The 57,561-nt window shown below is 66.7% G+C and carries 51 protein-coding genes, 1 tRNA gene and 1 pseudogene; 28 read left to right on the plus strand and 25 right to left on the minus strand.

The window, feature by feature from the left end; genetic code table 11:
* The coding region (locus IBJ82_RS33965) for a (Fe-S)-binding protein (protein ID WP_194830088.1) at positions 1–1,339 on the minus strand (1,339 nt) is incomplete at its 3' end.
* A gap of 243 nt (positions 1,340–1,582) precedes the next feature.
* On the opposite strand from IBJ82_RS33965, the gene IBJ82_RS33970 reads away from it, so the two are divergent.
* Both IBJ82_RS33970 and IBJ82_RS33975 read left to right on the plus strand, forming a co-directional pair.
* Positions 1,583–2,398, plus strand: a complete 816-nt coding sequence (locus tag IBJ82_RS33970) for an NAD(P)H-binding protein (RefSeq protein WP_194830089.1) — start codon at positions 1,583–1,585, stop codon at positions 2,396–2,398.
* Between the two features lie 301 nt (positions 2,399–2,699).
* Positions 2,700–3,521, plus strand: coding sequence for a DUF4129 domain-containing protein (locus IBJ82_RS33975; RefSeq protein ID WP_370585606.1), 822 nt, complete (start codon positions 2,700–2,702; stop codon positions 3,519–3,521).
* Positions 3,522–3,538: 17 nt separating this feature from the next.
* Here the strand turns inward: IBJ82_RS33975 and IBJ82_RS33980 are convergent, their stop codons facing one another.
* The 4 genes from IBJ82_RS33980 to IBJ82_RS33995 all read right to left on the minus strand — a co-directional run bounded on the left by IBJ82_RS33980 (position 3,539) and on the right by IBJ82_RS33995 (position 9,335).
* Positions 3,539–4,186: a TetR/AcrR family transcriptional regulator gene (locus IBJ82_RS33980; protein WP_194830091.1), complete on the minus strand. Its 648-nt coding sequence runs from the start codon at positions 4,184–4,186 to the stop codon at positions 3,539–3,541.
* A gap of 326 nt (positions 4,187–4,512) precedes the next feature.
* On the minus strand, positions 4,513–5,616 hold the full coding sequence (locus tag IBJ82_RS33985; RefSeq protein ID WP_228538085.1) for an alpha/beta hydrolase family protein: 1,104 nt from the start codon (positions 5,614–5,616) through the stop codon (positions 4,513–4,515).
* Positions 5,606–7,174, minus strand: coding sequence for a glycosyltransferase family 39 protein (locus tag IBJ82_RS33990; protein ID WP_194830092.1), 1,569 nt, complete (start codon positions 7,172–7,174; stop codon positions 5,606–5,608). The genes IBJ82_RS33985 and IBJ82_RS33990 overlap by 11 nt, the downstream gene beginning before the upstream one ends.
* A gap of 16 nt (positions 7,175–7,190) precedes the next feature.
* Positions 7,191–9,335, minus strand: coding sequence for an MMPL family transporter (locus IBJ82_RS33995; RefSeq protein ID WP_228538086.1), 2,145 nt, complete (start codon positions 9,333–9,335; stop codon positions 7,191–7,193).
* A 334-nt stretch (positions 9,336–9,669) separates the two neighbouring features.
* Between IBJ82_RS33995 and IBJ82_RS34000 the strand changes: the two genes are divergently transcribed.
* The 6 genes from IBJ82_RS34000 (at position 9,670) to ligA (ending at position 23,421) form a co-directional block, all read left to right on the plus strand.
* Positions 9,670–16,101, plus strand: a complete 6,432-nt coding sequence (locus IBJ82_RS34000; RefSeq protein WP_194830094.1) for a type I polyketide synthase — start codon at positions 9,670–9,672, stop codon at positions 16,099–16,101.
* The gene (locus tag IBJ82_RS34005) at positions 16,053–17,507 is read left to right on the plus strand and encodes a condensation domain-containing protein (RefSeq protein WP_228538088.1); all 1,455 of its coding nucleotides are present in this window, start codon (positions 16,053–16,055) and stop codon (positions 17,505–17,507) included. Before IBJ82_RS34000 ends, IBJ82_RS34005 begins: the two co-directional genes overlap by 49 nt.
* Positions 17,504–18,220, plus strand: coding sequence for a hypothetical protein (locus IBJ82_RS34010; RefSeq protein WP_194830095.1), 717 nt, complete (start codon positions 17,504–17,506; stop codon positions 18,218–18,220). The genes IBJ82_RS34005 and IBJ82_RS34010 overlap by 4 nt, the downstream gene beginning before the upstream one ends.
* Entirely contained in the window at positions 18,217–19,650 is a 1,434-nt protein-coding gene (locus IBJ82_RS34015) for an MFS transporter (RefSeq protein WP_194830096.1), read from the plus strand. Before IBJ82_RS34010 ends, IBJ82_RS34015 begins: the two co-directional genes overlap by 4 nt.
* 68 nt (positions 19,651–19,718) lie before the next feature.
* On the plus strand, positions 19,719–21,371 hold the full coding sequence (locus tag IBJ82_RS34020; protein WP_194830097.1) for a bifunctional 3'-5' exonuclease/DNA polymerase: 1,653 nt from the start codon (positions 19,719–19,721) through the stop codon (positions 21,369–21,371).
* A 58-nt stretch (positions 21,372–21,429) separates the two neighbouring features.
* Complete coding sequence (gene ligA, locus IBJ82_RS34025; protein WP_194830098.1) at positions 21,430–23,421, plus strand: NAD-dependent DNA ligase LigA; 1,992 nt, start codon at positions 21,430–21,432, stop codon at positions 23,419–23,421.
* A 69-nt stretch (positions 23,422–23,490) separates the two neighbouring features.
* On the opposite strand, the gene IBJ82_RS34030 is transcribed toward ligA, so the two are convergent.
* From IBJ82_RS34030 to IBJ82_RS34055, 6 genes are read right to left on the minus strand one after another with little or no spacing between them, the layout of a single operon-like run.
* Positions 23,491–25,101, minus strand: coding sequence for an acyl-CoA synthetase (locus IBJ82_RS34030; RefSeq protein WP_194830099.1), 1,611 nt, complete (start codon positions 25,099–25,101; stop codon positions 23,491–23,493).
* Between the two features lie 24 nt (positions 25,102–25,125).
* Positions 25,126–26,364: a hypothetical protein gene (locus IBJ82_RS34035; RefSeq protein ID WP_194830100.1), complete on the minus strand. Its 1,239-nt coding sequence runs from the start codon at positions 26,362–26,364 to the stop codon at positions 25,126–25,128.
* A 5-nt stretch (positions 26,365–26,369) separates the two neighbouring features.
* Complete coding sequence (locus tag IBJ82_RS34040) at positions 26,370–26,921, minus strand: hypothetical protein (RefSeq protein ID WP_062988481.1); 552 nt, start codon at positions 26,919–26,921, stop codon at positions 26,370–26,372.
* Complete coding sequence (locus IBJ82_RS34045) at positions 26,921–27,148, minus strand: ferredoxin (RefSeq protein ID WP_194830101.1); 228 nt, start codon at positions 27,146–27,148, stop codon at positions 26,921–26,923. The genes IBJ82_RS34040 and IBJ82_RS34045 overlap by 1 nt, the downstream gene beginning before the upstream one ends.
* Positions 27,145–27,942 carry an SDR family oxidoreductase gene (locus tag IBJ82_RS34050; RefSeq protein WP_194830102.1) on the minus strand — a complete coding sequence of 266 codons (798 nt, stop codon included), beginning with the start codon at positions 27,940–27,942 and terminating at the stop codon, positions 27,145–27,147. Before IBJ82_RS34050 ends, IBJ82_RS34045 begins: the two co-directional genes overlap by 4 nt.
* Complete coding sequence (locus IBJ82_RS34055) at positions 27,942–29,147, minus strand: cytochrome P450 (RefSeq protein WP_194830103.1); 1,206 nt, start codon at positions 29,145–29,147, stop codon at positions 27,942–27,944. Before IBJ82_RS34055 ends, IBJ82_RS34050 begins: the two co-directional genes overlap by 1 nt.
* A 232-nt stretch (positions 29,148–29,379) precedes the next feature.
* On the opposite strand from IBJ82_RS34055, the gene IBJ82_RS34060 reads away from it, so the two are divergent.
* Genes IBJ82_RS34060 through IBJ82_RS34100 form a run of 9 tightly spaced genes read left to right on the plus strand, consistent with a single transcriptional unit; the run spans position 29,380 to position 37,894 of the window.
* Positions 29,380–30,279 (plus strand): ABC transporter permease, encoded by a 900-nt coding sequence (locus IBJ82_RS34060; protein ID WP_194830104.1) that lies wholly within the window; start codon positions 29,380–29,382, stop codon positions 30,277–30,279.
* Positions 30,279–31,142: an ABC transporter permease gene (locus tag IBJ82_RS34065; protein ID WP_194830105.1), complete on the plus strand. Its 864-nt coding sequence runs from the start codon at positions 30,279–30,281 to the stop codon at positions 31,140–31,142. The genes IBJ82_RS34060 and IBJ82_RS34065 overlap by 1 nt, the downstream gene beginning before the upstream one ends.
* A 4-nt stretch (positions 31,143–31,146) precedes the next feature.
* The gene (locus tag IBJ82_RS34070) at positions 31,147–32,190 is read left to right on the plus strand and encodes a hypothetical protein (RefSeq protein WP_194830106.1); all 1,044 of its coding nucleotides are present in this window, start codon (positions 31,147–31,149) and stop codon (positions 32,188–32,190) included.
* Positions 32,190–33,188: an MlaD family protein gene (locus tag IBJ82_RS34075; protein WP_194830107.1), complete on the plus strand. Its 999-nt coding sequence runs from the start codon at positions 32,190–32,192 to the stop codon at positions 33,186–33,188. The genes IBJ82_RS34070 and IBJ82_RS34075 overlap by 1 nt, the downstream gene beginning before the upstream one ends.
* Positions 33,176–34,180: an MlaD family protein gene (locus IBJ82_RS34080; protein ID WP_370585608.1), complete on the plus strand. Its 1,005-nt coding sequence runs from the start codon at positions 33,176–33,178 to the stop codon at positions 34,178–34,180. The genes IBJ82_RS34075 and IBJ82_RS34080 overlap by 13 nt, the downstream gene beginning before the upstream one ends.
* Positions 34,180–35,286: an MlaD family protein gene (locus tag IBJ82_RS34085; RefSeq protein WP_194830108.1), complete on the plus strand. Its 1,107-nt coding sequence runs from the start codon at positions 34,180–34,182 to the stop codon at positions 35,284–35,286. Before IBJ82_RS34080 ends, IBJ82_RS34085 begins: the two co-directional genes overlap by 1 nt.
* On the plus strand, positions 35,283–36,347 hold the full coding sequence (locus IBJ82_RS34090; protein WP_194830109.1) for an MlaD family protein: 1,065 nt from the start codon (positions 35,283–35,285) through the stop codon (positions 36,345–36,347). Before IBJ82_RS34085 ends, IBJ82_RS34090 begins: the two co-directional genes overlap by 4 nt.
* The gene (locus IBJ82_RS34095) at positions 36,344–37,300 is read left to right on the plus strand and encodes an MlaD family protein (protein ID WP_194830110.1); all 957 of its coding nucleotides are present in this window, start codon (positions 36,344–36,346) and stop codon (positions 37,298–37,300) included. The genes IBJ82_RS34090 and IBJ82_RS34095 overlap by 4 nt, the downstream gene beginning before the upstream one ends.
* An 18-nt stretch (positions 37,301–37,318) precedes the next feature.
* Complete coding sequence (locus IBJ82_RS34100) at positions 37,319–37,894, plus strand: hypothetical protein (protein ID WP_228538091.1); 576 nt, start codon at positions 37,319–37,321, stop codon at positions 37,892–37,894.
* A gap of 5 nt (positions 37,895–37,899) precedes the next feature.
* Here the strand turns inward: IBJ82_RS34100 and IBJ82_RS34105 are convergent, their stop codons facing one another.
* The gene (locus tag IBJ82_RS34105; protein ID WP_194830111.1) at positions 37,900–38,046 is read right to left on the minus strand and encodes a DUF1059 domain-containing protein; all 147 of its coding nucleotides are present in this window, start codon (positions 38,044–38,046) and stop codon (positions 37,900–37,902) included.
* An 88-nt stretch (positions 38,047–38,134) separates the two neighbouring features.
* Here IBJ82_RS34105 and IBJ82_RS34110 point away from each other — a divergent pair, with 88 nt between their 5' ends.
* Positions 38,135–38,791: a class I SAM-dependent methyltransferase gene (locus tag IBJ82_RS34110; RefSeq protein WP_194830112.1), complete on the plus strand. Its 657-nt coding sequence runs from the start codon at positions 38,135–38,137 to the stop codon at positions 38,789–38,791.
* Positions 38,792–38,797: 6 nt separating this feature from the next.
* On the opposite strand, the gene IBJ82_RS34115 is transcribed toward IBJ82_RS34110, so the two are convergent.
* From IBJ82_RS34115 to IBJ82_RS34140, 6 genes are all read right to left on the minus strand, one after another.
* The gene (locus tag IBJ82_RS34115) at positions 38,798–39,820 is read right to left on the minus strand and encodes a prenyltransferase (RefSeq protein ID WP_194830113.1); all 1,023 of its coding nucleotides are present in this window, start codon (positions 39,818–39,820) and stop codon (positions 38,798–38,800) included.
* On the minus strand, positions 39,810–40,541 hold the full coding sequence (locus IBJ82_RS34120; protein WP_194830114.1) for a bifunctional 2-polyprenyl-6-hydroxyphenol methylase/3-demethylubiquinol 3-O-methyltransferase UbiG: 732 nt from the start codon (positions 40,539–40,541) through the stop codon (positions 39,810–39,812). Before IBJ82_RS34120 ends, IBJ82_RS34115 begins: the two co-directional genes overlap by 11 nt.
* 37 nt (positions 40,542–40,578) lie before the next feature.
* Positions 40,579–41,823 (minus strand): glycosyltransferase family 4 protein, encoded by a 1,245-nt coding sequence (locus tag IBJ82_RS34125; RefSeq protein ID WP_194830115.1) that lies wholly within the window; start codon positions 41,821–41,823, stop codon positions 40,579–40,581.
* On the minus strand, positions 41,823–43,082 hold the full coding sequence (locus IBJ82_RS34130; protein ID WP_194830116.1) for a cytochrome P450: 1,260 nt from the start codon (positions 43,080–43,082) through the stop codon (positions 41,823–41,825). The genes IBJ82_RS34125 and IBJ82_RS34130 overlap by 1 nt, the downstream gene beginning before the upstream one ends.
* A 19-nt stretch (positions 43,083–43,101) precedes the next feature.
* Complete coding sequence (locus tag IBJ82_RS34135) at positions 43,102–44,454, minus strand: cytochrome P450 (RefSeq protein ID WP_194830117.1); 1,353 nt, start codon at positions 44,452–44,454, stop codon at positions 43,102–43,104.
* Positions 44,455–44,561: 107 nt separating this feature from the next.
* Complete coding sequence (locus IBJ82_RS34140; RefSeq protein ID WP_194830118.1) at positions 44,562–45,155, minus strand: TetR family transcriptional regulator; 594 nt, start codon at positions 45,153–45,155, stop codon at positions 44,562–44,564.
* A gap of 117 nt (positions 45,156–45,272) precedes the next feature.
* Between IBJ82_RS34140 and IBJ82_RS34145 the strand changes: the two genes are divergently transcribed.
* The 5 genes from IBJ82_RS34145 to IBJ82_RS34165 are packed head-to-tail and all read left to right on the plus strand — an operon-like array spanning position 45,273 to position 49,323.
* Positions 45,273–46,742: an aldehyde dehydrogenase gene (locus IBJ82_RS34145; RefSeq protein ID WP_194830119.1), complete on the plus strand. Its 1,470-nt coding sequence runs from the start codon at positions 45,273–45,275 to the stop codon at positions 46,740–46,742.
* Positions 46,743–46,778: 36 nt separating this feature from the next.
* Positions 46,779–47,528, plus strand: a complete 750-nt coding sequence (locus IBJ82_RS34150) for an SDR family oxidoreductase (RefSeq protein ID WP_062988517.1) — start codon at positions 46,779–46,781, stop codon at positions 47,526–47,528.
* The gene (locus IBJ82_RS34155; protein WP_194830120.1) at positions 47,525–48,412 is read left to right on the plus strand and encodes an NAD(P)-dependent oxidoreductase; all 888 of its coding nucleotides are present in this window, start codon (positions 47,525–47,527) and stop codon (positions 48,410–48,412) included. Before IBJ82_RS34150 ends, IBJ82_RS34155 begins: the two co-directional genes overlap by 4 nt.
* Positions 48,409–48,789 (plus strand): carboxymuconolactone decarboxylase family protein, encoded by a 381-nt coding sequence (locus IBJ82_RS34160; protein WP_194830121.1) that lies wholly within the window; start codon positions 48,409–48,411, stop codon positions 48,787–48,789. Before IBJ82_RS34155 ends, IBJ82_RS34160 begins: the two co-directional genes overlap by 4 nt.
* Before the next feature lie 51 nt (positions 48,790–48,840).
* The gene (locus tag IBJ82_RS34165) at positions 48,841–49,323 is read left to right on the plus strand and encodes a nitroreductase family deazaflavin-dependent oxidoreductase (RefSeq protein ID WP_370585612.1); all 483 of its coding nucleotides are present in this window, start codon (positions 48,841–48,843) and stop codon (positions 49,321–49,323) included.
* Positions 49,324–49,327: 4 nt separating this feature from the next.
* Here IBJ82_RS34165 and IBJ82_RS34170 read toward each other — a convergent pair whose 3' ends face one another.
* On the minus strand, positions 49,328–50,164 hold the full coding sequence (locus IBJ82_RS34170) for an SDR family oxidoreductase (protein WP_194830123.1): 837 nt from the start codon (positions 50,162–50,164) through the stop codon (positions 49,328–49,330).
* 105 nt (positions 50,165–50,269) lie between these two features.
* On the opposite strand from IBJ82_RS34170, the gene IBJ82_RS34175 reads away from it, so the two are divergent.
* Entirely contained in the window at positions 50,270–50,854 is a 585-nt protein-coding gene (locus IBJ82_RS34175; RefSeq protein WP_228538092.1) for a TetR/AcrR family transcriptional regulator, read from the plus strand.
* A gap of 3 nt (positions 50,855–50,857) precedes the next feature.
* Here IBJ82_RS34175 and IBJ82_RS34180 read toward each other — a convergent pair whose 3' ends face one another.
* Complete coding sequence (locus IBJ82_RS34180) at positions 50,858–51,655, minus strand: MBL fold metallo-hydrolase (protein WP_194830124.1); 798 nt, start codon at positions 51,653–51,655, stop codon at positions 50,858–50,860.
* A gap of 9 nt (positions 51,656–51,664) precedes the next feature.
* Positions 51,665–52,135, minus strand: coding sequence for a nitroreductase/quinone reductase family protein (locus IBJ82_RS34185; RefSeq protein WP_228538093.1), 471 nt, complete (start codon positions 52,133–52,135; stop codon positions 51,665–51,667).
* An 87-nt stretch (positions 52,136–52,222) separates the two neighbouring features.
* On the opposite strand from IBJ82_RS34185, the gene IBJ82_RS34190 reads away from it, so the two are divergent.
* Positions 52,223–53,356, plus strand: coding sequence for a LuxR C-terminal-related transcriptional regulator (locus IBJ82_RS34190; protein ID WP_370585609.1), 1,134 nt, complete (start codon positions 52,223–52,225; stop codon positions 53,354–53,356).
* 1 nt (position 53,357) lies between these two features.
* On the opposite strand, the gene IBJ82_RS34195 is transcribed toward IBJ82_RS34190, so the two are convergent.
* Entirely contained in the window at positions 53,358–53,933 is a 576-nt protein-coding gene (locus IBJ82_RS34195; RefSeq protein ID WP_370585610.1) for a TetR/AcrR family transcriptional regulator, read from the minus strand.
* A gap of 226 nt (positions 53,934–54,159) precedes the next feature.
* On the opposite strand from IBJ82_RS34195, the gene IBJ82_RS35170 reads away from it, so the two are divergent.
* Complete coding sequence (locus IBJ82_RS35170) at positions 54,160–54,567, plus strand: helix-turn-helix domain-containing protein (protein WP_370585611.1); 408 nt, start codon at positions 54,160–54,162, stop codon at positions 54,565–54,567.
* 44 nt (positions 54,568–54,611) lie between these two features.
* Here the strand turns inward: IBJ82_RS35170 and IBJ82_RS35555 are convergent.
* Positions 54,612–54,704 (minus strand): annotated as a pseudogene (locus IBJ82_RS35555) (3-hydroxyacyl-ACP dehydratase); the annotation flags it as partial.
* A 13-nt stretch (positions 54,705–54,717) separates the two neighbouring features.
* Positions 54,718–55,200, minus strand: coding sequence for a DinB family protein (locus IBJ82_RS34205; protein WP_228538096.1), 483 nt, complete (start codon positions 55,198–55,200; stop codon positions 54,718–54,720).
* A gap of 450 nt (positions 55,201–55,650) precedes the next feature.
* Between IBJ82_RS34205 and IBJ82_RS34210 the strand changes: the two genes are divergently transcribed.
* A tRNA-Pro gene (locus IBJ82_RS34210) sits at positions 55,651–55,724 on the plus strand.
* A 773-nt stretch (positions 55,725–56,497) separates the two neighbouring features.
* On the plus strand, positions 56,498–56,779 hold the full coding sequence (locus tag IBJ82_RS34215) for a hypothetical protein (protein WP_194830125.1): 282 nt from the start codon (positions 56,498–56,500) through the stop codon (positions 56,777–56,779).
* 341 nt (positions 56,780–57,120) lie between these two features.
* On the opposite strand, the gene IBJ82_RS34220 is transcribed toward IBJ82_RS34215, so the two are convergent.
* Complete coding sequence (locus tag IBJ82_RS34220) at positions 57,121–57,366, minus strand: hypothetical protein (protein WP_194830126.1); 246 nt, start codon at positions 57,364–57,366, stop codon at positions 57,121–57,123.
* Positions 57,367–57,561: the final 195 nt, after the last annotated feature.

A 57,561-nucleotide genomic window follows, 5' to 3' on the forward strand; every position in this document is an offset into this window, starting at 1 on the left:
GGATGTCGAAATCGACTTCCTTGATCCAGTTGAGGCGGTCCTTGGAGTTCTGACCCCACGGGTTGCCCTTGTTCTCCAGGTTCTTGAACAGACCAGCGAGCTCGGAGGGGAACTCCGACTCGATCAACACCTGGTAGCGGCGCATATCGATGATGTGATCGACGTGCTCGATATCGACCGGGCACTGCTCGACACACGCACCACAGGTCGTGCACGACCACAACACCTCGGGATCGATGATCCCGTGGACATCCTCGCCACCGACCAACGGACGCTCCGCCTCGGCACGGTCCGATTCGGACAGCTTGTCTCCGTCTCCACCGGCGAGCAGGTAAGGCGCCTTGGCATAGGCGTGATCTCGCAACGACGTGATGAGCAGCTTGGGGGACAGCGGCTTTCCGGTGTTCCAGGCGGGGCACTGCGACTGGCAGCGACCACATTCGGTGCAGGTGGTGAAGTCGAGCAGGCCCTTCCAGGTGAAGTCCTCGATCTTGCCTACGCCGAGCGTGTCGACATCGGGATCGGCGGTGTCCATGTCCAGGACCGTGCCACCGGACATCATGGGCTTGGCCGCTCCGAGGGCGACGCCACCGGAGTCCTCACGCTTGAAGTAGATGTTGAAGAACGCCGAAATGCGGTGCCAGGCCACACCCCAGGTGAGTTTGCGACCGATGAGATAGAGGAACGCCGCGCCGGCCAGCATCTTGACGAACGCGAAGACCGAGATCATCAGAGGACTGGCCGGGAGCAGCCGTGCCACCTGCATCGTGACCAGATCGCTCGACACATGCCCACCGCCGTAAGTAGCGATTTTGCCTGCCTTGAGCAGAACATCACCGAGGCCGTGGATGAGCACGATCGTCTCGATGGCATATGCGGCAACGAGATTCGATCCGCTGAATCGGGACAGGCGCTCGGGTCGGCGTGGATGGTTCAACTGGCGGATGGTTATCAGCACCACGATCCCGACGACCGTGGCGAGACCGAGAATCTCCTCGAGCAGGTGATAGCCGAACGTGTCGCCGATGATCGGCCACCCGAACTCCGGGTCGAAGGTCTGTCCGTAGGACTCGAAGTAGAACACCATGCCGAGCAGGAATCCGACCATCACGAGCCAGTGCGCCCAACCGACGGTCCGGAACTTGTTCATCCGCGTGTGCGCGACGACCTCGACGATGACGGTCTTCATCCGTGGCAGCACGGGGCGTATTCGTGACCAGTCGGGCTGACCGGCGCGGAGAACACGCGCCATCCGGGTCAGGCCGAGAAGCAGTGACCCCCAGCAGATCGCGGTGATGACGGCCCCGATGATCCCGAGTGCGAACGTCGCAGTGCTCACGGTATTGCCCCCCGTTCCGCTGGCCGACAACAGTATGTTACTGGCCAGTAACTTGATCTCCGGTGCCAAATTAGCACTGATTCGACAGGCGCGAAAGCCCCCTGCCGTGGCGGCTGGACTCGTTGTGGCGCCGCGGACTCGCGGGGCCGCGGCGGAGATCACGGCGCAAAATTGCCATGTGCGTCGGTCGGATTTCGTTGGCAGGATCGAAGGGTTCAACGAGCCGCGACGGAGGGAAAACCGATGACAATCCTGGTTACCGGGGCGACGGCCAATATCGGGCGGCTGGTCGTGGACCAGCTGATCGCGCGAGGTGCCACCGACATTCGCGCGCTGACCATCGACCCGGGCAAAGCCGCACTGCCTGCCGGGGTCCAGGTGGCACGCGGGCATCTGGGTCGACCGGGCAGCTTGCCCGCGGCATTCGAGGGCGTCGACCGGATGTATCTGGCACCGTCGCCGGGCACTGTCACCGAGGTGCTCGAGCTGGCGCGGGCCGCCGGTGTGCGACACGTCGTCGATCTGTCCGGTGAGCCCGAAAGCTGGTGGGGCAGTGTGTGCAACGCTGTGGAAGGCAGCGGCTTGGCCTGGACCCATTTGTGGCCCGCCGACTTCATGGAGAACACCCTGACGTGGTCCCAGCAGATCCGCGAAAGCGGTGCGGTCCGGGAACCACACCCGGACACCGCGAGCGCACCCATCGCCATGAACGACATCGCCGCGGTCGCCGCGACCGCGCTACTGACCGATGGTCACATCGGCCGCGCACACGCCCTCGCGGGCCCGGAGATCCTCAGTCGCACCGACCTGCTCGCACATCTCGCCGACGCGCTCGACCGCGAGATCGCCTTCCGCACCTCCACCCGCGAGGAAACCATCACCGCCCTGCGGCCCACGATGGGCGACAACGCCACCTGGTACGTCGACAACGTCCTGATCGACTTCGCTCCGACCCCGGAATCCCTGCCCATCACCAGTGTCGAGGACATCACCGGCAAGCCCGCCACCACCTTCAGTCAGTGGGCACACGCGAACGCCGCCAGTTTTCTTGCCGATTGATATGCCTGGCTGAGAATTTCATTGCCCCGCGGTAGGAAGTGTTGTAAGAAACAAGGAATCGGGGGGTGCGGAGGGATTTCGACCAAACCTTGTGTAGTCGGTTCCTGGTGGGCGGGCGAAATGCCACTATGTGGGCATTTCGGGTGACTTCCAGGGGTTCGGCGGTACAGCAGTGGGAAAGATATTGGCGCCAATAGGTCGTCTGTTCGCGGCGATCATGTTGATTGTCGCAGCGATTATCGCGCTGAACGGGCGTTTACCTGGGACCGCTGTTCCCAGTGAAACCGGCGGTGCTTCGCCGGTGGCCGTCGCATTGATGCCGGTACTGCTGCTGGTATCGGTGGTGATCTTGCTAGCCGGAGTCATTGTCAGTCAGCATCGGTTGCCCTTGGCGATGCCCGCGCTCGAAAGTGATCTCGGGGTTCGCCTGTCGTTCAAGCGGTTCGCGGTGCTGGCTCCCGTCGCGCTCAGCGCTGTCGCGCTGACGTTCGCTGTCGGTATCACCATGCTGTTCGTCTTGCCCGGTGCCAGGCGGCAACCGACTTCACCGGCGACCGTGGCAGAAGGGACGCCGCCGGTGTCGGGTGCCGTCGAGGTGCAGGTGGTCGACTCGGCGGTCGACTCGTCGCGTCTCAGCGGGACGGCGTTGCTGGGGGTGGTGGGGCTGGCGATCGTGTTGATCGGCATCGCGCTGGTCGGTCTCGTCGGCGTCACCGTCTCCGGGCGGCGGACGCCCCTGGTCGAAGGGGTGGAACTGACCGAGGAGCAAGTGGCTAATACGGTCGACTCGCTGACCAGGGCAGCCGAGATGGGCCTGGCCGCGATGAACGCGCCGGGGCAGGATCCGCGCACCGCCGTGATCGCCTGCTACGTGGCGATGGAGGCCGGGCTGGCGGCGGATCGTGCTGCGGCACCGCTGGTTTCGGATACGCCGAGAGAGGTGCTGGAACGGGCTTTCGACAGTGGCGTGCTGCACGACGACGGTGCGCACGAACTGGTCGCGCTGTTCGAGGAGGCCAGGTTCAGTCCGCACGCGATGCTGGGTTGGCAGCGCATCCGTGCCGAACAACTACTGCGCCTGGTACTCGCCGATCTCCAAGCCCGCGACGAGGTGCCGGTGTAACGGACTGCGCGACCGGTCTATTCATGGCGTCGCATCTCGCCGTACAGCCACGTGCCGATCATCCGTGCGGTCATGGCGATGGCGGCGGCGCGGTCGCCATCGGCCACGTCGTCGGCCGAGGCACGCAACACTGCGGCGAAACCGGTGTTGACCAGAACCCACGACATCATGTCGTGGTCATGGTCGTGTCCGGGCCCGACGAACTGGATCACGATGAGCTTGAGCAGCATCCGCAGTCGCGGTTCGAATTCGGGCAACCCACTGCTGTAGAACTGCACGCTGCGCACGAGCGCGCGAACCAGATCCGACTTGGCGGCCAGCGCATCGGCGAAGACGTCGAGAATCTCCGACGCGATCGCGACGTAGTCGTCACTGCTGGTCGGCGAGGTCTCTACGGTCAAGCTGAATACGCGCTGGGTGAAATCCTGCTCGACGTCGGTGATGAGCCGGTCGAGGAGTTCGTCGACGAGGAAGGACCGCTCCGGAAAGTACCGGTACAGCGTTCCGATGCTGATCTGCGCGTGCGCCGCGATGACATTGGTGGAGGTGTTGTCGATTCCTCGCTGGCCGAACAACTCCGCGGCGGTATCGAGAATGTGTTCCCTGGTCGCCTTCGCTCGCTCTTGTTTCGGGCGGATTCGCCGGTCGACGGGTTTCGGTGGCATCGGAGTTCCTTTTCGGCGAAGTCGGTCCCACCGCTGACGTCGGTCGGGCGATCGCGGCGGCGGCATGGTGCAGGGGGAACTGCCGGGCGGGGAACGTCGAGTTGCCATGGGCGAAGGGTAGATTCCGCGAGCCGGTTTTCGGTGCTCGGTGGTCAGGTATTGAGTCGGCTCATCAAGGTTTGTGCTCGGACGTGCGTTTCCCGCACAAAGGCGCCCGGAGTGAGTCGAACCGAAAGCGATTTTCGTGCCGGTTATCCTGGCTTACCTTCGGCGCGGCTCGACAGCCGATTTTTCCTTCGCTCTCGGAAAGGCATATCTTCGTGTGACTACGGGACGACCAGTGCGGCGGCACGTTCCCAGTAGGTGTGCATGTCCTGCTCCCAGTAACCCCAGGAATGGGTGCCCGCCGGGCGGAAGTCGAACGTCGCCGGGATATCGAGTGCGGCCAGTCGGTCGCGCAGCAACGCGGTGCACACCACCGTGATCCCGTCGAGCACACCGCCGATGATCAGTTGGTCGAGCAGCTTCATCGGATTGCTCTTGACGCCGGGGCCGTTGAGGTTGTCCAGCGGGCCGGGCAGGCCGTTGCCGGTACTGACATACACCTGCACCCCGCGCAGCTTCTCGGCATTGAGGGCCGCGTCGTTGGTCGTCCAGGCCGGATCGGTGGGCGGCCCCCACATATTCAGCGGGTTGCCGCGCCGCGCGGTGACAATCGAGGCCACCATCGCCTGTCCAGCCGGGTTGCTGGTCTGGATACAGCCGCTGAAGGAGCCGACCATCCGGAATCGTTGCGGCGCTTCCTGTGCCATCCGGAACACCGCCGCGCTGGCCATCGACAGACCGGCCACCGCATCGCGGCCGGTGCCGTGGAAGGCCGAGTCGATGATCGGGGGCAGTTCGGTGGTGAGGAACGTCAGCCAGCGATTGCGTCCGGTGCCCGGATCGTCGGTCTGCCAGTCGGTGTAGAAGGCGCCCGCGCCGCCGATCGGCATCACCACGTTCGCCTGCGTGGTGCCGAAGAATTCGACGGCATCGGTCTTGGTGAACCAGTTGCTGCCCTCCCGCCAATCGGGGGTGTCGGTGCCCCCGTCTACTCCGTTGATCAGATACAGCGAGCCCGCGGGCGCCGCGGGATCGGCGGCGGGAATGACCGCGACGGTGACCGGGCGGTTCATCGCCGCCGAGTGCACGGTCAGGTCGATCACCTTGCCGGGACCGTTGGCGGCCGCCGAGACGGCGAAGGAGCCGTTCGGCGCCGGTAGTGCCGCCGCCATGGCGTGGGCCGCGACCAGGTCGGGGGCCGCCTGCGCTGTCACGACGACGGGCAGTCCGGTGGCGGCGAGTGCCACCGCGAGTGCCAGCCGCCGCATCATCGAATGCACCACTGTCTTGTCTCCGTTCGCTCCGGTGTCGTCGCTATCGCTCATGGCGGCTCGTCCCGTCGACGAACCGCAGTTGCCTGGCATCGGGCCACAGGACCGACCACGGTTCGCTCGGCCCGTCGCACAGCCACACCGCGACGCCGCGGTTCACGCCGGGAAAGCCGAGCGTTTCGTCGATGTGGGTCAGCAGGGTGGTCCGGTTGAAGCGGGTGCGCAGCACGGTGTCTGGATCGTCGACCCCGACGTAGAGCACGGTGGTGGCGGTGTCGGGTGGTGTGCCGAAGTAGCCGTAGCCGCGGTTCGGGCTGAATACCGCGGGCAGACCGGCGGCGGGCCCGAGGTCGTCGAGTGCGGCTGCCTGCCAATAGTTCTGGGTGACGATCACCAGATCTTCGCGCTGCCGCGGTGGTACCCGGTCGTAGGTCTCGGCCACTGCGGTGACCAGGTCGTCCCAACCGTCCAGCCCGAAAAGCAGACTGCGCGAGTGGATTTGTGAATAGTCGTCGGTGGACTGTCGCAGTGCCGAGTCCGGTAGGGGCAGGACGACGACGAGCGCGACACAGATCGCGGTCGCGAGTGCGCCGATGCCACCGCTGATGATCGCCCCGAGCCGGGAGAAGCCACGGTCTGCCAGATACACCGCGCCCGCCGCGAACAGGCCGGGAAACGCACCGGCGACGAAGTAGGGGCGCAGACCCGCGAGCACCACCGCGCCGAGACCGAGCGCGATCATCGGAATCAGGAAGTAGTACGGCCGGAATCGCTCGGCGCGCAAACCCGCCCACATGCCGGCGATCAACAGCAGCCCGCCCGCTCCGGTGACCTGGATCATCGTCCACGGCACCGCCATCAACCCGGCGGTGGCGAGTTGTTCGTCGCGCACGACCGCGCCCATCGCCAACTGCGGCCAGCCATTGCTGTGCTGCCACCACAGAATCGGGACAGCCGACCCGACGAGCAACCCCGAGCCCAGCCACCACGCGGGCCGACGCAGCATCTCCCTCGGTCCGAATACGGCCACACCGAGGGCGAGCACCGCCCAGATGATCGGAATCAGCCACTTGACCTGAAAGTCGACCGCGGCGACGAACCCCGCTGCGATCAGTAGGTAGTCCTCGCGGGTCCGCACCCAGCGGATCAGCAGCCACGCCAGCATCGCCGTCAAGGTGATGTCGAGGGCGAAGGTGCTCAGCATCGCCGACTGCATCACCGCCATCGGGGTGGTCGCGTAGGCGAGCGCGGCGAGGGTCTGGGGGAGTCGTCCACCGCCGAACTCTCTGGCCATCACCGCGCTGAGCACGATGGCCAGCACCGTGAACAGCAGCGCGGGCAACCGCAGGACGGCAGTGGATCCCGGCGCGAGGAAGTCCGACAGTGCCGCCAGCAGCGGGACCAACGGGCCCTGATCGGCATAGCTCACCGACGGATGTCGCCCGGCCGCGAGGAAATACAGTTCGTCGCCGCCGATGCGGTAGCGGTCGATCCTGGCGAGGAACAGGGTCGCGGCCACGGTCGCGACAATCGACACCTCGCGCCACGCGAAGGCGGGTAGCGCGCGGGTGGGTGCGGCGGGCACGTCGACGGTGCCGCTCCGGACTTTCATGGTGGTACTCCGGGGGTCAGTCCCGGTCGCCGCGGACTGGCGTCGGAGCTGCTCCGGAAGGTGTCGAGTGGGCGAGAGATTCGTGTTCAGCAGTGGGCTGCAGGCGTTTGAGCCACGTCGGCGCCCACCAGCAGGCGTCCCCGAGCAATCGCATGGAGGCGGGCACCAGCAGCATCCGCAGGATGGTGGCGTCGATGAACAGCGCGGTGACCATGCCGAGGGCGATGTACTGCATCATCAGCAGATCCGACAACGCGAACGCGCCGGTGACGACCAGCAGGATCAGCGCGGCCGCGGTGATGATGCGGCCGGTACGGGCGATACCCGCCTGCACCGCTTCGGTCGTGGAGGCGCCCGCTGCCCTGGCTTCGACGATGCGAGACAGCAGGAATACCTCGTAATCGGTCGACAGCCCGTAGACCACCGACACGATGACGACCAGGACCAGCGACATGATGGGTTGCGGGGTGAAGCCGAGCAACCCCGCGCCGTGCCCATCGATGAAGACCCACGTCAGCACGCCGAGGGTGGCGCCGAGCCCGAGCAGGTTCAAGGCGGCCGCTTTGAGCGGCAGGATCAGCGAACCGAATGTCAGCGCCATCAGTAGCGTGCTGGCCAGGAAGACGAACGCGATCATCAGCGGCATCCGCTCGACGAGTGCGTCGATACTGTCCTTTTCCACGGCGGGATTCCCCCCGACCATCAGTGTTGTGCCGGGCGGCAGTGGCATCGAACGCAGATAGTCGACGGTCGCCTCGGCGTCGTCGGAACCGGCGAGCACGGTGTGGGTGGTGAGAACCTGGGGCTGGAACGGCGACTGCATCGGCTCGGCGAACGGTGCGCCGAGGCCGGGGGCGTGGTTGGCGTCGGCGCGGACGGTCTCGGCGGTCTCGGGGTCGAAAGTGACGATGACCAGGTCGATCGGGTCGATCTGGCGCAGCGGGAACAGTTCGTCGAAGTGCTGCTGGGCCAAGCGCGTCGGATGGGTCGGCGGGAGAAAGCGCTCATTGATGGAGCCGAAGGCCAGATTCTGGATCGGAACGATGAGCAGCAGCAGTCCGAGGCAAATCGGAATCGCTACCACCAGTGGACGTTTCATCACGCCTGCGGCGAATCGGCCCCACCTGTTGTCGGGGACGCGGTCGCTCGCGACCGGTTTGCGGAACCAGTCGACGCCGAGCCAGTCGACTCGCCTGCCCAGCACGGCCAGCATCGCGGGCAGCAGGGTGATCGAGGTCAGCGCCGCCAGGGAAATGGTGATGATGGCGCCGTAGGCGAACGATCGCAGGAAGCCCTGCGGGAACACCAGAATGCCCGCGGCCGCGACCACCACGATCAAGGCCGAGAACAACACCGTGCGCCCCGCGGTGGTCACCGAACGCCGTACCGCGTCGTCGACCGTGCGGCCGTCGGCGAGTTCCTCGCGGAAACGACTGAGCACGAACAGCCCGTAGTCGATCGCCAGGCCGAGGCCGATCATCGAGACAACAGGGGAGACAAAGGAGTTCACCTCGGTGACCGCGGTGAGGCAGCGCAGCAGCCCCCACGCGCCGAGCATGGTGAGTCCGCCGATGATCAGCGGCAGCGCCGCGGCGACGACGCCGCCGAACAGGAAGAACAGCAGGATCGCGACCGCGGGGATGGCGAACAACTCCACGCGTCGCTGATCCTGAACCATGGTGTCGTTCAACGCGAGAGCGACCGGTTGCCCGCCGGCGAGTTCGACCTCGACCCCGGGGATCACGAACTCCTCGGCGATCTTGCGGTAGTTGCGGCCCTGTTCGGTGGGATCGAGGCCGCTGACCGCGACGGAGGCGAACGCGTAGTCACGTTCGGGCGAGCCGAAGACGTCGGGAAGCGCCACGCCGGTATCGGTCGGCCAATACGCGCCGTTGATCCGGTCGATCTCGTTCGGGAAACGCTGCGGCAGATTGTTCAGTCCCGCCACGACTGTCTCGGTAAAGGCTGGATCGTCGATTGTGGCGCCTTCGGGCGCCCGAACCAACAAAATCACATCGCTGCTGTGATCACGACCGAATGCGTTGTCGCGCACGTGCGCCGCACGAACCGATTCCGAGGACGGATCGTCGAACCCTTTCGAACTCAGATCCGCGCCGAGCCCGAGCCCGTAAGTTCCCAGTGCCAACAATCCGGTCACCATAATCAAGATCACCAAATATCGCCGCCGCACGACGGTGTCTGCCCATTGTGTCAACTCGGCGAACACATTCGCCTCCCAACTGCTCGCGATGTGTCGAACTTGTCACTGCCGGTGGTCTTTTCGGTCGCTACCGCGCAATGTTGCGGCCGGTCACAATGAATCTCCGAGTCTTGTTGTGAGGCATGACTTCGCTATATGGGCCCGATCACAGAGAGGCTCGCTATTACCCGTCCGAAATTCCAGAGGTCGGTAATCGGACGATCGCCACGGTGGTGGGCTTCTACGTTGACACCAACGGTCATTGCCACAGGCCGGTCGAACCGGAGGAAATTACGTGTCGGATATTGCCATTGTCGGAATCGGATGTCGGTTCGCGGGCGGGATCGACTCCCCGGAATCGTTCTGGGACTTTATCGTCGACAAGCGTGACGGCGTCGTGGAGATGCCCGCCGATCGCTGGGACTGGCGCCGCTACTACGACCCCGAGCCACGGACGCCGGGGCGCAGCTATACCAAGCACGGCGCCTTCATGACCAACGATCCGTGGGAGTTCGATCCCGACTTCTTCGGGATCTCACCGCGCGAGGCCACGGTGCTCGACCCGCAGCAGCGGCTGATGCTCGAGGTGACCTGGGAGGCCCTCGACGACGCCGGGATCGCGGGGCGCTCGGCCGGCGCACAGGTCGGGGTCTATGTGGGCGGCTTCGTCGTCGACCAGTCGGTGATCGGCGTGGTGGGCCCCGCGCTGTTCCACACCGACATGCACACCCCGGCCAGTGCCTCCTACACGATGCTGTCCAATCGGATCGCCTACGCGCTGAACCTGGTCGGTCCGGCGATCACCGTCGACACCGCGTGCTCCTCGTCGCTGGTCGCGCTGCACCTGGCCTGCCAGGCGCTGGAGAACGACGACTGCAAGGTCGCGCTGGCGGGCGGGGTCAATGTGATGCTGCAGCCGGAAACCTTCGTGCTCATGTGCAAAGGCGGTTTCCTGGCCACGGACGGTCGCTGCAAGTCCTTCGACGCCTCCGCCGACGGCTACGGTCGCGGTGAAGGCGCGGGAATGGTGGCGCTGAAGAAGCTCGAAGATGCTGTCCGCGAGGGTGATCGGGTCTATGCCGTGATCAAGGCCACCGGGTCGAATCAGGACGGGCGCACAACCGCGATCACGGTGCCCAACGCCGACTCGCAGGAGTCGCTGGCCCGCACCGTCTGCGAACGTTCGGGCCTGGCACCGGACGAGATCACCTACCTGGAGGCGCACGGCACCGGAACGCTGGTCGGCGATCCGGTCGAATTGCGTGCTCTCGGCAGGGTTTTCGGCGCACCGTCCGGGCGCACCGGCACCATCGGCGTCGGCTCGGTGAAGGCGACGATCGGTCACACCGAGGCCGCCGCCGGCGTCGCCAGCGTTATCAAAGCCGCACTGGCGCTGCAACATCGCACGCTGCCGCCGCAGGGTTGGTTGAACAACCCGAACCCCGACATTCCGTTCGACGAGCTGGGTCTGCACGTGCAGACCGAGGCGCAACCGCTGCCCGAGGACGCCGCGCCGATGGCGGTGGCGGTCAACGGTTTCGGTTACGGCGGCACCAACGCCCACGCGATCCTGCAGGAGTTCCGCGCGCCCGAATCGCCGACCGAACCGGCCCGCCACCTAGGCATCCTGCCCATCTCGGCCCGCAGTACCGGCGCCGCGCGTGCGTTGGCGGGCCGGTTCGCCGACCTGATCACCGCGGGGGCGGACCCGGATCAGCTGGCCGAAGCGGCGTGGACCCGAATGTCGCACCACCCGTTCCGCACCGGCGTACTCCTCGACGGCTCCACCGACGAATTGGTCCATGAACTGCACGAGTACGCGTCGGGTAACGGACGCGACGCCAGCCGCACAGTCTCCTCCAGCGCCGCCGAGCCGGTGTTCGTGTTCTCGGGGATGGGTCCGCAGCACTGGAAGATGGCCCGTGGTCTGCTCGCGGCCGGCGGGGTGTTCGCCGAAACCGCCGAGGAGATCGACGCGGAATTCCGCGCGATCGCGGGCTGGTCGATCATCGAGGAACTGGGCAAGCCGGAGCACGAGTCCCGGGTCACCAGCACCGAGGTCGCCCAGCCGGCGAACTTCCTCGTCCAGGTGGGCCTGGTGCGCGAGCTGGCCGAATACGGCATCGTCCCCGCGGCCATCGTCGGCCACAGTGTGGGTGAGGTGTCGGCGGCGTATGTGAGCGGCATGCTGTCACTGCGCGAGGCGGTGCGCGTGGCCTATCACCGGGCGCGATTGCAGGCCACGACCGCGGGAAGCGGCGGGATGCTCGCCGTCGGCATGACCAAGGATCAGGCCGACGCGCTCATCGCCGGCGATCCGCGCGTCGACATCGCCGCGATCAACAGCCCCACTTCGCTGACCCTGTCCGGCGACGTCGACCGACTCGACGAGATCGCCGAAAAGCTTACGGAGGACGGCATATTCGCACGCCGGCTGCGGGTCGAGGTGCCCTATCACAGCCGACTGATGGATCCGATCCACGACGAACTGCTCACGGCGCTGGCCGATCTGGCGCCGCAGGCGCCGTCGGTGCCGCTGTACTCCTCGGTGACCGGCGAGCTGGTCACCGAAGGTGATTGGAACGGCGAGTACTGGTGGTCGAATGTCCGTCAGCCGGTGCGCTTCTTCGACGCGATCGGGAGCCTGATCGGCGCGGGCAATCGGATCTTCCTCGAGGTCGGTCCGCATCCGGTGCTGTCGGGCAATATCCGCGAAGCTCTGGTCGACGCGGACGTGAACGGCACCACGGTGCCCACTCTCGACCGCGAGCAGTCCGATTCGCACAGCTTCCGGCGCACCCTCATCGGCCTGCATGCCGCCGGTGTGCTCGATCGTGACGTGCTGTTCCCAGCGGAGCGGGGCGTCACCGCGCACGTGCCGCTGCCGCGGTATCCCTGGCAGCGCACCCGTCTGCACTCGTCGCTGCCACTGTTCGAGCAGGCACGCCTCGGTACGCCCGGCGGCCACGCGATGCTCGGCGACCCCGATGTGGAGGGGCGTCCCGAGTGGTTGCTGCAGGTGGGCACCGAACTGTTGCCGTGGCTGGTCGACCATGTCGTCAACGGCGTCAAGATCATGCCGGGTGCGGCGTACCTGGACGCGGCGCTGAGCGCCACCGCTGCCCGGATCGGCAGCAAACAGGTTGCACTGGAGGGGGTTCGGTTCGTCGCTCCGCTGATCATGGGCGCCCCCGATGTTCCGCTGGTCGCGATGAGCGTGGAGGAGGCCAGCGGCCGCTTCATGATCAGATCGCGCAGCGCGACCGGTACGGCGTGGACGGTGCACTCGACGGGGCGTTCGCTGACCGGTAGTCACGAACAGACCGAAGTCGAGCTGCCCACCATCGAGATCGGTGTCGATGTCGACCCGGCGATGTTCTACGCGGGCCTCGCCTCGGCCGGGCTGCAGTACGGTCCCACGTTCCAGCGGGTGACCTCGGTGCGGGTCGGACGCGACGTCGTACTGGCCACCGTCGACGGCAGCATCGCCGAAGGGTCGCGGCATCTGGCGCATCCGGCCGTCGTCGACGCCGCGATGCAGTGCGCGGCCATGCTTTTCACCGACGAGCGGATCAACGAGGGCGTCATGGTGCCCGTGGGAGTGAACGCGGTGCGGCTGCTCGCCGAACTGCCCGCGGAGATCACCGTCGTCGCCCGCCGCGACCCCGCCGCTCGCCTGCGCGCCGATGTCGACCTGCTCGACCGCGACCGAAAGCTGGTCGCGCGGTTGACGGGCCTGCAGATCGGCGCGCTCAAGCCCGGTGACAGCCCACTGCACCGGATGGCCGACTTCTACTACACCGAGGTGCTCGAAGAACGCGACCCGATCGACCCCGCGTCCCTGGTCGAAGCCGGGTCGGTGTCCACCGTGATCGTCGCGCTCGGCGACAGCCCGCGCACCGCTGAACTCGCCGCCGCGATGCCGGGGTCGCGAGTGTTGCTCGTCGACCCGAACAGCGACGAACTGCAGTCCGATCTCGTCACGAATCTGGAGGCGGCGAAAGCCGACGACACGCAGCGCACACACGTCTGTGTCGTGGTCGGTGCGGGTACCGACGACGTCGCCGACCTGTGGACGCTCAAGCGCGTCGCTGTCGCGGTGTCGGAGTACGTCACCCCGACCGTGGAAGGCGCCCCGCCACAGATCAGCTTCGGCGACGGCAACGTCCACGCCACGCTGGTGACCGAATCCGCCTTCATGGCTCCTGGTAGCGGGGTCGAACCGGACCCGCGCCACGCCGCCCTCGCCGGTGGCCGCCGGGTGCTGCTCAATGAACAGACCCCACTGCGCTGGCGGTTGATCGACACCGAGCCCGCCACCACGATCGGCGAACTCGTCACCGAACTCGGTGTGCCCGGTGCCTTCACTCTCGACAACAGCGACGAGGTGCTGCTGCGCGCGGGCAAGCGCCTGGTGCCGATGGTGACCAAGCCGCTGCCCGAGCGCATCGAAGAGCTCGAGACGTCGCATCCGTTGGCCGATCCGGAGGTGAACTTCGAGCTGGATATGCCACGCACGCGTGTGCTCTCGCAGGTGGCGTGGCGTGAGTGCCCGCGTCCGGAACCCGGCACGGGCCAGGTCGAAGTCGCGATGGCGGTGATCGGATTGAACTACAAGGATCCGCTCAAGGTCATCGGACTGCTCGGCGAACGCGAACTCGCGCCGACGTATTTCGGCACCGTGCCCGGCATGGAGGGCATCGGCACCGTGGTGCGGGTCGGCGCCGACGTCACCGATGTCGCGGTCGGCGACAAGGTCGCGGTGGCGTCCAAGGGCATGATGCGCAGATTCGCCGTCGTCGATCGGGCGCTGGCCGTGATCGTGCCCGCCGACACCGATCCCGGCTACTGCACCAGCACCATCGCCTTCGGCACGGCCGAATACGCGCTGCACGACCTGGCCCGCCTCGAAGCGGGCGAGACCGTGCTGATCCACGGCGCGGCAGGCGGTGTCGGTACCGCGGCCATCCAGGTGGCCAAGTCGATCGGCGCCCGCATCATCGGCACGGCGAGCTCACCCGAGCGCCGCGAACACGTCCTGGCCATGGGCGCGGACTTCGCGGTGAACTCGCGTTCGCTCAACTTCGTCGACGACGTCCTCGCGCTGACCGGCGGTGCCGGTGCCGACGTGATCGTCAGCAGCGCGCCCGGTGAGATCCTGCGCCAGAACTTCAATGCCGCAGCCGAATTCGGGCGCATCGTCGAGGTCGGCAAGGCCGATATCTACACCGGCGGGCTGCTGGAACTGGCCAACTTCGACAAGAATCTCGCCTACTACTCGATGGATCTGGACCGCCTGGTCGCGGTGCGCCCGCAACGACTGTCGCGACTGCTGCAGCGGGTGTTCGAGAAGGTCACCGAGGGTGTCTACACCCCGTTGCCGTACCAGATGTTCCAGACGCACGAGGTGAGCCAGGCGTTCGAGGAGACACTGCGGTCCTCGCGCGTGGGCCGGGTCGCGCTGCGGATGGACGACCCGCAACCGCCCGTGCGGCCCTACCTGCCGCCACTCGACATCGACGGCGCCGGAAGTTATCTCATCACCGGCGGGTTCGGCGGGTTCGGCATGGCGATCGGTCGCTGGCTGGCGCTGCGCGGTGCGCGCAGGCTGGTGCTGGTCGGGCGCAGCGGCGCCACCACCGAGACAGCCCGGCGCCAGCTGGAGGCGTGGCGCGCGGTGGGCATCGAGGCGATCGAAGAACATGCCGACGTGACCGATGCCGCCGCGGTCGCCGCGATCGTCGCTCGCGCGCACGGCGAACAACATCGGTTGCGCGGGGTATTCCACGCCGCGGGCGCGGTGGCCGACAACCGACTCGCCAACATGGAGCTCGACGAGCTCGACCGTGTCTATCGCCCCAAAGTTCATGGCGCGCAGGTGATCCACCAGGCAGTAGCCGATGCGGGCATCACCCTGGACATGTTCGTCCTGTGCTCCTCGGGTGGCTCGATGTATGGGATCTACGGTCAGTACAACTACTGCGCCGCCAACGTCGCCGTCGAAACATTGGCACGGCGCTGGGCCGCCGTCGGTGAGCGCGCACTGTGCATCGGCTGGGGCCACCTGTCGGGCGCCTCGGGCGGCATGGCCTCGGACGAAACCGCCGAAAAGTATCTGGACCTGGTGGGGTTCGGTCCGATCGACATGGCCGACGCCACCGCCTACCTGGAACAGACCCTGCGCCTCGGCGTGACGAACGCGGCGATCATCCCCACCGACTGGGCGAAACTGACCGGAACCTTCCCGCAGCTGGTGCGCACCGGCCGCACCGCCGCCCTGGCCCAATCCTCGGCCAAGGACACCTCCGAATTGGCCAGGCTCCGTGCCGAACTCGCCGCGATGGAGGAGGCCAAGCGCGGACCTGCCATCGCCCGCAAGATGGCCGACGAACTCGCCGTTGTCATGGGGGTTCCCGTCGAGTCGATCGACATGACAGTGCCGGTGCCCGAGCTGGGGCTCGACTCGTTGATGGCGGTCGAACTGGGCGCGCGGGTCACCAAGACGCTCGGCATCGACCTGATGTCGATGCAGATGGGTCGCTCGTTCAGCCTGGAACAGGCCGGTCCGAAGGTCGCGGAGCTGATTCTCGCCTCCGAACCCACTGTGACACCGCCACTTCCGGAGGTGGCGTCCGTGTCCGGTGAATCCGGCCCGCCGAGTGTCGAGATGTCCGACCGATGGACCGTCGACCGATCGGCGGAGGTCTCGATGGCGGGATCGCACTGATGGTCGACTTCGGTTTGATCGACGAATGGCGCCCGTCTCCCGGTCGGCTCGTGACCTGGTTCGCCTCGGCGGACTCGGTCGCGCGCGCGGCCGGGGCGCCGGTCCATCCGGCACCGCCCTCGCTCCAGCAGGAGCAGTATCTGCGTCTGGCCGACCGGCACGGCGGCGCGGACTTCCGGTTCTCCGGCCTGTGCCTGGTGACCGCCGAGATCCCCACCGGTGACCTCGACCGCGACGCCATCACCCGGGCGATCCGCGCATTCCTGATGCGCCACGACACCTTTCGCACGTGGTTCGCCGTCGAACCAGGCGGCACGGTGCGGCGCCATCTGGTGCCGGAGGCCGATGTCGAGTTCGTCCCGGTCGACTACGGCCACATCGACGACCCCGAGTCGATCTGCCGACACGTGGAGAAGACGACACCCGGCCCGTTCCAATGGGATTGCTTCACCTTCGGCACCATCGAGCACGGCGATTCCACCACCGTGTACCTGGCCGTCGACCATCTGCACACCGACGGTCTCGGGCAGTACCTGTCCGCGGCCGACTTCGCCCAGCTCTACGCCGCGCAGCTGTGGGACGAGGCCGAACCGCTCGCTCCCGCGGCCAGCTATCTCGACTACTGCCGCAACGAGCGGCTCTTCAGCGAGCAGCAGAGCCTGTCCTCGGCGGGTGTGAAGAAGTGGCTCGCGCTGTTGCGTGGCAACGACAATCGGCTACCGGTTTTCCCGCTCGACCTGGGCGAGAAGACCGACGGCTACCATCGCAGCGCCCACCTCAGTGTCGTGCTGTTCGACGACGAACAGGCCGATCGATTCGAAGAGGTCTGCCGGGCCAACGGCGCCGAATTCGTCGGCGGTGTGTTCGCCGCGGCCGCACTGGCCGAACGCGAGCTGGTCGGTTCGGACTACTACTTCGGCATGACCCCGGTCAGTACCAGGACCACGGCAGCCGAGAACAATTCGGTGGGCTGGTACGTGACGCTCGTTCCGGTCGCGTTCCCGCTCAGCGAACGCATGACCTTCGCCCGCGCGCTCATGATCGCGCAACGGGCCTACGACAGCGGACTGCTGTTGGCGCCCACCTCTTTTCACCGTGTTCTCGACCTGCTGCCCGCTGATTCCGAGATCAAGGCCGAGCCGGGGTGGGTCACCCCGATGATCTCGTTCATCGACGCGAGGGAATTTCTGGGCAACGAGCTGTTCGACGGCATGAAAGCCGGGGTTTTCGCCAACCGCGCAGCCTCGGAGGAAGCCCTCATCTGGATCAACCGGCTACCGGGGCAAACGACGCTGAGCGTCATCTTCCCCGACACCGCGATCGCGCAGGAGTCGGTGCGGCGCTACCTGGCCACCATGCAGTCCGTTTTCGGAGCCATCATCGACAGCGCCACGGAGCACCCATGATCCGAGAAGAATTCGAACCGACCATCTTTCGTGACCCCGGCATTCCCGACGGCGAGAAGTCGAGATACCGCGTCGGCATCTCCGGCGAGCCCGGCGGCTTCGAGGTCTCCCACGTCGTCGTGCACGACCGGGGCGGCTACCACACGACGATCGAGGCGAGCCCGGAAGACAAGAGTGGGTGCGACCGTGCACTGGTCATGACGGTCGAACAGCGAATAGGGCGCATCGACGGGCGACTGCACGCGGAAAGCTATCGCGCGCAGACACTGTCGGGAGCAACGGTGGTTTCTCGCGAAGAGGTGAATTTCGTCGACACCGTGCATCTGCAGTTCGGCGGCCTGCCCGGTCCGTTCCCCCCGAATGTGATGCCGATAGCCGCTGGACTGACCATGTTGCGCGGACTGGATTTCGCCGACGGGCTGGTCGAAACGGTCGACGTGTGGCTCGCGTCCTCCGTGCACTGGCCACTGCTGGTCCGGGTGGAGAAACAGGTCGTCTTCGCGGGGACGGCCGGGGTGTTCCCGTGTTGGCAGGTGCGGTTGCGGCCCGGCTTCGAGCAGGTGAACGGGATGCTGGACAAGATGGTCGGCTCGGTCGTGCCGCCGTTCATCGCGCTGTTCGAGGTGGCGGCGCCGCATCGGATGGTGCAGATGAGTTTCCCGACCCAGATGTCGATGTCGGCCCCGCGCGCCACGATGGAACTGGTGTCATGAGCGAAACCACCGGGGTCGCGAAGGCACAGGTACCCGAGCTCGGCGCGTGGCTGGCGTTCGGTGCCTGTCTGATCGCGGTGTTCATGCAGATGATCGACGTGACGATCGTGAACACCGCGCTGCCGAGCCTGACCGCCGACCTCGGGGCGTCGAGGTCGGCGCAACTGCTGGTGATCTCCGGCTATGCGCTGGCGTTCGCCTGCACCCTGCTCACCGCCGCGCGGATCGGTGCGATGGTCGGTCGGCGCACGATGTTCCTGGTGTCGGTGGTCGCCTTCACCGCCGCCTCCGTGTGGTGCGGATTGGCCGCTGGCCCTACTGAACTCGTGATCGCGCGCGTGGTCCAAGGAGCGGCGGGGGCGGGCATGGCGGCCCAGACGATCGCTCTTCTCACGGCCGGCTTTCCGCGCGAACGCCATCCCTTGGTCTTCGCGCTCTATGGGGGAGTGGCCGGATTCGCCGGGATGCTCGGGCCCATCGTGGGCGGCGTGCTGCTCACCATCGACATCGGTGGGTGGGGGTGGCGGTCGGTCTTCCTGATCAATCTGCCGATCGGTCTGTTCGCGTTCGGGTTGGCCTGGAAATTCCTGGACCGGAACAGCCCGGTCGGTCGTCACCGACTCGATCTGGTCGGTGCCACGCTGTCCGGGCTCGGGTTGTTCGCCCTGATCGCGGGCATGGCGCAGATCCAGGAGCACGGGTGGCGACTCCACCTCATCGCCGTCACCGGTGGCGGGCTCGTACTGACGGCGGTGTTCCTCGCCCAGCAGCGCGCCCGCACCGCGCGAGGCGCCGACCCGCTCGTTCGCCTCGACCTGTTCGGCAACCAGGGTTTCCGGATCGGCTCGGCACTGGTCGGCACCTTCTTCGGACTGTTCACCGCGTTCGTGTTCGCCGCCTCGATCACCATGCAGGATGTGCTCGGCTATTCGCCGCTGCTCACCGGCATGGTGATGACCCTGTTCGCCCTCGGTGCCGGCGCCGGTGCCCTCGGCTCGCTGATTCTGGTGCCCCGCTGGGATATCTGGGCGCTGGCCGCCGGGATCGCGCTGTTCGGCGGGTGCATCGCGGCGGGCGGGGTGTACCTGTATCTGGTCGACGGTGTGGCGAACGCGCTGCTGTGCGCCGGTCCGGTGTTCGCGGCCGGATTCGGTGTCGGCCTGTTCGGCGTGCAGCTGCAACCGATGATGCTGTCCGGGTTGGACGCGCATCGGATGGCCGAGTCCTCCGGTGTGCTGCCGACCATCGAACAGATCGGCAATGCTGTCGGCCTCGCGGTACTGACCACGGTGTTCTTCAGCTCGCACAGCCTGGGCGGCAGCATCATGATGATGGGCGCCATCGCCGTCGTCGCGATGGTGCTCGCGGTGCTGACCTTGGCGATGCCGTCGCGTGAGCGTCGAGAACAGGCCGCGGTCAGCGTCTCCTGAGGCGTCGGTGCTGGTCGTCGGCGTGCGGTTGCCGCTGATTGTCGTACCCCGGTGCCAGACTCTGGCAGGTGCGATGGGCGATAGCGGAGACGGGCGACGGCGGCGCTCGGTTGTGTCCGCTCGATCAGGACGGTCACCCGGCGGGACCGGTCCTCGACGAGCCCTCGCTCGTCGAGGCGGTGCGCTCCCGCCCTGACGTCGAGCGGTGGGTATGGCGGTCCACGGCCGAGATCTACCGTGCGCTGCTGGCGGCGGGCGTGTGGGTCGAACGGTGCTATGACGTCCAGGCGGCGGAGTCTCTGCTGATCGGACACGAGGAAGGGCAGGCGGGGCAGGCGCGCTCGCTGGCGGCGGGCTGGGCACGGTTGCACAATCTGGCTGTCCCGCCGGATGCTCCGGTGCGGGCCGCCGAGACCCAGCCGTCGCTGTTCGAATCGGGCCCGGTGCCGCTGCCGCCGGGGATCGACGAGTTCACCGCCTTGCTGGCGGTCTATGCCGGACAGGTCGCGCGCACCGCTCGGGCCGAGCATCCCGAGCGCATGCGGCTGTTGCTCGCCGCCGAATCGGCGGGCATGCTCGTCGCTGTCGAGATGGGGCAGCTCGGAATTCCGTGGCGCGCCGATGTACACCGCGAACTCTTGGATTCGATGCTGGGCGAGCGCTTTCCGGGGGGATCCGAACCTCGGCGGATGGCGGAGTTGGCCGAGGAGGTGTCGCGGGCGTTCGGGCCAGGGGTGCGAGTCCGGCCCGATCTGCCCGCCGACATCATCAGGGCTTTCGGTCGCGCCGGAATCCTGCTGTCCTCCACCAGGAAATGGGAGATCCAGCAGATCGACCACCCGGCGGTCGCCCCGCTGCTGGCCTACAAATCGCTCTACCGTCTGTACACGGCGCATGGTTGGTCCTGGCTCGAGCAGTGGGTGCACGGCGGCCGCTTCCGCCCCGAGTACCTACCCGGCGGCACAGTGTCGGGGCGCTGGACCACCAATGGTGGTGGCGCACTACAGATTCCGAAGATCGTCCGGCAAGCGATCCGCGCCGATCCGGGATGGTCGCTGGTGGTCGCCGACGCCGACCAGATGGAGCCGAGGGTCCTGGCGGCGATCTCGCGTGATCCCGGACTGATGGAAGTGGCGGGCCGTGGCGAAGACCTCTACGCGGACCTGGCGGCTCGTGGATTCGGCGGCGATCGAGACCAAGCCAAGATCGCGCTGCTGGGCGCCATCTACGGACAGACCTCCGGCGACGCCCTGACCCACCTCGCCGGCCTGCGTCGGCGCTACCCGGCCGCGGTGGCCTACGTCGACGACGCGGCGCACGCGGGCGAGGAAGGCCGCCTGGTGCGCACCTGGCTGGGGCGCACCTGCACGCCGTTGTCGGTCGGGCTCGACGACACGGACGCGCCCCGCGACACCCGCGCCGATTCCGCCGCCCGTGCCCGCGGCCGCTTCACCCGCAACTTCGTGGTGCAGGGCAGCGCCGCCGACTGGGCCCTGTTGGTACTGGCCGGAATCCGGCACGCGATCCGCGACCTGCGCGCGGAACTGGTCTTCTTCCAGCACGACGAAGTGATCGTGCACTGCCCGACCGAGGAGGCCGCGGCGGTGGCCGAAGCGATCGCCGCCGCCGCCGACGCAGCGGGCCGGATCGTCTTCGGGCAGACGCCGGTCCGGTTCCCGTTCACCACCGCGGTCGTCCAGTGTTACGGCGACGCCAAGTAGGACAGTCGCAGCGTGCCACCTGCGCAAGTTGTCGGTGTGTATCGGTAGCGTCTTGTCTGTGGAAACAGGGGAACGTATCCGAGAACTCGCCGATCGGTTGGTGGCGCTGCGCGACGCCTACTACCAGGGGGAGCCGCTGGTCGCCGACGCGGAATTCGACGCGATCGAAGACGAGCTGCGAGCCCTGATCGAGGCGCATCCCGACCTCACGCCGGACCCGAATCCGCTCGAGCAGGTCGGTGCGCCCGCCGTGCTGCACGCCCCGGTACGGCACTCACGGCCGATGCTGTCGCTGGAGAAGGCGACCAAGCCGGAGCAGGTCGAGGCGTTCTTCGGTCGTTTCCCGGGTCAGTCGGTGGTCGTGATGCCCAAGCTCGACGGCTTGTCGCTGGCCCTCGTCTTCGAGAAGGGGCGGCTGGCGCGTGCGGTCACCCGTGGTGACGGCACCACCGGTGACGACGTGACCCCGCTGGTCCGTGCCCTCGTCGACGGCGTCCCCGAGCGGATCGAGCTGCCCGGCCGCGTCGAGGTGCGTGGTGAGGCGGTGATGCTGCGGTCGACCTTCCTCGCCTACAACGCCGCGCACCCGGACAAGCCGCTGATCAACCCGCGCAATGCCGCGGCGGGCACCCTGCGGGCGAAGGACCCGGCCACCGTGTCCGAGCGGCGCCTACAGTTCTTCGGCTTCGACCTGGATACCTCGGCCGACGACGCCGCGCACGACCTCGGGGAAGGGTTGCGTGCGATCGGGGTCGCGGGTGCGCAGATGCGGCTGTGTGCCGACGCCGCGCAGGCGCAGGCGGCGATCACCGAGATCGAGCAGGGTCGCAATGATCTGGACTACGACATCGACGGTGCCGTATTACGCCTGGCCGACCGTGATGCCTACGCGGCGGCCGGGACCCGGTCGAACTCCCCGCGGGGCGCGCTGGCGTTCAAGTTCGCCGCCGAGGAGAAGACCACGCTGCTGCGCGAGGTGATCTGGGATGTCGGCAAGACGGGCAAGATCGTTCCCGTCGCGTGGCTCGAGCCGGTGTTCGTCGGCGGCACGACGGTCACGAAGGCGACGTTGGCGAACCAAGAGGTGATCCGCGCTCGCGACATCAAGGTCGGTGACACGGTGCTGGTGCGCCGCGCGGGTGATGTCATCCCGTTCGTGGCGGGTGTGCTCGACGCCGCCAAGCGCACGGGCGAGGAACTCGACATCGTCTCGCCCACCGAGTGCCCCTCGTGCGGTCAGCCGGTCACCGAGCAGGGCAACAGCCGAGAACTGTTCTGTACCAACGTTTCCTGTCCCGCACAAACAGTGCGCAGGCTGATCCACTGGGCCTCGCGCGCGGCCGCCGACATCGACGCCATCGGGGGAGTGTGGATCGAACGCCTCGCGGAGGCGGGCATTCTCGAGAGCCCGTCGGACTTCTACACGCTGACCAAAGAGCGGCTGCTCGAATTCGACCGCGTCGGCGAGGTCTCCGCCGCGCGCATGATCGATTCGATCGACGCCAGCCGTCAGGTCGGCCTGCGCCGCGCCTTGATCGGCCTTGCCATCCCGATGGCTTCCGACGGCACCGCCGCGCGCCTGGCCCGGTCGGGCTTCGGCTCCCTGGAGGAGGTCGCCGACGCGGGCGAGGAACGACTGGTCGCGGTGGAGGACATCGGCCCGAAGGTCGCCGCCTCCCTGGTCGCGCATCTGACGCGACTGCGTCCGGAACTGGACCGCCTACGAGAACTCGGCGTCAGTCTCGATGTGCGCGAAGAGGACCTGCCGCCGGTCATCGCGGCGGGCGCGCCCCTCGAGGGCAAGACGGTGGTGATCACCGGTGCGATCAGCGACCCACGCTCCGGCGAAAAGGTCGCTCGCCCAACCTTTCAGCGCCTCTGCGAGCAGGCAGGGGCGACGGCGGCGTCCTCGGTCTCGGCCAACACCGACATGCTCATCACCGGCGCCGGGGTCGGTGACAGCAAGCTGGCGAAGGCCGAGAAGCTCGGCGTCGAGGTCGTCGACCAGGGTGAGATCTGGAAGTTGCTGATCGACGCCAAGGTCATCTGACGGTCGAAGGCGCCACAGCGGTATCTGCCGAGCTCGGGTGCGGATACCGCTGTTGTCGACAGCGCTTTCTCAATCGGTCCGGTGGTCAGGGGCGCGGTCGGTGACGTAGTCCTTCGCCCAGCGGTAGTCGGGTTTGCCACTGGGGGAGCGGGAGATCGTTTCCGCTATCCAGATTCGTTTGGGGATCTTGTACCCGGCGAGGTGGGGGCGCAGGTGGGTACGCACGGCATCGAAGTCCAGGGTGCGGTCGGGGGCGATCGAGATGATCGCGGCGACCTGCTGGCCCCATCGTTCGTGCGGGACGCCGATGACCACCGCGTCGTAGACCGCGTCGTGGGATTTCACGACGGCCTCGACCTCCTCGGGGAAGACCTTCTCGCCCCCGGTGTTGATCACCATGTTGCCGCGGCCTATCAGGGTGATGGAGCCGTCGGACTCGGCGCGGGCGCGGTCGTCGGTGACCACGATGCGGGCGCCGTCCACCGTCTTGAACAGGCGGGCGGTGCGCTCGGGGTCGTTGTAGTAGCCGAGCGGGACCGCGCCGGTCTTGGCCAGCCAGCCCTCCTCGCCGGGAGCGACGGGCCGCCCGTCCTCGTCGACGACCACCGCGCCACGTCCGGTCTGCACTCGCGGGCCGCGCGCCGGATCGTCGTCCTTCTGCGCGAAACCGATACCGCCGAAACCGGTTTCGGACGAGCCGATCGAGTCCGACACCATCGATGTCGGAAACTGCTCCAGCAGTGCGTTCTTCACCGGCTGTGACAGCAGCGCGGCCCCCGAGGCGATGACGAGTAGCGAGGAGGCGTCCACCGGTTCCTCGATGAAGGTGTCGATGAGCGGACGAGCCATCGCGTCGCCGGTGATGACCATGACGTGGGGCTGGTGCGTGGCAACGGACTGCCACACCCGCGCCGGTTCGAAGCGCGGCTCGAACAGCACCGTATTGCCCGACCAGAGTGCGTTGAACGTCGGCATCATCGCCGCGGCGTGGATCAGCGGCGGGAGCACGAACCAGATGCTCGGCACGCCCTGGGCGCCGGTCTCGGACTGCTGATACTCGTCGCGCACCGGTTCGCCGCTGTAGAAGTCGACCCCGCCGCCGAGCACCCGCCACATGTCTTCCTGACGCCACATAACGCCCTTCGGCATGCCGGTGGTGCCGCCGGTGTACATCATGAACAGGTCATCCGCGGTGCGAGTGACCGAGGGCCGGACCGGGTTTCCCGCCTCGACGAGCGGCTCGTACAGGACCGCGCCCGCCCCCGGTACACCGACATCACGGTCGTCGTCGACGCAGATCGACTGGCGCACAGTCGGTGTGACCTCGAGGGCCGCCCGGACGGTCTCGCCGTAACAGGCGTGGTAGATCAACACCTCGAGGTCGGCGTTGCCGTAGACGTAGGCCAGCTCGGTCGGGCCGTACCGGTAGTTGATATTGATCGGGACGGCGGCCAGCTTGAAGCAGGCGAGTAACGTCTCCATGGTCTCGATGCTGTTGTGCATCTGGAAGCCGATGTGCGTGCCGTGGCCGACGCCCGACTCGGCCAACTGGTTGGCCAGGCGGTTGGCCCGAATATCGAGCTCTCGGAAGGTCACTCGACGATCGCGCTGAATGAGGGCGATTCGATCGGGCATGGCGTCGACGGAGTGTTCGAACAGGTCGGCGAAATTGTTGGCCATGTCAGTCCATCTCTTGACGATCTCTCACACGACGGTGAGTGGCAGGGGTTTTCCGCGGTCGGTGAAGGAGAAGCCCGCACCGGTACTGAAGCGGGTCACCGCGACCTCGGATGCTTCTCGGAACGGTTGCTCGGCCAGGTCGATGTCGACGGTCCAGCCGTGCTGGTCCGTCGCCGCGACGCGGGCGACGAAGCGCGGGTTGACTCCGCGGACCAGGGCATCGAGAGGGCGCAGGTCTTCGGGTGTCAGCATCGAAGACCAGGCCCCGTCGGTTCGAGCCCCGCTGACGTGCGGAAAACGCAGGCGCGCACCGGAGGACAGCACCGCGATGTCGACTCCGGTGTAGTTCACCGGGTTCAGCGCCGGATGCAGGCGCAGGACCGTGGCAAGCGCGTGCGGATCGTCGCCGAGGGCCAGGCAGCGACGAATTCGCTCGGAGGTCAGTCCGGCGATCCCGGCGAACTGCTTGCGCCCGATCCCGAGAGCGGTGTCCGCGTCGGAGCGTTCGTTGATGGCGACCATGAACCCGAGGGTCAGCAGATGCTGCTGCAGGCAGATCTCATCGGCCATCCGCCGCAGGGCCGCGTGGGAGAAATCGGCGAACCGTAGATCGCTCAGCAGGGGCCCGGCGTAGTCGGCCATGCCCTCGTCGCCGGGATCGATCTCGGCCAACTCCAGCCCCGCGGCAACGGAATTCGCGAGGAGCGCGGCATTGCGTGGCACCGCGGGCGGGACGTGTGTGGGATCGATGACCACTGTCCACGCGCACACCGGGGTGCGGTCGGCGGGCCGGCGCGGTGGGCGGTGCACCGGCCGAACCTGGGCGTGCGGATTGGTGGCCAGCGCCGTCGCGTCGAAGGTGGGGTCCTCGATGTCGTGGCACATCGCCACCACGAATTCCTCGCCCATCGGCTCGACATCGGCCAGCGCACCGCAGTGATCGAGCCAGAACTCGCCGTGATCGTGGTCGTCGACCCGGAACCGGAAGTCCATGAACTGCGGCGGCGCGCCGATATCGAGTTGCAGCCCCTTGAAGATGGTCTCGACGCTGTCGCCGGTGAAGCGCAGGGCCCGCTGCATCCGGCGGGTGTAGATCGGGCTGGCCAGCTGCCACTCCTCGATGGCCACCGCCGTCATGCCCTCCCGGCCGAAGGCGGCGATGGTGTGCGCCATCCCGGACCGATCGATGAGATGACCGCACAGCAACAGCTCGGGGACCAGCGCGGCCAGCTGGTGCCGGGACAGCCCGGCGTAGCTGCTCATCGGGCTCACCACAGCGAAGCGGGTGATTCGCCGACGCGGTACCAGCCGGGCAGCGGGTCACGCGAGACGGAGCGTTCGATGCGCTTGTGCATGCCCGGCGACAGCGCGTTGTCGGTGATCATGTCGAGGAACATCGCCGAGACATTGCCGAAGTCGAAGAAGTCACGCTGCCACGACCATTGGAAGTCGCCGCCGTAGCGGAACCAGCTGCCGCCGATGCCCTCGGGGGAGTAGTGGCGGCCGTCGGCGCGCTTGCCCTCGTTGATCTGCTTCCAGAAGCCGATGACGGTGCCGCTGCGCTCGTCGATGACGAACTCCTGGTACGGATAGGTCCAGCCCTCGAGGCCGAGCATTTCCTGACCGAGGGCGTAGTCGCGGATCTCGTCGCGACCGACGGACATGAACTCCTGCTTGGGACCGTAGTTCCAGCCGTAGGTCGCATCCACCGTGTACATCTCGGCGAGAGGCTTCCAGTCGCCCTTCTCCTCACACCGCTGGTTCTCCACGACCCAGCGCCGAACCATCTCGTCGAGTTCGGCCCGCTCGAAACTTGCCATCAGTCTGTGCCTTTCACGGAGGAGTCGGATTCGCCACCGTCGGCGATCGACAGAGCTTGGGTGGGGCAGTAGCGGATCGCGGCCTCGACGGCCGTGCGTTCCGCGTCGCCGGGGTTGGCGTCCACGATCTCGACCAGGCCGCGTTTGGGCACATTGAAGACCGCGGGCGCCTCGTCCTGGCAGACCCCGTGGCCCTGGCACAGATCCAGATCGACCACGATTCTCATGACCCGTCTCCGTCCGGCACCGGCCGCAGGGGCGCCTCGGGCTGCACCTCGACCAACACCATGTGGACCCCGCGTGGGACGGAGACCACCGTCGCCACCGCGTCGGCGAGATGCTGCGGCCGCAACATGTAGGGGTGGCGGGCCAGGCCCCAGTCCTTCCAGTCCCGCAGCACCGGCCCGACGATCTCGGGGGTCGAATCCATGCCCATTCCGGTCAGGGTCGGGCCCGGCCGCACCAGTGACGCGCGGATGCCGCTGCCTTCCAATTCCATGCGCAGCTGGCCGACCATCGCCTCGAGGCCGTTCTTCGCGGCGCTGTAGGCGCCGGAGCGCGGCCGGGGATTGTCGGCGCAATCGGAGCTGATCACGACCAGATCGCCGCGCCGCCGCGCGGTCATCCCCGGCAGCACCCGGTGGATGAGGCGTTGGGCGCCGACGAGGTGGACCTGCACCTGGAACAGGAATCGCTCCGGGTCCATCTCGCCCACCAGCGAGAATTCGATATCGCCCGCACCGGAGACGAGGATCTCGGTGGGGCCGTGCGTGCGCTCGGCGGCCGTCACGAACTCGTCCACGGAAGCGGCGTCGGTGACGTCGAGCCGGTGGGCGTACGCCTCGCCGCCGTCGGCGCGGATCTTGGCGGCGATTTCCTCGCACAACTCGACCCGACGCGCGCCCAGCGTCACCGGATGGCCGAGCTGGGCCAGCGCGACGGCGCTCGCGGCGCCGATGCCGGAGGAGGCACCGGCTACGAGTACGGGCCTGCGGTCGGGATGGGGTTCGAATCGGGGCACTAGCTGACCTCTACTGTGATGGGGAGTTTGGCGAAGCCACGGACGTTCGTGGAGTGCACTCGGGCGATGCCGTCGGCAGCGACGTCGAAAGCCGTGACCCGCGAGGCGAATTCGCCGAGCACGATGGTGGCCTCCAGTCGGGCCAGGTGCGCGCCGAGGCAGAAGTGCACGCCCGCACCGAAACTGGCGAGCGCGGAGCTGCTGCTGCGGTCGATGACGTAGCTGTCACCGTCGTCGAAGGCCGCCGGATCGCGGTTGGCCGAGCCGATCAGCAACAGCACCTTCGCGCCCGCCGGAATGGTGCCGCCGTGGTACTCGAGGTCGACCGCCGCGGTGCGGGCCACGATCTGGCTGGAGGTGTCGTAGCGCAGGGTTTCCTCCACCCAGTCGCTGACCAGTTCCGGCTCGGCGACGACCTTGGCGTACTCCGCGGGGTTGGCGCCCGCCCAGTAGAGCGCGTTGCCCAAAAGCTTTGTGGTGGTCTCGTTTCCGGCGACGACCATCAGGAACATGAAGCCGATGATCTCCTCGTCGGTGAGGGTGTCGTCATCGATCTCTGCGTCGAGCAGCGCCGAGGTGAGATCGTCGCTGGGTGCGGCGCGGCGCTGGGCGACCATGTCGGCGTAGTAGCCGAACAGCCGGATCGAGGCGTCGATCGCGTCGACGGGCACATCGAGCACGCCCTCTTCGCGGTGCACCACCAGATCGGCCAAGCGGCGGATCTCGGCGCGATCGGGCTCGGGCACGCCCATCAATTCCGAGATGACGTCCATCGGCAGCTTGCCCGCGACCTCGTCGATCCAGTCGAAGCTGCCGCGCGCGAGCGCCGGCTCGAGATGCTCGAGGGTGATCTCCCGGATCCGTACTTCCATCTCGGCTACGCGTTTCGGTGTGAAACCCTTGAAAACGAGCCTGCGCATCCGCATATGTCGCGGATCGTCCATTGCCAGGAACGACATCACCCGATGGGCGTGCGGGCCCCAGGCCGCCGGATCGAGAGACACGCCATTGGCGCTGGAAAGCCGATTGCTGTCCCTAAATGCCGCGAGCACATCGGAATGCCGGGAAAGCGCCCAGAAATCGAGCTCCGGATTGTGGTAAAGCGGCGCCTCGGTGCGCAATCGGTGGTAAGTCGGGTACGGGTCTTCGTGGAATCCGTAGTCATACGGGTCGAAAGTCACGGGCTCCACTGTGGCGCTGGTCATCGCGAATACCCCGGTTTCGATAGGTCGTCCCCTTCGGCGGCGGGGGCGGAGAACCCCGAGGGAGACAGGTAGCTGGACATGTGTCTGGACGGTACCATCGACACGAGTTCGGCACAACGCTTTCAGGGGCCTTGCGGGGGCTGACCGGCTGGTGGTGGCCGAGTTTCAGGCCGGTCAAATATCTGGACCAGTGTCTGGAATGTGGTCCAAATCATATGGTACCGTCACCGCCATGGCACGGGTAGACGACGAAGTTGCACCGGTCAACGGTGGTGCGACGGACGCGAGCGACACAACGGTGCAGGACGGGGAACAGGCCGGTGCCGGGCAGATAATTCGTCGAAACTTCTCCGACACTGTCCTTTCGAGTGTCGCGACTCTGGGCCGCGCTTTGCGTATCGGCGCGGCAGCGAGCTACATCGGTGTGATCGACGCTATTCGCGGGCGATTCCAGGTACACGAAACACTCACCCAAGCCTGGTTTCTGATCAGGGTCACTGCGGTACCGAGTATTTTGATGGCTATTCCGTTCGGCGTCATCGTTTCCGCGCAAGTCGGCAATATCGTGTCCGAACTCGGCGCCGATTCGATGATCGGTGCGGCGGGCGGACTCGGCGTCATCAAACAGGGTGCCCCGATGGCCACCGCCATGCTGCTCGGTGGGGCGGGCGCCGCCGCGATCGCGGCCGACCTGGGCGCACGGACCGTCCGCGAGGAGGTCGACGCACTGCGGGTGATGGGCATCGACCCGGTGCAACGCCTGGTCGTGCCACGCATCGCGGCCATGATGTTGGTCGCGCCGCTGCTCAATATCCTGATCATCTTCATCGGCGTCGGCTCGGGCTTCCTGGTCGCGGTGTCGGCGTTGAACGTCACCCCGGGCAGCTACTGGCAGTCCTTCGGCGCCTTCACCACCTCGATCGACGTGTGGGTGTCACTGGTCAAGTCGCTGATCTTCGGCTTCCTGGTCGTCGTGATCGCCTGTCAACGCGGGTTGGAAGCCAAGGGCGGACCACGCGGTGTCGCCGACGGGGTCAACGCGGCCGTGGTGATGTCGATCGCCGCGGCCGTCGTGCTGAACACCGTGATCACCCAGGTCGTCACGATGTTCTTCCCGGTGAGGATGGCCTGATGAGCGCGCCCTACTACCCCGCCGCGCTGCGGTGGATCGGCTGGCTGCGCCGCCGTGGCATTCGTCCGTTCGGCCCGATCGAGTCGATCGGGTTCGTACTCGGCTTCTGCTGGCAGGTGCTCTCGTCGGTGCCCTACACGCTCGTGCACTACCGCCGTCAGACGATCACGATGGTGACGGACATGACCTGGGGTCGCGGCTCGGTGATCATCGGCGGCGGTGTGGTGCCGCTGATGCTGTTGCTCGGCGCCGCCATGGGCGCTTCCATCGGCATCGAGGCGTTCAGTGCGCTCGACCTGTTGTCCCTCGGTCAACTCAGCGGCCTCATCTCGGCCTTCGGCGTGACCCGCGAGCTCGCGCCGATCGCGGCGGGAATCGGATTCGCGGCGCAGGCCGGGTGCCGAATGACCGCCGAGATCGGCTCCATGCGCATCTCCGAGGAGATCGACGCACTCGAATCGCTCGGTATCCGGTCGGTGCCGTTCGTCGTGACGACCCGGGTCATCGCCGGGATCTTCGCCGTCGCACCGGCATTCGTGGTCGCGTTGATCCTGAGCTACTTCTCCTGCGCCTTCATCGTCACGACCATCCACGGGACACCGTCCGGAACGTACAACCACTACTTCGAGCAGTTCGTGGTCGGCTGGGATGTCTTCGCCGCGACTGTCAAAGTGATGGTGTTCGCGGTCGCTGTCGTGCTGATCCATTGCTATCAGGGCTATTTCGCCACGGGCGGTCCCGAGGGCGTCGGCATCGGTTCCGGGCGCGCCATTCGGGCGAGCCTGGTGGCGATCATCGCGCTCGACATGGTCGCCACCATTCTGCTGTGGGGATTCCAATCCCCCGTCACGTTCACCGGGTGATGCCATGCCTGCCTATGCTCTGCCGGGTACCGAAGTCGGGCCACTGCGTGCCCGCGTACTCGGCACCCTCGCCGTCGTGCTCACGCTGGTGGGCGTGCTCGTCTGGCGGGTGGTGCCCGACAGTGAGCCCGACGACCAGATCCAGGTCGCACTGCTGGTCGGTCAGGTCGGCGAGGGCGTCGGGGAGGGCACCGATGTCCGGCTCGACGGCGTGCGCGTCGGCTCGGTCGCCACGATCGACTTCGCGGGCCGCGGCGAGCAGCGAATCGAGCTGACGCTGAGTGGTTCTCAGCTGTTCGGCCTGACGAACGCCCTGACCGTCGACTACGCGCCGGGAAACCTCTTCGGCATCAGCGCCATCGAGCTGCATTCGACGGCGGGCGGTGCGGAGTTGGTCGACGGCTCGACGGTCGACCTGACCGATCGCGAAGCTGATCGAGTCCACGACGCCACCCTCTCGGCCTTGCTGAACTCGACGGGACAGCTCACCGACGAGGTGCTGACACCGAAACTCGTCGAACTGCTCAGCACGATCTCGCGCGACCTCACGGCCTTCACGCCGCTGATGCAGGCGATCGGCACGACCGCCCGCTCCTATGCCGAGACCCGGCAGCTCCCGCCGTCGATGTTGTTCGAACAGTTCGGTTCGGCGCTGACCGGGTTGCCGCCGATGCTGACCGGCGGGCTGACGCTGCTGAACGCGGAGTACACGAACAAGTACCTGGCGGTACCCGACCAACTCCAACGCTTCGGCCAGATGTTCGAAGGCATCCAATACCAACTGCTGCCGACGGTCACCCAACTGCTCAGCACGTCCCAACAGTATTTCGGTGGAATCCTGCCCATGATCAGCCTTGTCCTCGACCGCCTTTCCGCGTCGGTCAGCACCCCGCACCGTTCGGCGGAGCAGCTGAGCGAACTACTCACTCGTCTCGACACCGCCTTTCGCGACACACCCGACGGCCCGGTGCTCACCGCCGGGGTCGAACTGGATGTGGTGCCCGGTCTGGCGGCACCGCTGGCCTCGATACTCGGAGGCGTGCGCTGATGACGACACGTTCCCTGCTGTTGCGCGTAGCCGCTGCGGTTCTGCTGATGGGTCTAATACTGGTGGGCGTCCTGCGCGTGATCGAGCGACCGATCGACGGCGAAACCGACACCTACACAGCGCTGTTCACCGATGCGAACGGTCTGCGTGCCGGCGACGACGTGCGCCTCTACGGCGTTCAGGTCGGCAAGGTGCGTGCGGTCGAACTCGACGGCGCGCTCGCTCGCGTGACTTTCATCGTCAGCAGGGATCGGCCGGTGTTCACCAACACCGTGATCGCCATCCGATACCAGAACCTCACCGGCTTCCGGTATCTGGATGTCGAGCAGCCCGAACAGCCTGCGGGACGGCGTGATCCGGCATCGGTCTTCGGCACCGCGGAGACGGTGCCCGACTTCGACATCACCCGACTGTTCAAAGGATTACAGCCGGTGCTGGCCGAACTCTCGCCCGATGATCTCAATCAGTTCGCGACCAGCATTCTCGCGGTGGTCCAGGGCGACGGGACGGGTGTCGGGCAGGCGCTGGGCGCCATCGACAAGCTCAGCCGCTATGCCTCCGATCGGCAGGCGGTGCTGTCGACGCTGGTGGCCAACCTCGCCCAGGTGGCCGATCATCTCGGCGGGAAGTCGGGCAATGCGATGACCCTGCTGACCAATCTGACCAACCTGTTCATCACCATCACCGAGAAGCTGCCCGGACTCGTCGACTTCGCGAACGGCATACCCGGTGTACTGCAACCACTTCGGAGCATGCTGACCGTCTTCGGGGTCACCGGGGAACCCGACGGGGACCTCGATGTCGCGCTACGCAGGGCCTTCCCTGATCCGTATGACGCGGTGGCCGCATTCGAGAGCATGCCCGGCCTGATTCAGGCCATGACACAGGCGATTCCACCCACCGGGCCCGACCTCACCTGCTCGCGCGGTGCTGCCGCGGCGCCCCAACCTCTGCAAGTACTCATCGCCGGACAGGGGATCGTGCTGTGTCACCGATAGCGCGCGGACGCGCCGCCGATCCGCGGGCGGGCGAATTACGCTGGGGGATAGCGGGAATGTGCGCGGCCGTGCTCTTGCTGGTCGCGATCGGCGCGGTCTATGTCACCGGAACAACCGCTGAGCGTACGTATTCCGCCGAGATGACCCAGGCGGGCTCGGTCCGCACCGGCGACGACGTGCGGCTCGCGGGAATACCCGTCGGGAAGGTAACCGCGCTGACCCTGCTGCCCGATCGGGTCAGGATGGAGTTCACCGTCGCCGAGGACGCGTTCCTCGGTGATCAGACCACCCTCGACATTCGGATGCTCACCTTCGTCGGCGGCTATTACGTGGCCGTCCTGCCCGCAGGCACGAAACCGCTCGGCGCCGCGGTGATCCCGATGGAGCGAGTCATCGTGCCCTACAACCTGACCAAGGCTTTCCAGGACGCGGTGGAGCCGGTCCGCCGGATCGACGGGAGCGTCTTCCGCCAAGACCTCGCCGCACTGTCCACCGCGATCGACAAGAGCCCGGACGCCGTGCGGTCGACGGTGCGCGCCGCCGGTGACGTGGTCGCGATCCTGGACGAGCAGAACGCCGACATCTCCCGTGCCCTGTCCATAGCCGACGAATACCTGACCGCGCTCGACGCGAACGCCGATGTGATGGCGGATCTGATCATCACCCTCGGCACGCTCGAACAGATCATCCAGACCAACAAGGTGCAGGTCGCCGAATCCCTGTACGACCTGGCAGTGATCCTGCAAGATCTCACGCCGCTCGGACGGGCGTGGGACGCGTCGATCAAAGAGCGCGCCCAGCCGCTCGCCGATGCCATCCCCGCGCTCGAGCAACTCGGTGGGCGCCTGGGCGCCCTGCTGGATGCCGTGCGCGCGTTCGAACAGCGACTGCTCCCGCTGATGCCCGCGGGCGGCGGGGTGAGTGTCGACCAGTCCGGCGCGACCATCCAACTCCCCGCTGTGTGCGTGCCGCTGCCGGGAGGTGGTTGTTGATGTTGAACAAGATCCTGGGATCGCGCGGGCTGATGTCGGCCGTGGTCGTCGTGGCGCTCGTCCTGGCCGGTGCGATCGGCCTGCGGCTGAGTTCGCCGAATCCGCCGATGCGTAGCTACTGCGCCGACATGCCGGACAGTATCGGGCTGTATGAGGGCAGCGCGGTCACGGTCATGGGGGTGCAGGTCGGAAGCGTCACCGAGATCAGCATCGAGGGTGCGGTGGCGCGCGTCGAATTCACCGTCCGCGCCGATCGCAAGCTGCCGACCGATGTCGGAGCGGTGACCGTCAGCGACACCCTGATCGCCGACCGGCGGCTGGCCCTGATCGGGGCCGAACCCGCTGGGCCGGGCTGGAATTCGAGTGCGTGCATCACCAAGACGCTGACCCCCAAAAGCCTGACGCAGACCTTCGACGCGCTCGCCGGGCTCGCCGACCAGCTCAACGGTGCGGGCGAAACCGGTCAGCAGCGCACCGCCGTCGGGGCCGGGGTCGACGCGCTCGATCGCGCGACAGCGGGGACGGGCGATCAGATCAACGAGATCATCGCCGCGTTGAGCAGGGCACTGGTCGCACCCGACGCGGCGATCGGCCACATCGGGCAACTGCTCGACGCGCTCACCGAGCTCGCCCACCGAGCCCGCGGCGGCTGGTCCCAGGTGGAGACCACGGTGAGCGGGCTGCCGCAGACGTTCAACGACATCGTCACCATCGCGTTCCCGCCGATCATCGAGATCGTCGCCGCGCTCGCCGACCTGCTGCCCCAACTCAACGACGTGATCGTGATGTTCGGGTCGCCGGCGCTGCGCGCGTTGGATTCGGTGCCGGATCTTTCGCGCATGATCGCGGCGGGCGTCGGCTCGCTCGCCGATGTCATCGCCATGGCCCCGGCCGTCGCGAGCGGCTTCGCCGGCGCCGTCGACCCGGCCAGCGGAGCACTGACCATCGGCTACGCGCCACCGAAACTCGTACTCGCCCAGCAAGACACGACCCAGGTCTGTGCGGCCGTGCAGGTCATTACCGGACAGCCTTGCCAGGCGACCGAAAGCGGTGCGATGACGATTCCTGCCCTGCCCCTGCTGCTCGGGGCGGTGAGCGCACGATGAAACGCGTTGCCCTGCTCCTGTTCACGGTGCTGCTCGCCGCCACCGGCTGTGGCTTCCAGCCCGCCGACCTGCCGGTACCGGGTTCGGGCGTCGACGGTCCGACGTATCAGCTGCGGATCGAGTTCGCCGATGTGCTCAATCTCCCACAGGGAGCCAAGGTGATCGCGGCCGGTGTCCGGGTCGGCATACTCACCGGGGTCACCCTCGTCGATCCGGTCGCCGCCACACCGGACCGTCAGGCCGTGCCGGGTTATGCCATCGCCGATGTCGCCATCGGGCAGTCGGTACGGCTCTCGGTCGGCACCACCGCCGAACTCCGCCAGGAGACTCCGCTCGGCGACGTCCACATCGCGCTGACCGAACCGGTGCAAGCGAGGCCGGGCGAACTGACGGCGGGCGCGACCATCCCACTCGCGGACACGACCCAGTCACCCCCGATCGAGGACATCCTGGCTGGACTGTCCACCTTCATCGGCAGCGGCGCGGTGACCGACTTCCAATCCATCATCCGCACCATGAACGGCGTGTTCCCCGACGATCCGCGCGACACCGCCCGTCTCGCAGGTCTTCTCGGCGCCGACATCACCGACCTCGGCGACCACCTGCACTCGGTCGACGCCCTGCTCGACGGCTTGGAGGCCACGGTCGAGGAGGGTATGCAGCAGAACCTGCCGATTCTCGACGAACTGCTGACCCCCTACGGCGTCCAACACACCACCGATGCGGTGAACGCGCAGATCCGGGTCATCTTCGTGCTGACCGCGCTCGGCCCGGTCGCGCCGAGCGCGCAGTGGCTCGGCCCACTGCTGTCCTCCCTGGACGACACCACCCGCGCCCTGGTTCCCATGCTGCTGGGCAGCCGCCCGCTCGACGCCGATTCACCGTCGAACATGAAGGCGCTCATCGACCTGATCAACAACGATCTCGTTCCCTTCGCCACCCATGGCCCGAAGGTCGACCTGGTCGATGTCACCCTCGGGCCGTCGACCGGCCCGAGCACTGCCGACGATCACACCGCCCGCATCGTCGACACCCTGCGGATGATCGGACTCCTACGATGAATCTCCGTGCGACAGTGTCGCTTTCCGCGATCGCGGCGGTCCTGGTTTTCGGTGTCGGGTACATGTCGCTCGGGGTGCTGCGGCTGGACCCGCGACTGAGCTACATCACCGCCGACATGCGGCTGGACAATTCGGGCGGGCTCGCGCCGAATTCGCCTGTCCTGCTCGCCGGTGTGCAGGTCGGGCGCACCGAGTCGGTGCGCAAACAGGCAGGCGGGGTGCTCGTTCGGCTTCGAATCGACAGCCGCTACCGGATCCCGGTGTCCAGCAACGTCCGGATCGAGCAGCTCTCGGCGCTCGGCGAGCCGTATATCGCCTTCGCACCGGAATCGGGTGCAGGCCCGTACCTCGAGGACGGTCAGGTCGTCGCGGCCGACCGGATCCACCTGCCGATGACCATCACGGCACTGTCGGCCCGACTGGTCGAGTTGCTCGAGCAGATCCATCCCGAGGCGATCGCGAACCTGGTCGACACCTTCGACCGCGCGCTCGCCGGGACGGACACGGCGATGCAGACCCTGCAGCGGTCGTCGACCCTGCTCGCGGCCACCCTGCTCAGCCGCACCGAGGCCGTTCGGCAACTGTTCGCCGATGTGCAAGCCCTCGGCGGCAACATGGAATGGCTCGGACCCTCGCTCGGCACGGCGGGTCCGCTGTTCGGCGAGTTCGGCGTGACGCTGAACGCGATCGTCGAATCGGGATCGGAGCTCGTCGAGAGTCGCCCGGTGCCCTCGTACTTCACCGGTGACGGCCTCGTGCCGTTCCTGGCCGAGCTCACCACCCTGATCGAGGAGATCGGGCCGAGCATCGCCCCGCTGGGACAGGTGCTGGGTCCGGTGGTCACCGATGCGGTGAACCGGACACCCGCCATCGACATCAGCACCCTGATCGAGCAAGCCCTGCAGAGCGTGGACGCCGACGGCACAGTGCATTTGCGCATCGGCGTCAAATAGTCGGACAAAGGACAGACCATGAGTACAGCGACCGAAGAAGCCACCACCACCGAGGCCGCCGAGCAGCCGCCGCGCACCGTATCCCTGCGACTGTCGACCGTGCTGAGCACCGCCACGATCGCGGTCCTCGTCGCCGCGGTGGTCACCTTCGCGGCGCTGTACTTCTCAGCCGAGGCGACGATCGCCGATCGCGAGGCGCGCGACGCCGACGCCAGGCACGTCGAACAGATCGCATCGGACTACGGGATCGGCGCGTCCACCATCGACTACCGCGACGTGCAGGCGTGGTTCACCCGGCTGCGAACCGGCACCACCCCGCAACTGGCCGCGAAATTCGACGCCACCGCACCGCAATTGGAGCAGATCCTGCTGCCGCTGCAGTGGACGTCGAAGGCGACCCCGCTCTCGGCGACCGTGACCTCGGAAAGCGGTGGCATCTACAAGGTCAACGCCTATCTCGATGTCGTTTCCACCAGCGCCCAGACGCCCGACGGAACGCGGACCACCGTCACCTACTCGCTCACCGTCGACCGCAATGCCGACTGGCAGATCACCGAGGTGGGTGGTCTGCAGAACGCGCTGCCGACCAAGTAGACGACTCAGTAGGCGATGAAGAGGATCTCGTCGGGGGTGTAGTCGTGTCCGGGGTGGTTTTCGGCCAGGTGCGTCTGGGTCTGCTTGATCAGGTCGTCTTCGTCGGTGCCCTTGATGGCGACGCCGCAGGGGCAGTTGAGGCGAGTCTTCATCGGTGTTCTCCTTTGGTTCCGACTATCCGAGCAGGTTTCCGGACAGTAGTCCGGATTGTATTCCAGTTCATATGTTAGCGTGGCTCGCATGGCAGCTGTAGACGAAATCTCCGCCGGTACCAGCGACCTGTTCGCACTCGCCGAACAGACCATCGGATTCATGCCGCCGGACGAGGGACACGCCCTCTACGCTGCCGCTCGCGCGTACGCGGGCGACGGAATCATCATGGAGATCGGCACCTATTGCGGCAAGTCGACCGTCTATCTCGGCGCCGCAGCCCGCGAGACCGGCGCCGCCGTGTTCACCGTCGACCACCACCGCGGCTCCGAGGAGCACCAGCCGGGCTGGGAGTACCACGACACCACCCTGGTCGACCCGGAGACCGGCGTCTTCGACACCGTGACCACGTTCCGGCGCACCATGATTCGGGCCGAGCTCACCGACACGGTGACCGCGATCATCGGCTCGTCCACCGCCGCGGCGCGCATCTGGCGGGCCCCGCTGCGGATGCTGTTCGTCGACGGCGGCCACACCGAGGAAGCCGCTCAGCGCGACTACGACAACTGGGTGCCCTGGGTGGCGGGCGGCGGGCTGCTCGCCATCCACGACGTCTTCCCCGACCCCGCCGATGGCGGCAGCGCGCCGTTCAACATCTATCGCCGTGCGCTCGACAGCGGCAAGTTCAGCGAACTCTCGGTCACCGGTTCGCTGCGCATCTTGCAGCGCACCGCCGCCTGCGGCTGAGTCGCCTCAGCGGGGGAGCGCGTCGCGGAAGATGCCGTTGCCCGCGGTGGTGCGGGTGAGGGCGTCGGCGGCGAGCACGACAGCCGCCCCGGTCCACGTGGTGCGTTCTTCCGGCCAGCGCTTGCCATCGGTGAAAACCAGTCCGGTCCAATAGGAACCGTCGAGTTCGCGCAGATGCTGCATATTGGCGAACAGGGTGGCGGCGGCAGCGGTGTCACCGATGGCGTCCAGGGCGAGCACCAGTTCACAGGTCTCGGCGCCGGTGACCCACGGTGCGTCGGAGACGCAGCGGATTCCGAGATCGCCGACGACGAATTCGTTCCAGCGCCGAGCTATCAGCTCCGTGGCCGCGACGCCGCGCACCGCACCGCCGAGGACGGGGTAGTACCAGTCCATGGAGTAGCGGCTCTTGTCCAGGAAGGCTTCCGGACGATGGCGCAGGGCGTGGCCGAGCCGGTCGCGGGCCGCCGCCCAGTCCGGGCGTGGATCGCCCACCCGCTCGGCCAGTGTCACCGCGCAGCCGAGACTGTGGAAGATGCTGGAACAGCCGGTCAGCAAGGCTTCGCCCGAGGACCCGGATTCGTTTGCCGACCAATGGATCTCGCCGTGCGCGCCCAGCTGGAGGCCGAGCACGAAGTCGATGCCGGCGCGAACCGTCGGCCACAGCTCGGCGGCGAAGCCGGTATCGCCGGTGATCGAGAGGGCGTGCAGGACGCCGGTGGCCAGGTAGGCGCAGAAGTTGGTGTCGGCGTCGTGATTCTCGATCACGCCACCGCGCACCTGCATCGGCCACGAGCCGTCGGAGCGTTGCGATTTCGCCGACCAGATGTAGGCCTCACGGGCTTCGTCCCACAGGCCGGCCACGGTCAGTGCCATCGCGGACTCGATGTGGTCCCACGGATCGGTGTGACCGCCGCTGAACCAGGGAATCGCGCCATCGGGTTCCTGTGTGGCGGCGATGGATTCGGCGGTCTGGCGGATATCCCGCGCGGAGACGACCCCGGGAACGGCCGGTAGCTCAACGGGCATCGCCGCGCACCGCCGGTTTCGTGAAGTAGAGCGCGACGGACTTGCCGACCAGCGGATTCAACACACGTTCGGCCGTGCGCGTCACGGCGGGCGCCGACATCATGTCCCACACCAGCATGCGGTGATATGCGCTCACCAGTGGGTGCTTGTCGTTGCGCACGCCGACAGCGCATTTCAGCCACCAGAAGGGTGCGTGCAGCGCGTGCGCGAAGTCTTGGTGGTGGTAGCGCAGACCGCGCGCGGTGATCTTGTCGCGCAGCTCGTCGGCGCGATAGATGCGCACGTGGCCGCCTTCGTTGGCGTGGTACTCGTCCGAGAGCGCCCAGCAGATGCGTTCGGGCAGCCAGCGCGGCACCGTGACCGCCAGCGTGCCACCGGGTTTGACCACCCGCGCCAGTTCGGCGATCACCTGCGTGTCCTGCGGGACGTGCTCGAGGATCTCCGAGGCGATGACCACGTCGAATTCCTCGTTGCCGTAGGGCAGATCGAGCGCGTCGCCGCGCACGGTCTCGGCCTTGGCATACTCCGGCGCCTCGCCGGCCGCGGCCATGGCCTCGAACATGATGTCGACATCGGCCAGGTCGGCGGCGTTCTGGTCGAACGCGACGACGTCGGCTCCGCGGCGGTAGGCCTCGAAGGAATGTCTGCCCGCGCCGCAGCCGATGTCGATCACCCGTGATCCGGGTCCGACGCCCAAGCGGTCGAAATCGACGGTCAACATGAGGCCTCCAGGTGCTGCACAGGGTCGGGCGGTGTCGTCATCGGGCGGTGCCCGGCGGGGTGGGGGAGCGGCGGGTGATCGCCTGGTCGTAGATCGCGACCGTCTGTGCGGCGACGGCCGACCAGCTGAACAGCTCGAGAACGCGAACACGACCCGCCGCGCCGAGGAGCTCGCGTCGGGAGGGGTCGGCGAGCAGCTCGCCGAGCACCCGGGTCAGCGCGTCCACATCACCCGGCTCGACCAGTTCGGCGCACTCGCCGACGACCTCGGGCAGCGCGCCCGCCCGGCTGGCGACCAGCGGCGTGCCGCTGGCCATCGCCTCGACCGCGGGCAGCGAAAACCCTTCGTACATCGACGGAATGCAGGCGAGCTCGGCCGAGGCGAGCAGTTCGGCCAACTGCTCGTCGCTCATTCCGCTGACCGGGGTGACGATATCGGCGATGCCGAGTTCGGCGATGAGCTTCTCGGTGGGGCCGTTCGGTTCCAGCTTCGCGACCAGCCGGAGCTCGACATCGCAGGTATGGCGCAGCCGGGCCACGGCTTTCAGCAGGTGTGCAATGCCTTTGAGTGGCTTGTCGGCACTGGCGACCGCGACGATCCGCCCACGCACCCTCGGTGTCTCGCGTGGCCGGAACAGTTCGGTGTCCACGCCGAGGGGAACGGTATGCAACTGTCCCGGCCGCACACCGAAGTCTTCGGCGATATCCGCGGCCGAAGACGAGGACACCGTGATCAGATCCGGAATCTGCTGTGCGACTTTCTGTTGCATGCCGAGGAAGCCGTACCAGCGTCGCACGAACAGCTTGCGCCGCCACGGCGTCGCGGCCAGATCGACCGCGCGGTCGCGAGTGATCGGATGGTGCACGGTCGCCACCAGCGGCAGCTGCTCGGCGATGTCGAGCAGGCCGTAGCCGAGGCACTGATTGTCGTGCACGACATCGAAATCCTGTGCGCGCGAGGACAATAGCCTGGCGGCGCGCAGGCTGAACGTGCGCGGTTCGGGAAACCCTGCCGTCCACATGGCGGCGAGCTCGAGCAGATCGATGCGATCGCGGATCTCGCGGGGATGCGGTGTGCGAAAGGGGTCTTCGTCGCGGTAGAGGTCCAGACTCGGAACCTCGGTGAGACGCACCCGCGGATCGAGATCCTCGGGATAGGGCTGTCCGGAGAACACCTCGACCTCGTGGCCGAGCTCGACGAGCCCCTGGCTCAGGTACCGGACATACACTCCCTGCCCGCCGCAGTGCGGCTTGCTCCGGTAGGACAGCAGTGCGATCCTCATCAGTCCCGTTCTCCCGACTCGTAGCTGACCTGCCAGTGTTTGATGCCGTTGATCCACCCAGACCGTAGTCGCTGGGGCTCCGACACCTGGGACAGATCGGGCATCACGTCGGCGATGGCGTTGAAGATCAGCTCGATTTCGAGCCGGGCCAGGTTGGCGCCGACACAGAAATGGGTGCCGGTGCCGCCGAAGGCCAGATGCGGATTGGGGTCGCGCAGGATGTCGAAGCTGAACGGGCGCTCGAAGGCATCCTCGTCGAAATTGGCTGAGCTGTAGAACAATCCGACACGTTCACCAGCGCGGATGAGTTGCCCGCCGAGCTCGGTGTCGGCGGTCGCGGTGCGCTGGAATACCGTCACCGGCGTCGCCCACCGCACGATCTCGTCGATCGCGGTCCGTGGGCGTTGCTGTTTGTAGAGCTCCCACTGATCCGGATTGTCGATGAACGCCTTCATGCCGTGGGTGATGGCGTTGCGGGTGGTCTCGTTGCCCGCCACCGCCAGCAGGATCACGAAGAACCCGAACTCGTCGGAGCCCAGCGCCTCCCCGTCGAGATCGGCGTGCACCAGTGTGCTGACGATGTCGTCGGCCGGTTCGGCGCGCCGCTGTTCGGCCATGTTCCAGGCGTAGCCGAGGATCTCCATCGCCGCGGTCGACGAGGCGTCGGTCGTGGTCGCGTCGCCGTACTCCGGATCGTCGTAGTTGAGCATCTGGTTCGACCAGTCGAACAGCTTGCGGCGGTCCTGCTGGGGGACACCGACCAGTTCGGCGATGGCTTGCAGCGGAAGCTCACACGCCACCTGCTCGACGAAATCGCCGCCGCCCGCCTCCCGCGCCGCGTGCACGATCGCCGCCGCCCGTTCGGTCAACGCCGCGCGCAACCCCTCGACCGCGCGCGGTGTGAACCCCTTGGAGATGATGCGGCGGATCTTGGTGTGCTTGGGCGGATCCATATTCAACAACAGGGCGCCGGTGAGTTCGATCTGCTCGGGAGTCACCTCACCGGGCAGCCGGATCACCGAACCCTTCTGCTGGGAGGAGAACAGCTCAGGATTGCGCGAGATCTCCTTGATGTCCTCGTGCTTGGAGATCACCCAGTAGCCGCCGTCGCGGAATCCGCCCGACTGCGCGTCGGTCTGAGCGTTCCACCAGACCGGGGCGGTGCGGCGCAGCTCGGCGAATTCCTGGACGGGGTTGCGGGATTCCCACAGTGCCGGATCGGTGAAATCGAATCCGCTGGGAATGGACGACGCTGTCACAGTGATCCTCCGCCCGCGCTCAGCGCTGCCTGCGGCGGTAACGGACGCGGCAGGGTTGCTCGAGCTGAACCACCATCTTCGAGTGATCGTTGCGGTAGGTGTCCGACGGCTGGGCGAGTTCGAACTCCCAGTCCCGCAGCAGAATCGAGAAGATCGCCTTGAGCTGCATGAGTGCGAACGGAGCTCCGACACAGCGATGCTTGCCCGCGCCGAACGGAATCCAGGTCCAGCGATTGAGGATGTCTTCCTGGCGCGGATCGAGGTAGCGCGCGGGATCGAAGGCGTCCGGGTCGGGGAAGTCCTCCGGAATCCGGTTGGAGACGGCGGGTGTGGCCGCGACCATGTCGCCCGGTGCGATCTGATGCCCGCACACCTCGAACTCCGCGCGCGCCACGCGCATGAGCACGATCAGCGGCGGATGCAACCGTAGCGACTCCTTGAGCGCGGCCTCCAGATTCGGAATCTGGCGCAGCGCATGGTGACTCACATCGGCGCCGTCCGCGTAGAGCTGGTCGAGTTCGGCGACGACACCGGCCATCGTCTCGGGGTGCCGCAGCAGCTCGATGATCGTCCAGGCCGCTGTGCCCGAGGTGGTGTGGTGGCCCGCGAACATCATCGAGATGAAGATGCCGGTGATCTCGCTGGCCGAGAACCGCAGTGCCCCGTTCTCGTCCTTCACCGAGATGAGGACATCGAGCATGTCGCGGTCGTCTTTGCCCTCGGGCGGATTCGCCTCCCGCTGATCCATGATCGCCTGCACCAGCTCGACCAGGGCGACACGCGCCGCGTCGCGCCGGGTGAAGCTCTCGATCGGCGCGTACGGATCGACGTAGGCCAGGGCGTCGGTGCCCTGCTCGAGTTCGTGATAGAGGTGCGCGAAGCGCCCGTCGAGCTGATTGCGGAACTTCACGCCGATCAGACAGGCGGAGGAGGTGTAGATGGTCAGCTCGGCGAAGAACTCGAGCAGGTCGATCTCGCCCTCGTCGTCCCACTGGGCGACCATCTGGTCCACCTCGTGGGCGATGGTGCCCGCGTGCCCACGCATGTGGTCCGCGCGCAGTGCCGAATTGTGCAGCATCTCCTTGCGGCGTTCCGGTGGTGCGTCGAAGACGACGCCCTCGCCGAAGATCGGCTTCATGAACGGGTAGGCCGCGGCTTGATCGAGATCCTCGTCGCCGGCGCGGAAGAAGAATTCATTGGCTTCGGCGCCGGACAACAGGACGACATCACGTCCCGCGAGTTCGAAAGACCCCACATCGCCGCACTCGGCTCGCACGCGCCGCATCAGCGCGATCGGGTCGGTGCGGAACTCGGCGAGGTGCCCGTGTTCCTCTTCGCCTCCGGATACGCGCTGCGGTTTGACCAGCGTCATTGGAACGTCCTTCCCGGAATACTGTCCAGACACTTGGTGGACATGTGTCTGGACAGTACTACGGTAGCGGGCGTGCGACAAGGCTCGATCGGCCCGAATCCAGCGTGTCAGTCGTCGGTGGCGGGCTCGACCATCAACCGGCGCGCGCACATTTCGAGCAGATCGGCGACCTGCTCGTAGGACAGCAGGCCCATGCCGCCCTGGAGGAGTGCGCCCGAGTACAGCAGTTCGAGTGCGGCCAGGCGTTCCGGATCTTTAGTGCTGAGCGCCTGGTCGAGTCGGTGGCGGATCTCCATGCCGATGCGAACTCGTAGGTGATGTACGTCGGGGTCGTCGCCGAGTAGCGCGCTGCTGACCGCCCCGGCCAGTGCGGGTTCGTCGGCCACCAGCATCGAGACCTGTCGAAGGACGGCGACCACGCGCGTGGTCGCATCGGCATCGCCTGCCTCGAGTGGGGGCATGGCGACCAGTCGTCGCCAGAACACCTCCGAGATCAGATGTTCCTTGGAGGAGAAGTACGTGTACGCGGTGGCGGTGCCGACGCCTGCCGCCGCGGCGACGAGCCGGATCGTCGTCCCCGAGTAGCCCTCGCGCGACAGCACATCGACAGCGGCGACAGTCAGGCGGTCCACGGTATCGGCCTGCTTCTCGGTCAGGCGTCGGCGAGTTGCTTCGATGCCGGTAGGCGCGATTTCGGACATGTGTCCGGATACTACTACAGCCGGGTGTACAGGCCAATGGACTGTATGGTCTTGCGTCTTGTCGATAAACCGAACTATATTCCGTACACCTGTCCAGACACGTATCGGAGCCTCGCTATGAACGGCCTCGTCCCCCCAGACGGCACACCACTGTTGATCGGCGGCAAGTTGATTCCGGGTGGCTCCGGTGTCTTCGCGACAATCAATCCCGCCACCGAGGAGGTGCTCGGCTACGCCGCCGACGCCTCGGGCGCCGACATGGAGGCGGCCATCGCCGCGGCGCGCACCGCTTTCGACGAGACGCAGTGGTCGCGCGATCCGGCGTTCCGCGCGCACTGCCTACGTCAACTACGTGACGTGCTCGGCGAGAACCTCGAGGAACTGCGGGCGATCACGATCGCCGAGGTCGGCGCACCGGTCATGCTGACCAGCGGGCCGCAGCTGGAGGGACCGATCGCTGACCTGTCCTTCGCTGCCGACCTGGCCGAGAACTACGTCTGGGAAACCGATCTCGGCACCAGGGACCAGATGGGCATCTCCAGCCGTCGGGTCGTCCGCCGCGAGGCCGTCGGTGTGGTCGGCGCCATCACGCCGTGGAACTTCCCGCACCAGATCAACCTGGCCAAGATCGGGCCCGCACTGGCCGCGGGCAACACCCTGGTGCTCAAGCCCGCCCCGGACACTCCGTGGTGCGCGGCCGTGCTCGGCCCGCTCATCGCCGAGCACACCGATATCCCGGCGGGCGTGATCAATATCGTCACCTCGTCCGATCACGGCATCGGCGCCCAGCTGGTCCTCGATCCGCGGGTCGACATGATCACCTTCACGGGCTCGACCCAGACGGGTCGCTCGGTGATGGTCGGCGCGTCGGCGACACTCAAGCGCACCTTCCTCGAGCTGGGCGGCAAATCCGCCGCCGTCGTGCTCGACGACGCCGATATCGCGACAGCGGCCAGCTACACCGCGTTCACGGTCGCCGTGCACGCCGGTCAGGGCTGCGCACTCACCACCCGGCTGCTGGTGCCACGCGAGTCCTACGACGCCGCGGTCAGCGCGGCCGCGGGTGCGCTGCGCGGGCTGAAGGCCGGTGACCCGAACAAGCCCGGAACCGTCTGCGGGCCACTGATTTCCGAGCGGCAGCGGGCGCGGGTGGAGCGCTACCTCGAGAGCGCGCGCGCCGAAGGCGGACACATCGAAGTCGGTGGTGGCAGGCCCGCGGACAAAGAGCGCGGGTACTACATCGAACCGACGCTCATCAGTGGGCTCGACAACTCCGCGACCGTCGCGCAGGAGGAGATCTTCGGGCCGGTGCTCGTCGTGATCGCCCACGACGGCGACGAGGACGCGATCCGGCTCGCCAACGAATCGCCCTACGGCCTGTCGGGCTCGGTCTGGGGCACCGATCCGGACCGGGTCGAGCGCGTGGTCTCGGGGGTGCGGACCGGGACCCTGAGCGTCAACGGCGGGCTCTGGTACCACGCCGACGCGCCGTTCGGCGGCTACAAGCAGTCCGGCATCGGCCGTGAGATGGGCGTCGCCGGTTTCGAGGAATACCTCGAGACCAAGCTGATCGCCACCCCCGCCTGACCTCACCGAATCATCCACACTCAGGAGCTGAAAACCATGGCACGTTTCACTGGTCGTACCGCGATCGTCACCGGCGCCGCGCAGGGCATCGGCGCGGTCTACGCCACTGCGCTCGCCGCCGAAGGCGCCAATGTCGTTGTCGCCGATCTCAATGTCGAGCGCGGCGAGGAGGTGGCCAAGCAGATCGTCGCCGACGGCGGGTCGGCGGCCTTCCGTCGCGTCGACGTCGCCGATCCCGAATCCGCCGCCGCACTGGCGGAATTCACCGTCGCCGAGTTCGGCGCCATCAACCATCTGGTCAACAACGCGGCCATCTACGGGGAGATGAAGCTCGATCTGCTGCTCACCGTGCCGTGGGACTACTACAAGAAATTCATGGGCGTGAACTTCGACGGCGCGCTCAATGTGACGCGCGCGGTCTGGCAGCCGATGGTCGCGGCGGGCGGCGGCTCGATCGTCAACCAGTCCTCCACTGCCGCCTGGCTGTACTCGGGCTTCTACGGGCTGGCCAAGGTCGGCATCAACGGGCTCACCCAGCAGCTCGCCACCGAGCTCGGTGGTTCGCAGATCAGGGTGAACGCCATCGCGCCCGGTCCGATCGACACCGAAGCCACCCTGACTGTCACGCCGGGAAACATGGTCAAGGACATGGTGAAGCGCATCCCGATCAAGCGAATGGGCACCCCGCAGGACCTGGTGGGCGCCTGCCTGTACCTGCTCTCCGACGACGCGGGCTGGGTCACCGGCCAGATCCTCAATGTCGACGGCGGACAGATCATCCGATGACCACCGAATCCACCAGTGCCCCGGTCGGTTTCATCGGCCTCGGCAATATGGGCGCACCGATCGCGCGACGGCTGCTGGAATGGCCGGGCGGGCTGACGGTCTGTGATGTGCGCGCCGAGGTCACCGAAGCGTTCGTGGCGGCGGGCGCGCGTGCGGTCGCCGATCCGGCGCAGGTCGCGACGCACGCGCGGATCATCTGCGTGACCGTCATCGACGACGCGCAGGTGACCGAGGTCCTGACCGGCCCGGCGGGCATCCTCTCCACCGCGGCGCCGGGCACGGTCGTCGCGGTGCACTCCACCATCAGCGACCGGACCGCGCAGGAGTTGGCCGCCCGCTGCGCGGAGCACGAGGTCGAATTCGTCGACGCGCCCGTCAGCGGCGGCGCGCCCGGCGCCACCCAGGGCAGGCTGGCGGTGATGGTCGGCGGCAGCGACGCCGCGGTGGACCAGATCAGGGCGCCGTTCGGTTGCTTCGCCGACCTGATCGTGCACGCCGGTCCGGTCGGAGCGGGCACGCGAATGAAGTTGGCGCGCAACCTGCTCCACTTCATCTCGTTCACCGCCACCACCGAGGCGCAGCGGCTCGCCGAGGCCGCCGGGATCAGTCTCACCGCGCTCGGCAAGGTGGTCCGGCACTCCGACGCGGTGACCGGCGGGCCGGGCGCGATCATGCTGCGCGACACCACCGCGCCGATCGAGCCGGACGACTTCTGGTTTCCCATCCTCGGCCACGTGCGCGATCTCGGCGAGAAGGACCTGTCGCTGGCGCTCGAACTCGGTGACCGGCTCGACGTCGACCTGCCTTTGGCACAACTAGCCATCGCGCGCCTGGCCGAGGGGCTCGGCGTCGCCCACCCCGTGCTCGACAAGGAGACATCATGACCACCGACGGAGAGACTCCCGCCGACATCCGGCAGCGTGGCCTGGCCAAGATGAGCGAGGTCTACGGCTGGGAATTCGCCGACGGTCCCGGCGACCATTTCGCCGTCACCGCCGACCATCTGTTCGCCGACATCTGGTCGCGGCCCGCGCTGACCGTGCGTGAACGGCGCCTGCTGCTGCTCGGTGCGCTCACCGCGCAGGGCAGTTTCGACATCGCCGAGATCCAGATCGGCGCCGCGTTGCGCAACGGTGAGTTGTCCGAGGAACAGCTGCGCGAGATCGCGCTGTTCCTGTGCCACTACGTCGGCTGGCCGGCGGGGACGACGCTCGACGGCACCGTCGGCAAGGTGATCGCGCAGGAGCGGCGCAAGAAATGACACACGCCGAACCCGGCCGTCCGCGACCGCTGTAGCGTGCGGTCGATGGGTATGCCGAAGAATCAGCCGAAAGGGCTGAACGCGCCGATGACGACGCGGATCATCCGATACGGATCGCGCGCGCAAGCGTGGATCTATCGCCGCACCAACGGGCGCGTCGGCGGAACCTGGCGAATCGGGGCCGGGTTCCGCAAGCCGGTGCCGACCCTGCTGCTCGAACATCGAGGTCGCAAGTCCGGCAAGGTCTTCACCGCGCCACTGCTCTACCTCGTCGACGGCCAGGATCTGGTCATCGTCGGTTCACAGGGCGGCCTGGCCAATCACCCGCAGTGGTATCTGAATCTGCTCGCGGATCCGAACGCGCACGTTCGGATCCGCGCCGAGCACTACCCGGTCCTTGCCCGCGTCGCCGATGCCGAACAGCGGCAACGACTGTGGCCGCGGTTGACCGAGCTCTACGCCGATTTCGATGCCTACCAGTCGTGGACGGAGCGGGAGATCCCCGTGGTGATCCTCTCCCGCACCGGCGCCTGAGCGGTCAGTCGGTCGCGAGCCGGTCGTCGTAGACGCGACGGGCATCGCGGTCGACATCGATGAAGGTGCGGTGCACGCCCAGCCGGCGTGCCATGAATTCGCCGAGCGGGCGTGGGGTCAGCTTGTTGAAGGCGGCGAGCACGCCCGCGAGGCGGGTGACCGAGACGCGTCGTCGTGGCCGGGCGATCAATGCGGCGACCGCGGCGGCGACGTCGGCGGGGTCGGCGAGCAATGCGCGCGGTGCGCGGGTTCCGGTGATCATCTCGGTCCTGGTGAACGTCGGCAGGACCGCCGAGAACCGCACGCCGGTGCCGCGGTGCTCGAGGCGCATGGTTTCGGTGAAGCTGAGCACGGCCTGCTTGCTCGCACAGTAGGTGGCCATTCCCGGCGTCGGATTCTCACCCGCCATCGAGGCCATGTTCACGATGTGGCCGCGGCCGCGAGCCAGCATCGACGGCAGCACGAGTTTGGTGCCGAGGGCGACGCCGTAGACATTGATGTCGAGAATCCGGCGGGTGATCTCGTCGGATTCCTCGGTGAACCGGCCGACCGGCATGATGCCCGCATTGTTGATCAGCACATCGACAGGGCCGCAGGTCTTTTCGACCTCGGCGAGGAAGGTCGCGAACGAGGCGGGGTCGGTGACGTCGAGGTGCAGTGCCACCGTCGCGGCGATCTCTGTTCCGGTGCGGGCGACCGTGGTCGCGTCGATGTCGCCGATGGCGACGACCGATCCGGCGTCGACGAGCGTGCTCGCGACCGCCCGTCCGATGCCGCGGGCGCCGCCGGTGACAACGACTACCTTACCGACGACGGACCTGGTGTTTCGTTCATCAGACATGTGTCCAGATACTATTCTGGACCGTATTCCGAATCAACCCCGGACAACCCGCCCGCGCGGTGCGGTTCACCGAGGCATCGGAACTGCCGAGTAACATCCGGACGCATGTCTGAAAGCGATTCCATCAGCCTCGAAGCAACCAGGCGTCGATTGACCGGTAAGCAGGCCGATACCGTCGATCGATTGACCAGGGCCGCGCTGGTGGTGCTGACACGTGATGGCTTCTCCGGCATGACGATTCGGCTGGTCGCCGCAGAGGCGGGCGTCGCCACCGCGACCGCGTACACCTACTTCTCCTCCAAGGAGCACCTGGTCGCCGAGATCTTCTGGCGTCGTCTACTGGCCTCGGGCTCGCCCGCGAACGAGGATCCCGACCCGACGGTGCGGGTGCTGGCCGAGCTACGCAACATCGCGCTACTGGTGGCCGAGGAGCAGGAGTTGTCCGGCGCGGTCACCGGCGCACTCCTGGGCTCGGACCCGGACGTCGAACACCTGCGCACCCGCATCGGCATCGAGATCCGCGGCAGGCTCGCGCGCGCACTCGGCCCCGACGCCGACACCGAGGTCATCGAATGGCTCGAGATGATCTACGCCGGCGCGCTGGTGCGGGCGGGTATGGGCTACGAGTCGTACTCCGAAATCGCCGACCGCATCGAGCGGGCCGCGTTGAGAATCCTGCGCCCCGCCTGACGTTCACGGTTCGAAGCTCGCCAGCATCTGCTCGAGAGCAGCCTGATCAGGACCGACGAACGGCTCTGCCTGCGGCGCCTCGGCAAGCATGTCCCAGTACTGCGACGTGCGTCCCGATGCGGGCGGCAGGTGTGTGCTGAGTATCCGTCGTGGGTCGAACGCGCGCACCGCCGACACCGTGGCAAGGTATTTTCTCTCGTCCACGGCGTGCACCCATGGACTGTCCACCGCCGCCCAGAGGTGCTGCGCCGCGCGAATCGCGTCCGACGGCGCGTAACCCACGTCGTCGGCGGTCGCGAGTTCGGCGCTCGGCATCGGAGCCCCGAAACAGTCCGAGGTGAAGCATGATTCGCTGTGTTCGTCGTAGAACCCGACGGTGCTCGGGTTATCGAACAGCGGTGGGCGGAACGCGGTGAGACGCCGGTCGCCGACGTCGAGGGACTGCCCCGGATTCAGCAGATACACCCGATCCATCGGGACCGGTCGAGCGCACGACATGATGCCCAGGCCGAGGAATGTCGTGATCAGCCGGGCGTTCGGGGCGGCGTCGAGCAGGTCGAACAGCGATCCGGTGTGGTCGCGATCAGGATGGGTGAGCCATATCCATTCCACGTCGGCGGGATCGATGACAGAACTCAGCGCCGACATGAATCCACGGTCGGGAAGGCTGAGTCCGGTGTCGACGACAACGGGTTCCGTCGCGTGCAGAACGTAGGCATTCACCGGTAGATGGCCGATACCCGGAACCTCCAATTCGTCGGCGAGAACAGTGATGTCGGGCTGGATTCGATTGATACGCATGGTGTTTCCTCAGTCCTCGAAATCGACTCGAATGATCGAGCGTGCGATGACACCGAGATCGTCGGCGGTCGGGTCGTAACCACGGGTGACCTTCAGTCCGAGCTCGAACGGGCGGGCACCGTCGTCCATCGCCGCTCGCATCGCGGCACCGACCTGCGAAGGTGCGGCGTCGACGAGCACGGCACGACCGTGACGGATTTGCCCGCGATGGGTGACGGTGACGGGTGCGCCGCCGGCCAGATTGTGGCGCCACGGCCGCTCGGTGAAGATGAGCGTCTCGTCACCGACGCGATGCAGACAGACCGGGATCCGCAGACTGCGGCCGGTGCGACGGCCGGTGATTTCGACCATTCCCTGCCGTCGGATGCGATTGCCGAGCCATCGGGTCGCCAAGACGCGCCGAACCACAGGATTGATCAGTCGCATCAATTCCGGCGGCGGCGGACTGAGTCGCACATTCGTGGTTTCGGTATTCGTCATATATCGAGGTTAGGAGCATTCCGGTCCGAGCGATATTCCACAAACGTGGTATTTCCCCTGGTCCGGCAACGGCCTACCGTTGATCTGGTGAGCACGGATTCGATGCGACGCGCCGCCGACCAGATCGGGCGAGTGTGCCGCGAGCCGCACGATCTGGTGTCGCTGTGGCAGCAGGCGACGGAGGTGTTGGCCTCCGCCGTCCCGCACTACTGGACGCCGTGCTGGTACACCCTCGATCCCGCGTCATTGCTGATGACAAGTCACTTCCATAGCGGCCTCGCCGAATTTCCGCCGCAGTGGCTGGCCGTGGAGTACGGCGAGGAGCGCAACGGCATCGTCGACGTCGTCAGGTCGGCGACCGGATTGTCGACCCTGCACGACACCCTCGGCGGTGACCCATCGAAAAGTGAACGCTGGCAACGCAATATGACGATGGGTGGGGACCAGGAGATGATCGCGCGCCTGCGCACCCGCTCCGGTGAGGTGTGGGGAGCGCTCGCGCTCTATCGCGAACCCGGTGCCGCGATGTTCGACCCCGCCGAGAAAGAATTCGTGGCGACCGTCGCGCCGACACTGGCCGACGGCGTACGCCGGTCCCTGCTGATCGGGCAGGCGGACGAACCCGAATACGTGGATTCGCCCGGTCTGCTGGTGCTCGATTCGACCTACGAGATCGAATCGGCCAGTGCGGGCGTACAGCGCTGGATAGCCGATCTGCCCGACGGTGACTGGGATCGTCAGAAGCTGCCGAGTGCGGTGGTCACCCTCGCCGCCCGTGCGTTCCGCAACGCGGCCGAGGATCGCCCAGACGAGGTGCTCGTCTCGCGAGCGCTGTCCAGGTCGGGCACCTGGGTGGTGTTGCACGGCGCCCGCCTGACCTCGACCGGGCAGACCAGGGTCGCGGTGATCATCGAACCCGCCCATCCCAGCCGCATCTACCCGCTGCTGATGTCGGCCTACGGGCTCACCGAGCGCGAGCGCGACGTCACCCGGTTGGTACTACAGGGCGCGTCGACCTCACAGATCGCCCACGACATGACCGTCTCCGCGCACACCGTGCAGCAGCACCTGAAGGCCATCTTCGACAAGACCGGCGTCCGCAGTCGGCGTGACCTGGTCGCCAAGGTGTTCTTCACCCACTACGAACCCCGCTTCCGGGACAACGAGCACCGCGTCACCGCCACCAAACCGGTCCGGGGCGGACCATGGCCGACCTACTGATCTATTTGTCGACGGCGGTGGCGAGCAGTACACGCAACTCGTCGACAACCGCGTCGAGCGGGGCAGTGGAGCGGTCGACGCGGCACAGGATCACCGCCCCTTCGACGCCGGCGATCGCCATCGTGGCCAAGCGCGCCGCACGTGCCGGTGCGACACCTTCCGCGGTGATCGCGACGGTCAGGGTGTCGTGCCAACGGTGCAGGATGTCGGCTACTTCGGGTTGTAAGTGGCGGTCTTCGGGTGATCCGCCGACCGCCACCGACACCACCGGACACCCCGCCTCGAAATCGGATGCCACCAGGGTCGCCGTCCAGAATTCGGCGATCCCGGCCAGCACTGCGAGGGCGCCGCGATCGGCTGCCTCGGTGATGAGGGCGCTGATCGCGTCGCCTGCGAGGGTGAGTGATTCGGTCATGATCTCGGCACGTCCGCCGGGAAAGTGGTGGTACACCGAGCCGCGCGGAGCGCCACTGCGCGCGAGCACCGCGTCGACGGTCACGCCCGCCGCACCGCGCTCGCCCAGGAGTTCGATCGCACCGCACAGCATCTTCTGGCGCGTATCTGTACGAGCTCCCACCGTCAGGCCTCCTTCACCGGCGCTGTGAGCACCTCGATACGGGCGGGGACAATTAGGATGCAGTTTTGCATAGGACAGGGCACTGTCGAGTCAGCGGTCGTCACGCCGAACAGACTGCCTGTCTAGTTTTCTGTGATGAGGTCCGCAAGTTTGCTAGGACTATTGCCGGAATCACAGTCCACGTCTCATGATGGTCTTTTGATCAACATGACGCCGAGGAACCGCTGTGACGCACTTCGCCACCCGCCTCAATGAGCTCTTCGACAACCCCTCGGAGCCGGACGTGCGTCAATGCACGAACCGTCACGTGGCGCGCATGCTGCAGGCGGCCGGCCACCGCATCTCCGCACCGTACTTGTCACAGCTTCGGTCGGGGCATCGCGACAACCCATCCCCGAAAACAGTGGCGGCGTTGGCCGCCTATTTCCAGGTCACCCCCGATTACTTCTTCCTCGCGGCGAACCATCCGGAGACCGACGATCACACGCTCATCCGTGAGCTGGAACTCGGGGAGCCGCGCGCACTGTTGGTGCGTGCCGTCGGATTGTCGTGCGAGGCCATGGACATCCTCGTCACGATGGCCGAGCGCCTTCGCGTCAGTGACGGATTGCTCGCCGTTTGCCTCGACGGCTGAGACGGGATATCGCTCGGAGGCCATCGATCCGCGCACTGGATCACGGCTACCGCTCGTCCGAAGATCCTCTTGCCGTTCTGTTGTGCGGTGATGGTGATCGTCGCGGTCTTGCGGTCGGGATCGACAGCCTTCATGCGATATTCGCGGTTCTCAGAGTGTCGTATGTGGATGGTCGATCTGCTCACGGAGGATGTCGCCGTGACCTGCGTGGCGGGCGAATTCCTCGATCATGGCGAGCAGGGTCCATCGCATGCTGACCGTCCCTTCGCGGGGATTGTCTTTCGTGTCGTCGAGGCCGAAGCGGGCAGCGATCACCCGTGATCGCGCGCTGGCCCGCTCGAATTCTGCGATCACGTCGTCCAGTGATTCGTCGTCGGCAACTACGAAGGTGCCCTCGTCCCGGCTCGAGTACCCGTCGCACTCGGTCTCGTCGAGTCCCGCCCAGAACCGCTGAAACCAGATCCGTTCCGCCGCAGCCGCGTGTTTGATCAAGGAGATCGGCGTCGTCAGCGACGCGACGAGCCGTCGGCGGGCGTCGTCGTCGGACAGGCCGCGTGCGGTCGCGATGAGCGCTTCGCGGTTGCGATCGAGCGTGTTCTCGATGATCGCTCGCTCGGCGCCGGTGGTAATCAGGTTGGTAGACCATGGACTTTCACTCCATTCTGTTGCTTATTGAAGACTCAGCGAAGTCGGGTAACAGGCAGGGAGCCGCTTCGGTCACTGATTACGAGGGCAGGTGCAACGCGCCCAACGGCGGAGGCGAACCGGGGGAGAGGTGCATCTGATGCGCTTGTCGCGGATGTGCGCTCAGGAAGGCGATGCGGGTCGATCTTCACCGCAGCCGAGGCAGGTCGGGCGCCGAAAAACTCGATGCCGCCTGACGCGAGTATGTCACATTGCCGATCCGGCACCGAGCTTCCCGGAACCACGTGGGACCCCGATGATCTCGGCACCCTCGTCGGGATCCACCGCACCTCTGGTGACCGCTCGTCCAGCTCGGGAAAAGGTGCATCTACCAGCCGATTAGTACCTTCGCCAAGGCGTGAGGTAATCTTTTCGAGCACCCGGAGACGGGTGCAAGAACGGGCTGTGGCGCAGCTTGGTAGCGCACTTGACTGGGGGTCAAGTGGTCGCAGGTTCAAATCCTGTCAGCCCGACAGTGAAAACCCTCTCTGACCTGGGTCGGAGGGGGTTTTCTTGTACCCCGAGATTTGACGTGGTTTGCCCAAACTCCACAGAAACTCCACAGTTTTGAATCTGATCACCTGTCCAGTGCCTCTCGATTCCGCTCAACCGGGCTACTGGGAGAGGTCGGTGCGGTCGGTCAGGTGCAGTCCTTTTACGGCAGCCTTCAGCGCCGACCCGTGCGGCGGAGTCCCGCTTCTGTCCCGACCGATGCAGCAACGAACCTAGGATCGATGCGACGGCACCAACCGCCCGACCTGTCGGTGGGCGGCCCGCGCATGTGAGCCGAACTGGACTCACTCGATCTCGGGTATGCGCTGGTGCAGCCGAAGTCGCTGCTCCCTGTGGGGAATCGCGAAGCTCGGCCTTCGTATCACGTGCGGCGGGCAGCAGAGCGATCCGCGAAGTTGGCTGTGGCAGTGGCAACCAAGCGACCGTAGATGCGATATCCAGTGGGCTGGCGCGGCTCCTGTGCCTGTGGTCCTGCGGCGCCTAGGCTGGACCGCGCCCCGCGACGTGGCGGCGGCGCGTGGGTGCACGGGGAAGGACTCGCCTCGACCGGCTCATCGGTCGAGGCGAGTCGTATCACGTCCAGGCTCAACCTGTGTCGACTTCATGCTGCCTCTGGACCGGCCTGGGCGTGCCGGCTGCGAAAGAGGGGAGGGCTCATTGGCAAGATCAGGGCGAACCAGTGACCGAGCAAGGCTCTGTCCGTCCTGCACACCAAGATTTCACGGAGGACGCCATGGTCATACGCCGAGCTTCCTGGCCGCGCACCAACGCCGAGCTGCGTCGACAGTTCGAATGGGCACTCGGTGAAGCCCAGCAGGGTCGCAGCCGGACCCACTTGTCCCTCAGCATTGATGTGCAGGACGCGCTGCTCGAGATCATGGTCGCCACGCCCGTCGTTTCAGCGGAACTGATCGCCGCGGCCCAGTCCGCGTTCGCCGACCAACTCGCCAGCGGCGTAGCGAAGAGTGCCGTGCTCGCCCGTGCGAGCGGGGCGGACCCCGAATCGTGGGGCTGAACATTGCATTTGTCACCGTGTGCACCGGCGAGCGGGGATTTTAAGCCAACTGCTCGCGGCGGCTTTGTTGCTCGGTATTAGCGGCTGGCTGTGGACTCGAACCTCGCAATGTGGGGGTCAGGGGTTCGAGTTTCCCGTGTCATGCAGTATGTGCAGGTCAGGACGTATTCGGACAGTGTCGTAGTCGAACCTGGGTGATCAGACCGGGTTCGAATTTCGAGAGTGGTCTGAGGTGCTCAGCAGCTTCTACGAGTCTGTCGCGAGTGGAAGATTCGACGAGCCACACGAATGGGCAATCGCTGGACGTTTGCACTCGAGCAACGCCCAACATAGGCCCGGTTTCACACGCTGTCGCCCTCGACGCCGGGCTGACCGAGTTGGTCGACGGGTAGGCATGCATGCCTGCGTTGCGCAACGGCGACCGGCTTGTGCCTGACCGCGAAGGACCACCATTCGTCTCTCTGCTCCCATGACGGTCCATCAATGACCTGACGCACCTGCGAGTGCTTCAACGCTGGCAACGCGACCTGCATGGTGCGATCACGCCGCGCCTCGTCAGCTTCGGAGAAGAGGTTTCGCAGGCCCATCCCAGGGATTCCTGGCGTGAGATCGAATACTCGGACAGCTGACGCTCGTGCGAGCATACGCAGGGCAGGGTGTCCCTGGCCATGAGAAAGTCCCCACTGGTGGCCACGTGTAGGTCACCACTGGTGGCCACCTAAAAGTCCCCACCCCCTTCGGCGGGTTGACCGTGTGTCGACCCGGAGCACAGGCCCTGGGCG

The sequence above is a fragment of the Nocardia sp. XZ_19_231 genome (genome assembly GCF_015355705.1).
In the GTDB taxonomy this organism is placed as follows: Bacteria; Actinomycetota; Actinomycetes; order Mycobacteriales; family Mycobacteriaceae; genus Nocardia; species Nocardia salmonicida.

Coding starts and splice junctions, on each gene's coding strand:
- IBJ82_RS34155 (WP_194830120.1), top strand. CDS start 47,525: ATGACCACCGAATCCACCAGTGCCCCGGTCGGTTTCATCGGCCTCGGC.
- IBJ82_RS34015 (WP_194830096.1), top strand. CDS start 18,217: ATGAGCGAAACCACCGGGGTCGCGAAGGCACAGGTACCCGAGCTCGGC.
- IBJ82_RS34060 (WP_194830104.1), top strand. CDS start 29,380: ATGGCACGGGTAGACGACGAAGTTGCACCGGTCAACGGTGGTGCGACG.
- IBJ82_RS33970 (WP_194830089.1), top strand. CDS start 1,583: ATGACAATCCTGGTTACCGGGGCGACGGCCAATATCGGGCGGCTGGTC.
- IBJ82_RS33985 (WP_228538085.1), bottom strand. CDS start 5,616: ATGAGCGATAGCGACGACACCGGAGCGAACGGAGACAAGACAGTGGTG.
- IBJ82_RS34100 (WP_228538091.1), top strand. CDS start 37,319: ATGAGTACAGCGACCGAAGAAGCCACCACCACCGAGGCCGCCGAGCAG.
- IBJ82_RS34105 (WP_194830111.1), bottom strand. CDS start 38,046: ATGAAGACTCGCCTCAACTGCCCCTGCGGCGTCGCCATCAAGGGCACC.
- IBJ82_RS34010 (WP_194830095.1), top strand. CDS start 17,504: ATGATCCGAGAAGAATTCGAACCGACCATCTTTCGTGACCCCGGCATT.
- IBJ82_RS34075 (WP_194830107.1), top strand. CDS start 32,190: ATGACGACACGTTCCCTGCTGTTGCGCGTAGCCGCTGCGGTTCTGCTG.
- IBJ82_RS34145 (WP_194830119.1), top strand. CDS start 45,273: ATGAACGGCCTCGTCCCCCCAGACGGCACACCACTGTTGATCGGCGGC.
- IBJ82_RS34120 (WP_194830114.1), bottom strand. CDS start 40,541: ATGTTGACCGTCGATTTCGACCGCTTGGGCGTCGGACCCGGATCACGG.
- IBJ82_RS34045 (WP_194830101.1), bottom strand. CDS start 27,148: ATGAGAATCGTGGTCGATCTGGATCTGTGCCAGGGCCACGGGGTCTGC.
- IBJ82_RS34115 (WP_194830113.1), bottom strand. CDS start 39,820: ATGCCCGTTGAGCTACCGGCCGTTCCCGGGGTCGTCTCCGCGCGGGAT.
- IBJ82_RS34165 (WP_370585612.1), top strand. CDS start 48,841: ATGCCGAAGAATCAGCCGAAAGGGCTGAACGCGCCGATGACGACGCGG.
- IBJ82_RS34215 (WP_194830125.1), top strand. CDS start 56,498: ATGGTCATACGCCGAGCTTCCTGGCCGCGCACCAACGCCGAGCTGCGT.
- IBJ82_RS34185 (WP_228538093.1), bottom strand. CDS start 52,135: ATGACGAATACCGAAACCACGAATGTGCGACTCAGTCCGCCGCCGCCG.
- IBJ82_RS34160 (WP_194830121.1), top strand. CDS start 48,409: ATGACCACCGACGGAGAGACTCCCGCCGACATCCGGCAGCGTGGCCTG.
- IBJ82_RS33995 (WP_228538086.1), bottom strand. CDS start 9,335: ATGGTGACCGGATTGTTGGCACTGGGAACTTACGGGCTCGGGCTCGGC.
- IBJ82_RS34175 (WP_228538092.1), top strand. CDS start 50,270: ATGTCTGAAAGCGATTCCATCAGCCTCGAAGCAACCAGGCGTCGATTG.
- IBJ82_RS34150 (WP_062988517.1), top strand. CDS start 46,779: ATGGCACGTTTCACTGGTCGTACCGCGATCGTCACCGGCGCCGCGCAG.
- IBJ82_RS34110 (WP_194830112.1), top strand. CDS start 38,135: ATGGCAGCTGTAGACGAAATCTCCGCCGGTACCAGCGACCTGTTCGCA.
- IBJ82_RS34070 (WP_194830106.1), top strand. CDS start 31,147: ATGCCTGCCTATGCTCTGCCGGGTACCGAAGTCGGGCCACTGCGTGCC.
- IBJ82_RS34055 (WP_194830103.1), bottom strand. CDS start 29,147: ATGACCAGCGCCACAGTGGAGCCCGTGACTTTCGACCCGTATGACTAC.
- IBJ82_RS34035 (WP_194830100.1), bottom strand. CDS start 26,364: ATGAGCAGCTACGCCGGGCTGTCCCGGCACCAGCTGGCCGCGCTGGTC.
- IBJ82_RS34090 (WP_194830109.1), top strand. CDS start 35,283: ATGAAACGCGTTGCCCTGCTCCTGTTCACGGTGCTGCTCGCCGCCACC.
- IBJ82_RS34005 (WP_228538088.1), top strand. CDS start 16,053: ATGGACCGTCGACCGATCGGCGGAGGTCTCGATGGCGGGATCGCACTG.
- IBJ82_RS34095 (WP_194830110.1), top strand. CDS start 36,344: ATGAATCTCCGTGCGACAGTGTCGCTTTCCGCGATCGCGGCGGTCCTG.
- IBJ82_RS34180 (WP_194830124.1), bottom strand. CDS start 51,655: ATGCGTATCAATCGAATCCAGCCCGACATCACTGTTCTCGCCGACGAA.
- IBJ82_RS34085 (WP_194830108.1), top strand. CDS start 34,180: ATGTTGAACAAGATCCTGGGATCGCGCGGGCTGATGTCGGCCGTGGTC.
- IBJ82_RS34170 (WP_194830123.1), bottom strand. CDS start 50,164: ATGTCTGATGAACGAAACACCAGGTCCGTCGTCGGTAAGGTAGTCGTT.
- IBJ82_RS34140 (WP_194830118.1), bottom strand. CDS start 45,155: ATGTCCGAAATCGCGCCTACCGGCATCGAAGCAACTCGCCGACGCCTG.
- IBJ82_RS33990 (WP_194830092.1), bottom strand. CDS start 7,174: ATGAAAGTCCGGAGCGGCACCGTCGACGTGCCCGCCGCACCCACCCGC.
- IBJ82_RS34125 (WP_194830115.1), bottom strand. CDS start 41,823: ATGAGGATCGCACTGCTGTCCTACCGGAGCAAGCCGCACTGCGGCGGG.
- IBJ82_RS34065 (WP_194830105.1), top strand. CDS start 30,279: ATGAGCGCGCCCTACTACCCCGCCGCGCTGCGGTGGATCGGCTGGCTG.
- IBJ82_RS34220 (WP_194830126.1), bottom strand. CDS start 57,366: ATGGGCCTGCGAAACCTCTTCTCCGAAGCTGACGAGGCGCGGCGTGAT.
- IBJ82_RS34030 (WP_194830099.1), bottom strand. CDS start 25,101: ATGGCCAACAATTTCGCCGACCTGTTCGAACACTCCGTCGACGCCATG.
- IBJ82_RS34135 (WP_194830117.1), bottom strand. CDS start 44,454: ATGACGCTGGTCAAACCGCAGCGCGTATCCGGAGGCGAAGAGGAACAC.
- IBJ82_RS34040 (WP_062988481.1), bottom strand. CDS start 26,921: ATGGCAAGTTTCGAGCGGGCCGAACTCGACGAGATGGTTCGGCGCTGG.
- IBJ82_RS33980 (WP_194830091.1), bottom strand. CDS start 4,186: ATGCCACCGAAACCCGTCGACCGGCGAATCCGCCCGAAACAAGAGCGA.